This window comes from Luteococcus sediminum (genome assembly GCF_054783495.1).
This window is the reverse complement of sequence record NZ_BAAGQL010000018.1, coordinates 1-55458: the sequence shown is the minus strand read 5'-3', so window position 1 is coordinate 55458 and position 55458 is coordinate 1. Positions and strand designations below refer to the sequence as shown.

Genomic DNA, 55458 nt, shown 5'->3' with positions numbered 1-55458 from the left:
CTCCTCGTCGGCCAAGGAGGTCCCCCAGGCATAGGCGATCCCTGCGGCGGCGAAGGCATTGCCGATGTCGAACAGGCTCGCATGGACCACGGCAGCGGGCCCCATGAAGCCCGACAGGTAGGGAATGGCGAAGGCGCCCATGTTGAAGCTGGGGACATTGATGACGGCGAAGGCCTGCTCCTGTCGGCCGCGACGCGATTCCAGCAGCACCCCGGCGACCTGCATCACGAGGTTGACCAGAAGGCCCGCGCTCGCCAGCACCAGCAATGGGGCGGCATCGATGCGCTGGCTGTTGAAGCTGGTGACCAGGGCGCACGGCAGCGTGACCTTGAGCACGATGGTGGCGAAGATCGGGAAGTCGTCCACGGTGACCCAGCCGATCCTCTTGATGCCGTAGCCGGTGGCGATGATCGCCACGAGCGACAGCGCCTTCACCAGGATCTCCATCGGACTCACTCCCTTCCCGGACACCCTAGGACCCCTCCCCCGGGCAGGGCTGTGTTGCCGAGGGTTGCCGCCGCCGGATGCCCGGGGGCGGGGTTCGTCTGACAGGACGGTGCCATGCGTACTCGGGCAGGTGCGTCCACCTGTCCGTCGCCGTGCTCGCACTCGGCCTTGTTGCGGGCTGCTCGTCGGGCACGCCAGCCGACGACCAGATGCCGACCGGCACCGCCTCCGCGTCCTCCAGCCCAGCCCCCGGCCGGCGCCGGCGTAGTGGCCACTCCAACCCATGGGGCAGTGGCCTCGTGCGAGTGCAGGTGAACAACTGCGTCGGACTCAACCAGGGAAGCGGCTTCTTCGTCGCAGACGACCTGATGATGACCGCTGCCCCGTCGTTCACCGATGCCGCCTCGATCGCGGTCCGCTCCAGCACGGGCATAGTGCGTGGAGACCTGGTCGGGCTGGACAAGGCCAAGGGCGTCGCCCTGGTGCGGCTGCCCGCCACCCGCGACGGCTCCCGGCCGATCGGTGACGATGCCGCTCAAGAAGTGCCCCAATGATGGCCCGCCGTCGACGACCTCGAGGGGTGCGACCACTGCACCGACACGCTCGTCTGGACCGTGCAGTTCAACGGCCCCGGGAAGGCGTGCGAGGTGTGCAAGCAAAGGAGTGTGATGAATTGCGAGCCGGGCCACTGGGGCATCGAGCAGGTCACTGACATGGGCTCTCCCAACCCCTGTTGAGCCGTCACGGCCCTGCCCCGACGCCCACAGCGAAAACGCCCCACCCCTAAGGGTAGCTTCTGGCGTGGTTGGTGTCGGGTCGGGGTCGGAGTCGGCGAGCCTAGAGTCATGACAAAGACCAACAAGCCCAACCAGAAGGCCGACCAGGCCCAGCGCGAGGCCGAGCAGGTCGCCACCGAGGCGAAGGTCAAGGCCGCCGACCTCAAGGACGCCACCGTCGAGGGTGGTCAGCAGGTGGCCGAGACCGCCAAGCTCGAGGCCACCCAGGTGGCCGGTGAGGCCCGCGACCAGGTTCGCACCCTGATCGACAGCACCGTGGGCGAGTTCCGCACACGTGCCAACGATGGCCAGAACGCCATCGCCACCACCGTGCGCGGTCTCAGCGGCGAGCTGACCCAGCTCGGCCAGGGCAAGCCCGCCAGCGGCCCCGTCGCCGAGTTCGTCTCCGACCTCGCCAGCCGCGGTGACAACCTGGCCCAGTGGCTCGAGCAGAGCAGCCCCGACGACATCGTGCTCGAGGTGCGTCGCTTCGCCGCCCGCAAGCCCGGCACCTTCCTGGCCATCGCCGCCGGCGCCGGTCTCCTTGCCGGTCGCCTCGCCCGCGGTACCCGCGACCTGGCCAGCGACGCCGAGCTGGACACCAACCCCTACCAGCGCCGTGCGCAGTTCGGCGAGAGCCGCTTCCGCAGCGAGGGCTACGAGGTGCCGGAGCGCCAGTACACCCAGCCCCAGTACACCGAGCCCCAGTACACCGAGCCCCAGTACACCGAGCGTCGCCACGCCCAGGACCAGGCGAACGTCGAGTACGGCTACGCCCACGTCGAGCGTCCCCTGGACCGCGAGGCCGGCCACCTGCAGGACCAGCCCTACGGCAATGACCCCCTGCGTGGCCAGGACCGTCCGGGAAGCACCCGATGAGCGGCGCCCACGTCCCGGGTGACCGCCCCACCGCCCACGGCGTTGCGGCCCAGGGCAAGGTCGAGGACCCCCGCTCGCTCGGCGAGATCGTCTCGGACCTGACCGAGAACTTCAGCACCCTGGTCCACCAGGAGATGGAGCTCGCCAAGGCCGAGATCAAGCAGGACGCCGCTCGCGCAGGCAAGGGTGCTGGCATGGTCGGTGGAGCCGGCATCGCTGCCCACCTGGCCCTGACCTTCCTCAGCCTCGCCGCCTGGTGGACCCTGGCCGTGCTGATCGGCAACCACGACCACCCGGCCCTCGGCTGGGCTGGCCTGATCATGGCAGTGCTGTGGGGCATCGTCGCCGCAGTCCTGGCCCAGCGGGGCAAGAAGGAGTTCGACGAGGTCGACGGCCTTCCCCGCACCACCGAGACCGCCAAGAAGATTCCCAACGCCCTGAAGGGCAATGAGGAGAAGAACCGATGAGCAACCCCGAGCAGATCCGCCAGGACATCGAGCGCACCCGCGCCAACCTGAGCCAGGACGTCAACGCGCTGGCCGACGAGGCCAACCCGAAGAACATCGCCCAGAACCAGGTCGAGAAGGCCAAGGAGGGCGTTGCCGAGAAGGTGGGCGACGTCAAGGAGCGCATCTTCGGCCGCGAGGATGACTACTACGACAATGGCGTGGTCGGCCAGGCCGAGTACAAGGCCCAGGAGCTGCGCGACCGCGCCGCGATGGGTGCCGACGAGGCTCGTGACCGCGCGGCCGATGCTGCCGAGGGCGTTCGCCAGAACGTCGCCGACGCTCCCCGCCAGGTTCGTCGCACCACCCGCGGCAACCCGCTGGCTGCAGGTCTCGTGGCCTTCGGCCTCGGCGCCCTCGCCGGTGGCCTCGTGCCCTCCACCAAGGTGGAGAAGCGTTACGTCGAGCAGGCCAAGGAGCAGGCCCAGCCCTACCTCGACCAGGCCCAGGACCTCGCCAAGGACGCCGCTGCCAGCCTGAAGGAGCCCGCGATGCAGGCTGCCGAGCAGGTCAAGCAGAGCGCCGCCGAGTCGGCCCAGGTCGTCAAGGACGAGGCCGCCTTCGTCAAGCAGGACGTGACCGAGCAGGCCCAGTCCTCCAAGGACGAGGTTGCCGAGTCGGCCAAGCAGTCGGCCGAGCAGGTCAAGAAGGCCTGACCAGGCCTTGAAGGCCCTGCCTCACCGAGGGCCAGCAGGAAAGAACAGCGGCGGGGCCGCACCCACTGGGTGCGGCCCCGCCGCTGTTCCTGGTTCAGCTCCATCGTCCAGGACAGCAGGCTCAGACCAGTGCGTCCAGCCGGCGACGCAGGATCTTTCCCGCCGCCGAGCGGGGCAGCTGCGCCACCACGGTGGAGCTGGCGATCCGCTTGTAGGCAGCCATCTGCTCATTGGCCCAGTGCAGGATGTGGTCAGGTGCGGTCAGCGGGTCGACGCCCTCGGCGAGCACCAGCAGCGCGTGCGGCACCTCGTCGCCGTCACCGCGGTCGCGCCCGAGCACGGCGGCATCCGCGACCTGCGGATGGGTCACCAGCAGGGCCTCCAGCTCGGCGGGCGGGATCTGGTAGCCGCGACGCTTGATGAGCTCCTTGATCCTGTCCACCACCTTGGTGGTGCCGTGCTCGTCGACGACGACCAGGTCGCCGGTGCGTACCCAGCCGTCCTCCACCAGCACCTCGGCCGTGGCCTCCGGATGGCCCAGGTAGCCGAGCATCGTGTTGGGTCCTTGGCACCACAGCTCCCCCGGCTCACTCCACCCACCCGGCGCAGCCGGCGCCACGTCGGCACCCGTGACCGGGTCCACCACGCGGAAGCGGAGATTGGGGATGGCCTGGCCGATGGTGTCGAGCGGGATGTCGCACCGGTCGACGGGGATGACGTGCGTCACCGGCGAGAGCTCGGTCATTCCGTAGCCCTGCACCAGGCGGGTCCCCATCATCTCCTGCACCGCCTGGCCCACTGCCCCGTCCAGCGGCGCCGCACCGGAGACCACCAGGCGGACCGAGCTCCAGTCCAGTTCGCGCATGGCGTGGCTGCGCACCAGCAGGCCGGCCACCGGCGGCACCACGAAGAGCAGGGTGGGGCGTCGGGTGGTCACCAGCTTGGCGAACAGGCCGGGCTGGAAGGTGCTCATCGTGTACTGGCAGAAGCGCCTGAGCAGGCTGTAGTTCATGTTCGTGGTGAGCGCGTAGATGTGGCTGAAGGGCAAGAAGGACAACATCGAGTTGTCCTCGCCCATCGAGTCCAGCGCGACGTCGAACTGCATCATGTTGGCCACCAGGTTGCGGTGGCTCAGCATCACGGCCTTGGGAAGACCGGACGTGCCGGACGAGACCGGCAGGCAGGCGATGTGCGTGGCGGGGTCGAGGTGCACCTCGGGCAGGTCCACCTCGGTTGTGATGAGCTCGCCCCAGTCGATCGTGTCGTCGTCCGGGGACCCCACCACAACCAGAGAGTCCACCTGCTCGTCCAGCAGGTCCAGGGCTGCGCGGACGGTGGCGAGCTCTTCGCTGCTGGTGACCACCACGCGGGCGGCGGTGGTGCGCAGCTGACGGGCCACCTCGTGGGCGGAGGCGGCCGGGTTGACCGGGCTGGTCGCCGCGCCGGTGCGCATGGTGCCATGGAAGGCCACCGCGTATTCGGGCCGGTTGTGCAGCACGATGGCCACGACATCTCCGGCCCCGATGGAGCGCTCGGCCAGCCAGGTGGCCACGGAGTCGATCTGCTGCTTCAGCTCGACGAAGGTGAGCACCTGGCCGGTCTCGGCATGGTCGAAGGCCACCTTGGCGCCGTCGGCCTCGCTGAGGTGCTCGAACAAGAGGTCGTAAAGGCTCACGTCGGGGACGTCGATGTCATCCCAGGGCCCTCGGTATTCCATGACTTCCTCTCGTTCGTGGTGTGGCACAGAGGCTATTGCATGACCGACCCACCGCCGCCAGTGCCAAGAGCCCGACTAGGCTGACGGGCACCGGGACAGGCCCGGTGGCCCCCCGGGGTTGCAGCCCAACGGCATTGGAGGCGTTCGGTGGCAGATGCACCGGCCCGGTTCCCCCGTCGCGTCTACGAACAGGGCGACGAGCCCGATCCGCGCTTCTCACTGGCCAATGAGCGCACCTTCCTGGCCTGGATCCGCACCTCCTTGGCCCTGATGGCCGGCGGCACCGCCCTGGCCGTGCTCGACACCACCGACCATCCAGCCCTGCGCGCTGCCGCGATCCTGCTGCTCGTCGCCGGCCTGGTCGGGCCATTGCAGGCCTGGTTCAGCTGGTCACGCACCGAGCTGGCGATGCGCCTGGGCCGGCCGCTTCCCACCTCGCCGCTGGCCGTGCCCCTGTGCGTCCTGGTCTGCCTGGCTGGGCTTCTGATACTCGCGGGGACCCTGTGACGAATCGGCCCCAACCAGGCTTGTTCGACCCCGGCCTGCAACCCGAGCGGACCGCCCTGGCATGGCAGCGGACCTGCCTGGCCCTGATGGTGGGGGCCCTCACCGCAGCCCGGTTCGGGCTGCCCGTGGTGGGCGGCTGGGCGCTGCTGCTGGGAGCAGCGGGCAGTGTCGTCTCGGTCTGCCTGCTGGTGCTCTCGCGGCGCCGCTACCGCCGGGCCACATCTGGGCTCTGTGATCCGGAGCAGCAGCTGCGCACCGGCGGGTGGCTCCCACTGACCGCCACCGTGGTGACCTTCGGCGGTGGCCTCTTCCTGCTGTGGCTGGTGGCCCTCGGCCTGCCCGGGATGGCGCAGGTCCTGCCTCGCTGATCCTGTGCCCGACGACGGCGAGGGCCCGCACCCCACCGGGTACGGGCCCTCGCGGCTCGATCTCAGGCTTCGTCGAGTTCGTCGGTGTAGGCGCTGGGACTCCTGCGCAGGTTGATGATCGCGGCGACGAGTCCTCCCCAGACCATCGTCAGCGAGAAGATGAGCATGAGCAGTGCCGAGGTGGTCATCGGGTCTCCTGAGGGGCGGTGGCGGTCAGGCTGTCGGGGTCCTGGTGGTGCTCATAGGGGTGGGGGTCCATGCCCGCCAGCTCGGCCGGGCGGAAGTGGTCGACGCTGCTGCGCCACGGGATGAGGCTGAAGATGATCGAGCCCAGGATGAGGGTGCCGAGGCTTCCCCAGCCAAAGGCATTGTTGAACCAGGACGGGTAGTCGCCGTAGCCCTTCTGCAGCAGCTCCAGGATGGTGAGCGCCAGCATCACGGCCAGCACGATCGGGGTGATGACGGCGGCGAACAGCGGCCACCACTTGCCGACCCCCTGAGCGGAGTGGTCGTTGATGTGGTGGTGCAGCTCGGGCAGGCGACGCGCCACCAGGACCACGAGGATGACGGTGATGATGGCCGAGGCCACCACGCCGATGTTGTTGACGTAGTTGTCGACCACGTCGAGCATGTTCAGCCCGTTCGAGGTCGAGTACAGCCAGGTGGAGGCCAGCGCGGCCACCAGGCCGACGGCCACCGAGCTGGCGGTGCGACCGGTGTCGAACTTCTCCTGCACGGCGGCGGTGACCACCTGGATCAGTGAGACCAGCGAGGTGATGCCCGCCAGTGACAGCGAACCGAAGAAGAGCACGCCGAACAACTGCCCGCCGGGCATCACCGAGATGACTTGCGGGAAGGTGACGAAGGACAGGATCGGCCCCGTGATGCCCTCCAGCTCGGAGACGGCGATGCCCTGCCGGGCCGCCATGAAGCCAAGGGTGGAGAAGACCCCGATGCCGGCCAGCAGCTCGAAGGAGGAGTTGGAGAAGGCCACCACGAAGCTCGTCGGGGCCAGGTTGGCCCGCCGGGGCAGGTAGGAGGCGTAGGTGACCATGATGCCGAACATCACCGACAGTGAGAAGAAGATCTGGGCATAGGCCTGCACCCACACCTGCGGATCGGTCAGGGCCGACCAGTCGGGGGTGAAGAAGGAGTTGAGGCCCTGCACGGCACCGGGCAGGGTGACAGCCCGGACCACCATGCCAACGAACATGACCAGCAGCGTCGGCAGGAAGATCTTGTTCATCTTCTCCAGGCCACCGGCCACGCCCAGCGCCATGATCACGGTGACGAAGGCCCACACCGCGACCAGGGACCAGAAGACGCCCGGCACGGGGCTGCCGGTGATGTGTGCGTCGGCGGACGGGATCAGGCGCAGGAAGTCGCCGGTGAAGAAGCCCGCCGGGTCGTCGCCCCAGGCGCGGCTCATCGAGAAACCGATGTAGCGCACCGACCAGGCGACGATCACGGCGTAGTAGGTGATGATGGCGAAGCAGATGCCCACCTGGAACCAGCCGAGGGGTTCGAAGCGTGGGTGGATGCGGCGAAAGATTGCCGGGGCGGAGCCGCGGTAGCGGTGGCCCAGGGCCCAGTCGAAGAGCAGGTAGACCACGCCGGCGGTCAACAGGGCCACCAGGTACGGGATGAGGAAGGCGCCGCCGCCGTTGGTGTAGGCGACGCCCGGGAAGCGCCAGATGTTGCCCAGGCCGATCGCGGAACCGACGGCAGCCAGGATGAATCCCATCTGTGACTGCCACTGCTCGCGCGGGGCCGAGGCCGACGAGGAAGTCGACACGTGTCCTCCAGGTGTGGGGCACCAACCCGGGGCGGGATGGTGTCGGTGGTCAGGGACCGTCCGCGCAGCAGAGCCCGGACGAGCTGGATCAACCCAACCAGTCGCTCCGGCGTCGAGACGCTCGTCTCACTGGGTGGAGTGCCGGTGGCATCCTGGTGGCCAGGTGCAGCCCTGGCGGCGCCCGGGCACGAGCATCCCGGTGACCAGGCCGACGATTCCTGGCAGGATCCAGCCGAAGCCGAGCTCGAAGCCGGGCAGCACTCCCCCGGCGCGGGCGGCCCAGTCAGCGCCCGAGGGCCACAGGCCCGTGGCAGCGGCGAGCAGTGCCAGCACCGAGACCAGACCCACGACGGCCATCGGCAGGCGATGGGCCCAGGGCCTGCCCTGGACCAGGGGTGAGAGCAGGCCCAGCAGGATCATCGTGATGGCCAGCGGATACAGCAGGGCGAGCACCGGGACTGCGGCGGTGATGATCGTCTCGAGGCCGACGTTGGCGAAGCCGAAGCTGGCCAGGGTGAACAGCACCGCCCAGCCGCGGTAGCCGAGGCTGCGGGGGAACATCGTGGCGAACATCTCGGCGCACGAGGTGACCAGGCCGATGGCCGTCTTGAGGCAGGCCACCAGCATGATCGCGGCGGCCAGCACCAGGCCGGCGGTGCCGAAGTGGTGCTGGGAGACGCTCGCCAGCGCCACCGCGCCATTGGCCTCCCGCTCCACCAGGGTGGTGGAGGCCGCGCCGAGCACGGCCAGGGCGGTGTAGATGACGCCCATGGCGAAGGCTGCGACGATGCCGGCCCGTCCCACTTCGGCGGCGATCCGGGTGGGTGAGCTGACGCCGAGGCGTCGGACGGACTCGATGATGACGATGGCGAAAGCCAGCGAGGCCAGCGCGTCCATCGTGTTGTAGCCGTCGATCACCCCTTGGCTGGCGGCATGGCTGGCATAGAGCTCGCTCGGGGCCGGGGCTGGCCCGCCCGGGCCGCCGCCGAGGGCCACCACCAGCAGAATCCCCAGCAGCACCAGGAAGAGCGGGGTCAGGTAGCGGCCCACATAGTCGAGCAGCCGCCCTGGGCGCAGTGAGGCGAGCAGCACGAGCCCGAAGAAGATCGCGGAGAAGACCAGCAGTGCCAGCCGGGCCCCGCCCCCGTCGAGGCGCGCACCGAAGGCCATCTCGTAGGAGACCGTCGCCGTGCGCGGGATCGCGAAGAAGGGACCGATCGTCAGGTACAGCGCGCAGGTGAAGACGACCGCGAAGACCGGGTGCACCCGCGAGGCCAGCTCGTGCAGGCTCGCGGTGTGGCTCATGGCGCTGGCCACCACGCCCAGGATCGGCAGGCCGACGGCCGCCACCAGGAAGCCGGCCGCGGCAGGCCACACCGCACTGCCGGAGAGCAGGCCCAGGGAGACGGGGAAGATCAGGTTCCCCGCGCCGAAGAAGAGCCCGAACATGAGAGAGCCGAGCAGCAGCGACTGGCGCATCGGCAGTCGTCCCCCGACCGTCTCGGCGGGGCTGGCGGGCATGGCACTGGCGGCTGACTGGTTGGGCACCCGCCCAGTCTGCCGCAGTGCCGTGCCAGACCTCTTCTCAGGAGCAGTCCTTGCCCAGTGCCTGCCATTCCTGGAGCGCCACGTCGCGCAGCGGCCCCTTCAGCGGCTCGGGCATGCCATTGCGGATCACGGCGGGTTCGAAGCCCATCTCGGGACGTCCCTTGGGCGGGACGGTCACGGTCAGCACACCGGTTGTCGTGGTCTGCTTGCTCTGCGCCGGGAAGACGAAATTACCCATGCCATAGGCAATGGCCGTGTCCCCCTCGGACCCTGTGGTCTGCAGGATGTGCGCGTGGCTTCCCACCACGATGGTGGCCCCTGCCCTGCCGAGCTCGCGGTTGGTGTACTTCTGGCGGTCGGTCGGGCAGCGTTCCAGTTCGACGCCCGAGTGGAGGTAGACCACGACCACGTCGTCGGGGCCCGCCTCGCGCGCGGCACGAACCCCGTCGACGAGCCGGGCGAAGCCGTCGTCATCCATCACCTTGGCGAGGCCCGGCTTGTCTGGGCCGGCCTTCCAGTCCAGCCCCTCCTCCAGCACGTCGGTGGCGCTGAAGACGACCACCTTGCGGCCCTTCACCTCGGTGGTCCACGGGGCCCACGCTTCCTGCTCGTCCTTGCCCAGGCCCACCATGGGCAGCGGGGAGGAATCCTTGACCGCCAGCATCCGGGCCATGCCCTCATCGCCGTAGTCCATGGTGTGGTTGTTGGCTGCGGCCACCGCGTCGACTCCCGCTTTCTTGAGCGAGCCGAGGATCGTGTGGCTGGTGACGAAGGTGTACTGCTTCGGCTGCGGTTCGAGGCCCCTCGCGTCCTCGACGACGACCGTCTCGAGGTTCACCAGTGCCAGATCTGCCGCGGAGAGCTGCTGGGAGATGGCGCCCAGGCCCTCGGTGTTGATGCGTTCCGAGGCGGCGTGGGCCTGCACGTCACCGGCGAAGGCGATCGTGATCTGGGCCGCGGTGCCGGTGGGTCCGCCGTCCTGCCCGAGATTCCTGCTGCAGGAGCGCACGCCCAGGGCGGCCAGGAGCAGCAGCGCCAAGGCGATGGCTGCCACCGCCCGTCGACGACGACGGTAGACCGGATGGTTGTCCCACTGCATGAATGCTCCCGTGCCACGGCTCCGCCCCAGTGCGGAACCACTCGGCAAGAGCCTAGGGGAAGCGCATCGGTCGCAGGCCGGCTACACACCTGCTGAACCTGCCTTGAAAGTTCGCAGCCCACCGATAGCGTGGGCGGATGCCACAGTCCTCCTTGCGCCAGTTCCGCGCCTCGGTCGCCGGCGTCACCCAGTTGAGCCCCACCTTCCACCGCATCACGCTCACGGGAGACGAGCTCTCGGGGATCGCCGATGCCGGGTTCGACCAGCGGGCCAGGCTGGTGCTGCCCCTGCCCACGCCGGAGCCCTACGCCGGTTTCCCGGCTGGCGACGACTGGTTCCAGGACTGGCAAGGGCTGCCCCAGCACGAACGCAATCCGATCCGCACCGTCACCCTGCGGGCCGTGCGACGGCCTGCGCGCGAAGTAGATGTCGACATCGCCGTGCACAGCCGGGTGGGGCCGCTGTCGCGGTGGGCCCTGGACTGCCGGCCGGGAGACCCGGTGCTGGTGATCGGGCCTGACGCCACCCATCCCGAGGCCGCCAGCTGCGGGGTCGAGTGGCGCCCCGGGCCGGCTCGTGAGGTACTGCTGGCCGGCGACGAGACCGCGGCGCCGGCCATCTGCTCCATCCTGGAGTCACTACCCCGCTCGACCACCGGCCGAGCCTGGATCGAGGTGCCGTCGGTGGGCGACCGGCTCGAGGTCGACTCGCCCGACGGCGTGGAGGTCACCTGGCTGGCACGTCACGAGTCCCCCGCCGGCGACGAGCTGCTGGAGGCCCTCACCGGCACGGTGCGGCGGGTGCACGACCTGGACGACGCACAGCTGTGGGAGATCGGGGGCAATCCCGGCGAGGCCTTCGCCTGGGTCGCCGGCGAGGCCTCGATGGTGCGTGGTCTTCGACGCCATCTGGTGGCCACGGGCTGGGACATGGAATCGGTGGCGCTCATGGGCTATTGGCGACGCGGCCGTTCGGAGGCCTGAGCCGGCCGCACGCGCGTACAGTGGCGCCGTGCATGAGCTGACCACCGACCAGATCCGTGCCGCCCTGGTGAACTGCACCAAGGGCGAGGCCAAGCGGATGAACCTGCCCACCGGTCTGGCGGGCGTCGCCTGGCAGGACCTGGACTTCCTCGGCTGGCGTGACCCGGCTTCTCCCCTGCTCGGCGGTATTGCCACCTGGCGCGGCGACGAACCGGTCGCCGTGGCACTCAAGGCGACGCTGCGTCCCGCCGGCGCCAAGCAGAGCATGTGCTCGCTGTGCCTGACCGTGCACTCCAGCGGCGACATCGCCTTCATGGGCGCCAAGCGCGCGGGTGGCCGCGGGCGTGAGGGCAACACGGTGGCGGCCTCGATGTGCGCTGACCTGGCCTGCTCGCTCCATGCGCGCAAGCTGAAGCAGCCGCGCCGTGTGCAGCCACAGGAGACGCTGGGCATCGAGGAGCGCGTCTGGCGCCTGCAGGGCCACCTGGAGAAGTTCCTGCAGCGGGTCGTGGACGGGCGCTGAGTCCCCTTTCGATTCCCCTGACAAGGCGACGGTGGCCGGAACCCCGTGGGGTCCGGCCACCGTCGTGTCGTGCTCGTGCGCTACCCCTCGGGGTACGCAGGCGCAGTCAGCTGGCGCCGCCGAGCTCGTCCTCGGTGCCCTGGAGGCCCGAGCGCTCCTTGCCGTCGTCGGCGTAGTCGGCGGGCATCCCCTGCGACACCTGCTGCGCGTCCTCGGCCGGCGGGATGCCGTCATCGGTGCCGGGGATGGAGTCGGCACCCTGGCCGGGCGTCATCTTCGAGGTCTCGGAAATCTGGCCTTCAGACATGGCTTCCTCCTGTGGTGCGGTGGGTGGGTCAGGTCCCATTCAACCCCTGTGTGGTCAGGATGCAAGGCCTTCGCGGTGAATGACGCCGAGGGCGCAATCCGGCCATTGGCTGGGCGGGGCTCCGGCTCAGCGCAACCGGGAGAAGCGGTCCACGTCCTGTTTGGAACCGGAGACGATCAGCTGGTCGCCCTCTCGGATGGTGGTCTCAGGAATGGCATAGCTGAACGGTTCCCCCTGCCGCTTCACGCCGACGACGGTCACCTGATAGCGCTGGCGGACGGCGGACTCGCCCAGCGTGCGGTCCCAGGTGCAGCTGGGGGCCAGCACCCTGGCCACTGCGAAGCCGTCCTCGAACTCGAAGTAGTCGAACAGGTGGTGGGCCACCGAGTGTGCCACTCGCATCCCGGCGGCCGCCTCGGGGTAGACGACGTGGTTGGCGCCCACGCGTTCCAGGATCTCGCCATGGGTGCGGCTGGCGGCCTTGGCCCAGACCTCGGGGATCCCGGCCTCCTTGAGCTTGAGCACGCTCACCACCGAGGCCTCCACATTGGCGATCGCCACGATCGCGACGGTGACGTGGTCCAGCCCGAGTTGCTCGAGCGCGTCGGAGTCCGTGGCATCGACCACGGCCAGGTTGTCGAGGTCGTGCGAGACCCGCTGCACCAGCACCGGATCGGAGTCGATGCCCATCACTTCCACGCCCAGGGCTGCCAGGCGCCGGGCTGTGGCCAGGCCGAAACGTCCGAGCCCCACCACGAGGGCACTCTCCTCCGAGCTCGACACCGTCTCACGGTGCTTGCCCCAAGGCAGGTGCAAAGCACTCAGGTTCCTATCCGACAAGGGGATCCTCCTGTGGCAACTGGTATCGACGGGGATGGCGGTGCATCGCGAGCGCTGCGGCCACCGAGACGGGACCCACCCTGCCGAGGAACATCAGGGCCTCGACGACACCCAGGGACGCGGGCTGAAGGGTGGGTGTGAGGTTCATCGACAGTCCGACGGTGGCGAAGGCGCTGATCGCCTCGAAGGTGACCACGTGCAGGGGTGCGGGTTCGATGCTCGCCAGTGCGAGGATGGCGACGAAGACGGCGGCGGTGCCGAGCACGGTGACCGCCAGCGCCTGACGAGTGAGCGCCGAGGAGATCTTGCGTCCCCGGAAGACGGTCTTCTGTTCACCCGCGACCTCGGTGGCGACGGCCAGCAGCAGGACGGCGACGGTGGCGATCTTCAGACCGCCGGCGGTGCCGGCCGAACCGCCTCCGATCATCATCAGCCCATAGTTCACCGCGATGGTGGCATCGTTGATGGCGCCGTAGTCGATGGAGTTGAAGCCGGCGGTGCGAGGGAAGACGGCGCCTCCCAGACAGCCCAGCAGCTTGCCCGTCAGCGACTGCGGGCCGAGCGTGCCCGGATTGTTCCACTCGAACAGGGCGAAGGTGCAAAAGCCCGCCAGCAGCAGCACGGCGGTGCCGATCAGCGTCAGTTGCAGGTGCACCGAGGGCCGGCGCCGGGCCCCCGCACGCAGTCCTCGCCAGCGCCGCAGCAGTTCCAGGTGGACGGGGAAGCCCAGCCCTCCCAGGACGATGGCGGCACAGATCGGCAGCATCACCCAGGGATCGGCATTGAAGCCGATCATGTTGTCTGGCCACAGGGAGAAGCCGGCGTTGTTGAAGGCACTGATGGCGTGGAAGACACCGCGGTAGAGCGCTTGGTCCCACTGCATTCCGAGCAAGAGGAATCGTCCGGTGAGCAGAACGGCGACGGTGCCCTCGATCAACAGGGTCAGGCGTAGGATTCGCCATGGCATCCGGCCGATGCCGGTGAGCTGCGCCCGTGTCTCGGCCTGGGCCACTCGGGCCGTGGTGTGGCTGACGCGCCCGGCGATGCGGAACAGGATGAGGCTGGTCATGGTCATGATCCCGAAGCCGCCCATCTGGATCAGGGACAGGATCACCACCTGGCCGGCGTGCGACCAGTGCGTTCCGGGGTCGACCACGTTGAGACCCGTGATGCACAGGGCCGACATGGCGGTGAAGGAGGCCTGCCACCAGCCCGTGTGGTTGCCGGGCGCGGTACACACCGGGAGCAACAGCAGGATGGTCCCCAACAGCCAGCCCACCATGTAGGCCGCAGACACGACCCGGCCGGGGTGCGAGACCAAGCGTTCCAAGGACACCCGCACATGCTAACGCCGTTCTGGCGCCGAACGATCCATACGGTTCGCGTCCCGGATGCACGCAGCGGAAAGGCCCATCGACGCACGAAAACCCGTCCGACCTGGGCTTGGTCAAACGGGTTTCAGGTGGCTCCCCGGACTGGACTCGAACCAGTAACCCTCTGATTAACAGTCAGATGCTCTGCCAATTGAGCTACCAGGGATCAGCGTTGAGGTTTCCCTCAGCGCGAGATGAAACTGTACACGGCTTTGCTCAGAAGTCATAATCGGCGCGGAGACCGGCCAGGGCCTCGTCCGCCAGGTGGCGCGTCTCGGGGTCCTTGAGACTGGCCCCGTGCGAGGCCTGCACCTGCCAGTCGAGCACCGGCTGGTCCTGCCCCAGGTCGCGACGCGCGCTCAGCACGACGGTGCCGCCACTGGGGACGGGCACCCTCTGCTCCACCACGACGCTGGCCTGGACCCGGTCGCGGAAGGTCTCGGGGAAGTGGCCCTCGTCGGTGAGCACGAGGCTGTCGCTACGGCCGTCCAGCAGCCGCCAGTACATCTCGTCGGTCTCCAGCTTCCACCCACCGGTGCGCACCTGGTGCCAGCCAATGGTCTGCCACTGTCCGTCGAAGCTGACCGCGAAGCTGTCGGGCATGGCCAGCAGGGCCACCCGTGGACCACTCGCCTCGGCAAGCACCTGGACGCAGCGACCGACCTGGCGCTCGTAGTCGGCAACCGCCGGTGAGGTGGTGCGACCGAACAGACGTGACCTGAGACCCATGCCCCCATTGTGCCGTGCCATGGCAAGCGCGTTGCCAGCTCAGGCGGCCACCGTGTCGTCCAGCAGGTGCCGTGCCCCGGCCAGGCCCCGGCGCTCGATGCGGCGCACAGTGCTCTGGGAGACTCCCATGATGCGCGCCACCTCCACGACCTCGCGCTGGACCCCATCATCCAGGCCGTGGCGCAGGGCCAGCACCCGGGCCTCCTGTGAGCCGAGCAGCCGCAGCCAGTCGGGACGTCCGGCAAGGCTCTGCTCCACCATCTCGTCGACGGTGCCGGGCGCGACGAGCTCCACCTGCAGCTCGTCGAGGGAGACGCGACGATCATCGCTGCCCACCAGCAGGACCCAGCTGGGGTCACGGCCGCACAGGTCTGCCACTTCCTGGCTGGTGGGGATGCGGCCGTGGGTCTGTGCGAAGTCCATCCGCAGTCGATGGATCCGGCGCGCCTCCTGCTGACGCCAGATCGGGGCATGGCCGTAGCCGGCGCGGGAGACCTCCTGGTGCATCACCGCATTGCGGATCCACGGCGCGGCATAGGTGGAGAACTTCATTCCTCGGCGGTGGTCGAAGCGCATCAGCGCCTCGGCCAGGGCCAGCATTCCCTCTTGGAAGAACTCGTGGAAGTCCAGGCCGCTGCGTCGCGACGAGGTGCTGGCGGCCTGCGCCACCAGTCGCACATTGGCCAGCAGGAAGTGCTGCCATGCCTCCTGGCCGTCGCGCACGATCGCCTCGAGTTCGTCGACGCTGGCGTCGGAAGGCCAGTGGAGGCTTGCGTCGAGGGCGCCGCGGGCCACCACGCCCGCCTCGATGCGACGGGCCAGTGCCGCCTCTTCGGCGCGGGTGAGCAGTGCTGGGAGTGTGGGGTTCTGGTCGATGAGAGTTGCCATGGGTCCATGCTTGGCCCGCGAGGCCTCCCGGCGACAGGCCTTCGGCCAGGCCGACAACAACCGGACAACACCTGCCTGCCCCGCTCGTGCAGGCCTGGGTTCAGACGACGAGCCCGACCGAGGCCTGCTGGAGCTGTTTTCGCCGCACCTCGAGCTCCAGGAGCTGTGAGAACATCCGCTTGTGGGCCTGCTCCTCGTCGACCGGGTTGGTGCGTTGCAGGCGGCTCTTGAGGTCGCGGATCTCGCGGTCGACCGAGAGCAGCTGCAGGCGGGAGGTGTAGGCGCTGGCATAGGCCTCGTCGGGGGTGCGCAGCACCGGCTCGACCAGCAGCGCGATCATCAGCTGCTGCACCACCTCGTCGCCGGTGGCCCGGAGCACCTGGTCGGTCCACGCCTCCGGCGTCCACGGCACCTGTGCGATGGCCTCGAAGACGCCCCGGTAGGCGGGGTGCGAGAAGTCCTCGATGCGCACCTGGTTCCACGCCGTGTCGAACAGGATCGGCTGCTGCAGCATCAGCTTCAGCGTGCCGCGCTCCACCCCCAGCATCCGGTCGGCCGGATCCGGCCACGGGGTGCCCTGCTGCGCCTGGGGCGCCTCCGGCTCGGCGGGCACGGGCGTGGCCGACTGCTTGGGTGCCGGGCCCCGTCGACGGGCGCGGGTCACCTCGGCACGGACCTCGTCGACGTCCATGCCCAGCATCGCCGCCAGCTCGCGCAGGTAGCCGTTGACCAGCGAGGTGTCGCGGATCGAGCTGACCAGCGGGGCGGCGGCACGCAGCGCCTGCAGGCGGCCGTCGACGCGGTCCAGGTCGTAGTTCTTGAGGGTGTTCTCCATGACGAAGCGGTAGAGCGGCACCCGACGCCCGACGAGTTCGCGCACCGCGGCCTCACCCTGCTGCAGGCGCAGGTCGCACGGGTCCAGGCCGGACGGCTCGACGGCCACATAGGTCTGGGCGATGAAGTTCTGGTCACCCTCGAAGACCCGGATCGCCGCCTTCTGGCCCGCCGCGTCGCCGTCGAAGGTGAAGATCACCTCGCCGGTGAAGGCGCCCTGGTTGCCCATCAGGCGCTGCAGCATGCGGGCGTGGTCGTCGCCGAAGGAGGTGCCACAGCTGGCCACCGCGGTGTCGACGCCCGACAGGTGGGCGGCCATCACGTCGGTATAGCCCTCCACCACGACGGCCTGCGACTTCTTGCCGATGTTGCGACGGGCCAGGTCGAGCCCGTAGAGCACGTGGGACTTCTTGTAGACCGGGGTTTCGGGGGTGTTGAGGTATTTGGCGGGCATCCGGTCGTCGTCGAACAGCCGCCGGGCGCCGAAGCCGAGCACCGCCGACCCGGAGTCGCGGATCGGCCACAGCACACGGCCCTGGAAGAAGTCGTGGCCGTGCTCGCGGATCAGGCCGGCCTTGACCAGCTCGGCATCCTGGAAGCCCAGCCGGTTGAGGTGGTTCTTGAGCTCGCGACCACCCCGGGGCGCGTAACCGACGCCGAACTGTTCCGCCGCCGCACGGTCGAAGCCGCGGCCGTCGAGCATCTGCCGGGCGGCGATGGCGCCGGGGGTCATCAGCTGCTGCTGGAAGAAGTCGCTGGCGGCCTGGTTGGCCTCCATGATCCGCACCCGCAGGCCCGGCTCCTGCCGGGGGCCGCCGTCGTCGCTGATCCGCAGCTGCACGCCGGTGCGGTCGGCCAGCTGCTGCACGGCCTCGGTGAAGCTGAGGTTGGACATCTTCTGCAGGAAGGTGATCGCGTCGCCACCCTCACCACAGCCGAAGCAATAGTAGAAGCCGCGCGAGGGCGTCACCTGGAAGCTGGGGGTCTTCTCGTCGTGGAAGGGGCACAGGCCCTTCAGCGATCCGCCGCCGGCAGGCTTGAGGGTAACGAAGGTGCTGACCACGTCGTCGATCCGGGTGCGTTCACGGACCAGCGCAATGTCCTCGTCGTTGATCCTTCCTGCCATGGCTCGGAGTGTAGCGCCCAGTCAATGATTGGCCGCACCGCCGGCCGCGGCGGCGCGGAGACCTAGACTCTCAGCCGTGATCGTGGAACTGGACTGGAAGCTGGGCCTCGCCCTGGCGCTGTTGGTGCTCGTCGCCGTCGCCTCCTCCTGGTGGGGCCGCCTGGGCCTGGGCTGGCAGAGCATCATCGCCGCGGCGCGAGCAGCAGTGCAGCTGGCGGCCGTCTCCCTGATCATCGTCGCGTGCATGCAGCACCTGGCGCTGGCCGCCCTGTTCAGCCTGGCCATGTTTGCCGTCGCCGTGCGCACCACCGCCGGGCGCACCAAGGTGGGCGGGGCCTGGCCGTGGACGGCCCTGGCGATGCTGTGTGGCATCACCCCGGTACTGCTGGCGATCTTCGGCAGCGGCGCCTCCCCGCTCAACGGTGCCGCGCTGATCCCGTTGGCCGGCATCATCGTTGGCAACATGATGACCGCCCACACCCTGTTCGGCCGTCGCCAGTTCCCGGCCCTGCGCGAGGGCATGGGACAATACGAGGCCGCGCTGTCGCTGGGCTTCCAGCGCGACCGCGCCATCGACCTGGTGACCAGGGCCACCCGCACCGATGCCCTGGTGCCCACCATCGACACCACCCGCACCGTGGGGCTGGTGACGCTGCCGGGCGCCTTCGTGGGCGTGCTGCTGGGCGGCGGCTCGGCGCTGCAGGCCGGCGCCTCCCAGTTGCTCGTACTGGTGGGCATCATGGCCGGTCAGAGCGTCACCGTGGTGGTGGCCAACAAGCTGATGTGCGCCGGCAAGCTGCTGCCCGACGACCTGCGGGGGCGGCTTCGCCCCTGACCGGGCTCAGCCCAGGTGGTCCAGCCCGATGTCCAGCACGGGTGCCGAGTGCGTCAGCCAGCCGACCGAGATCATGTCCACGCCGGACTCGGCGATCACCGGTGCACTGTCCGGGGTGATTCCGCCCGAGGCCTCGGTGAGCATGCGGCCGTCGACCAACCGCACCGCCTCACGCAGCACGTCGGGCGCCATGTTGTCCAACAGCACGGCATCGACCCCCAACTCCAGCAGCTCCTGCAGCTGGTCCAGGGTGTCGACCTCGACCTCCACCTTCACCATGTGCCCCACCTCGCGGCGCACCGCCTGCACGGCGGGCCGGATGCCCCCGGCGACGGCCAGGTGATTGTCCTTGAGCAGCACGGCATCGTCGAGCCCGAAGCGGTGGTTGCGGCCGCCACCACAGCGCACCGCGTACTTCTCCAGCGCGCGCAATCCCGGAGTGGTCTTGCGGGTGTCCACGACGACTGCGCGGGTATGGGCGATGGAATCGGCAATGCTGGCGGTCTGCGTCGCCACCCCCGACAGGTGGCCCATCAGGTTCAGCCCGACGCGCTCGCCGGTGAGCAGGGCCCGGGCACTGCCCTGGGCGACGGCGATCGTGGTGCCGGGCTCGACTCGCGAGCCGTCGGGGCGCTCGACCTCGACGGTGACGTGGGGATCCAGCAGCTGCCAGGCCAGCCGGGCACAGTCCAGGCCGGCGACCACACCCGGCTGGCGGGCGACGAGCGCGACCCGGGCGGTGGCGTCGGCGGGGGTGCAGGCATCGGTGGTGACGTCACCGGAGCGCCCGAGGTCCTCGAGCAGCGCTGCTCGGACGACGGGTTCGACGACGATCTGCGGCAGGGTCCTCATTGGGCGTCCTCCATCTGGTGGGCTGAATTGGTGCTGACACGGGTGTGTTCGGCCACGTTGGCCGTGGCGGGATGGTCCGTGCGCTGGTGGGCGCCACGCGACTCGCGGCGTTGCAGCGCGGCGGTCGCGACGAGGTGGGCAACCAGTGCGTCGTCGTGGTCGAGGAATCCTTCGAGTTCGCGGCACAGCCGGTGCAGACCGTCGGCCGAGCGCAGGATGCCGGCGTAGGACTCACACAGCTGCCGCACCGGTGTTGGCGCGGGGCCGTCGACCATCGGGGCCACCGTCGCCAGTCGCGCGGCCAGCGTGCCGTCGCCCAGTGGGGCATCGACTGCCGCCTGGCCCACGGCACCTGCGACGCGCCGTCCCATGACGACGGCCTCCAGCAGCGAATTGCTGGCCAGCCGGTTGGCGCCGTGCAGACCGGTGGAGGCACACTCCCCCACGGCGTACAGGCCCGGCACCGAGGTGGATCCGTCGAGTCCGGTCTCGATGCCACCCATGTGGTAGTGCGCTGCGGGACGCACAGGGATCAGGTCCCGTGCCGGATCGATCCCTGCCTGGCGGCACAGCCCGTGGACCTGCGCGAAGTGGCCGGCGAAGTTGGGCACCCGACGGGCATCCAGCAGCACCCGGCGCCCCTGCTGCAACTGCTGCCACATGGCACGGGAGACCACGTCGCGCGGGGCGAGGCTGTCGACGAACTCGCATCCGGCCTCGTCGACCAGCACTGCGCCCTCGCCACGGACGGCTTCGCTGACCAGCGGCATCGGGTCGATCCCCACGTCGAGCGCGGTGGGGTGGAACTGCGCCATCTCCACATCGCGCAGCTGGGCGAGGGGAAGAGCTGCACCGCGGCACTCAGCCCGGCAAGACCCGTGCCCACGATCGCCGGGGCACCGAGGGTCTCGACGTGCATCACTTCACCGCCAGCATCCGCTCGATGGCCAGGCGGGCGTCGGCGGCCACGGCGGCGTCCACCTCCACCTCGTGGCGTCCCTGTTCCAGGGCCTCGCGGATCGTGGGGAGGCTGTTGCGCTTCATGTGGGGGCACAGGTTGCACGGACGCACCATGTCCAGCTCCGGGTACTGCGCCTGCAGGTTGTCGCTCAGCGAGCACTCGGTGATCAGCGCCAGCTGTTCGGGGCGGTGCTGTTCGACGAAGCTCGCCATCTGGGCGGTGGATCCGGCGAAGTCGGACTCGGCCACCACCTCCGGCGGGCACTCGGGGTGGGCGATGACCGTCACGCCGGGGTGTCCGGCGCGGATGTCGCGGATGTCGTCGGCCGTGAAGCGCTCGTGCACCTCGCAGGCACCGGGGTGGGTGATGACCTCGACATTGGTCTGGGCGGCGATGTTGCGGGCCAGGTACTGGTCGGGAACCATGATCACCCGGTCCGTGCCCAGGCCGGTGACCACCTCCAGTGCATTGCCCGAGGTGCAGCAGATGTCGCTCGCGGCCTTCACCGCGGCCGAGGTGTTCACATAGGTCACCACCGGGACGCCCGGGTTGGCAGCGCGCAGGGCCTCGATGTCCTGGGGCGTGATCGACTCGGCCAGCGAGCAGCCCGAGCGCAGGTCCGGCAGCAGAACCGTCTTGCCCGGGTTGAGGATCTTGGCGGTCTCGGCCATGAAGTGGACGCCGGCCAGCACGATCACGTCGGCCTCGACGTGCTGCGCCTTGCGGGCCAGGGCGAGCGAGTCGCCGGTGATGTCGGCGACGCAGAGGTGGACGGCCGGCGTCATGTAGGCGTGGGCCATGATGACGGCATTCTTCTCGGCCTTGAGGCGCCATATCGCGGCGATGTCGTCGACCATGGTGGCCCATTCGACGGCCGGGATGACGTGGCTCACTCGGGAGTAGAGGGCGTCGAGGTCGACTTCGGCAGTGGGTGCGGTGATTGTCATGGAGTAGTGCTGAACCTGAGCATTAGACAGTTGCTGGCTTTGAGCAAAAGTATTTGCTGAAGGATCTCGTGCCGGCTACTTCGTGCGGACCACCGGCAGCTTGGTCCCGATCACCTGCCGCTCCACCACGACCTGGCGCCGGAAGCGGAAGAGCTTGGCCGGACGGCCACCGGTGGTGGTGCTGCGCCCGCCGGTCTCCTCCACCAGTTGCTGGGTCTCGACGACCCGGCGGAAGTTCTGCTTGTGCACCTGCTGGCCTGCGATCGCCTCGACGCAGCGCTGCAGCTCACCCAGTGTGAACTCAACGCCCAACAGCTCGAAGACGACGGGTCGGTACTCGATCTTGGCCCGCAGCCGGGCCAACCCGGTCGCCAGGATCCGGCGGTGGTCCTGGTGCATCTCCACTCCCCCGGCCTGCGCCAGGAGGCCGGCCTCGTAGAGCAGCTCATAGCGCTGCAGCACCATGTCGGGCTGCCAGGCCAGCTCACCGAGACCGAAGGTCACGGCAACCCGCGCCCGGCGCGTGCTGCACTCCTGCTCATCGGGGCCCTCGTCGGCCCAGCCCATCAAGGACTCGGCCAGCGCGCGGGCCCGCCCGCCGTCCTCGCGCAGGTCCTCCCAGGGGAAGATCTCGTACCAGCTGCGCCACCCCGAAGGATCCTTCGGCGCCGCCGAGAGGCCCAGGTAGGAGACCGAGACGGTGCGCTCCCCGCCGGGGCGCCCGGCATCGGCGAAGGTGTAGAGCTGCTCCAGGTAGCCCGGCAGGTGACCGGTCTGGCGGTGCACCCAGTTGCGCGTGCTGCGCTGCAGGGAGGCGTCCTCGTCCAGCAAGGGCCCGGACGGGAGCGTCGGCGGCATGCCGGGCGCCAGGGCCATGGGGGTCGCATCCTTGACCGCGACCAGCACTCCCACCAGCTCAGCACGCATCCGCCACGCTCCTTTCGTCACGCCAGACCCTAGCTGGCCCGGACGATGACGCACCCGTGTCGCAGGGAGTGGTCCCTGCGCGTCGGCGCGATCAGCGGCCGGTCTCGGGCAGCCGTGCCGGACGGGACCGTTCCCCGGTGGCACCCAGGCTCTGCCGGATCGTCTCGGTGCGCTCGGTGGGCTGGCCATTGGCCAGGCAGGTGACGGTCACGTCATAGTCCCCGGCGGGAAGGTTCTTGCCGAGCATGGCGGCCTGGCGCTCCCGGTCGGCCACCAGCGGGAGGTCGCGCCGGGCCACGACGGAGCCAGCGGCATCCTGCACGCGGTAGCGCACCTGGTCGAGCGCGTCAGGGGTGTCGGTGCACAGGCTGGTGCTGATCTTCACGGTGCCGTCGAAGGAGCGGGCATTGTCGACGCTGAGCACCGAGGAGCTGGCCGCGCCGATTTCGGAAGGGTCGATGTGGCGCACCATGCCGCGGGCGCCTTGGATGATGCCGGTGATGACGCAGATGAGCAGCACCACGACGATGCTCCAGTCGGAGCCGTGGTTCTTGCCTGCCGCCATGGCACCTCACCTCCCCGGGCGCTCGCGCCGCACGCCGCGCGGCGTGCGCCCATGATTCTGACAGCATTCGGCGCACCGGCACCAGCACGGCCTTGAGGTTTGGTGGAGACTCTGATGATCGTCAGACATCTCCCCGTCCGGGGGCATTCTCGTCATGACATCGACTGGACTGGCAAAGTGACGCCGGCGTCCTCGACACACCCGGGACGCCGCCCAGACATGAAAGGGGCCCCATGGCTGACCCGCACCTGCTGGTCGACAATCTCCTGCCCATCTGGTGGATCGCCCTCGCGGCCGCTCTCGCGCCGGTGCTCGCGATCACCTCTCGCCGGGTGATCCCCGACGTGGTCTGGCTGCTGGGGCTCGGGGTGCTCATCGGACCCCACGCCCTCGCGCTGGCCGAGCGGACCGCAGCTGTGGACTTCCTGCGCGAGCTCGGCATGGGCTTCCTCTTCCTGCTGGCCGGTTTCGAGATCAACACATCTGACCTTCGAGGTGTGCAGGGGAGGCGCGCCGCGGTCACGTGGATGCTGTGCGCCGGGCTCGGGGCCGCTGCCGGAATGATGGTCTTCCGGAGCGACTGGCACGTGGCAGTCGTCTTCGAAATTGCCTCGACCTCCACGGCCCTCGGCACCCTGCTTCCCATCCTCAAGGACTCGGGGGCCATGGGCACCCCACTGGGACGCGCCGTGATGGTGCACGGCGCCGTCGGGGAGCTGCTGCCGATCGTCGCCATGTCCCTGCTCCTGTCCACCCGCGGCACCTGGCAGTCGAGTGCCGTCCTGCTGCTGTTCGCTGTGATCGCGGTGGGCACGGTGGGTGTACCGGCGCGCATCTTCCGACGCATCCCCTTGCTGTCGCGGGCGATCGGTGCCGCCTCCAACTCCACCATGCAGACCACACTGCGGCTCACCATCTGGGTCCTGGTCAGCCTGATGCTGCTGTCGACGGTACTTGAGCTGGACGTCGCGCTGGGAGCGCTGTGCGCAGGAATGCTGCTCAAGGCGGCGCTCACCTCGGCCTCTCCGGACCACGCCGCCGAAGTGATGCACAAGGTGGAGATCGTCGGCTTCAGCCTGCTCATCCCGGTCTTCTTCGTCACCAGTGGCATGGGCATCGACTTCGCCGCCGTCCTCGAGCAGTGGCCGCTGCTGTTGGGCTTCGTCGCCGTCGTGGTCCTCGTGCGAGGGCTGCCGGTGGTCCTGCGGGAGCGCTGGTGCACCACTGCCTCTGGTCTTGAGACCCGTGGCGAGCAGGTGGGCCTGGGGCTGTACGCCGCCACCGGCCTGCCGATCATCGTTGCCGTCACCCAGATCGCCGCCGCGTCGGAGCTGATCAGCGCCACGCTGGCGTCGACGCTGGTGACCGGCGGGGCCGTGACGGTCCTGGTATTCCCCTACCTCGCCCAGCGAGCTGCCGCCCCCGGCCGGCGCTGAGACGGCGGCACGAGCACCTCAGGCGCCCCGTCCGATACCGCGGGGAAGGCGGTCCTTGGTCCAGCCCAGCAGGTCCTCGGCCTGGGTGAAGGCGAAGCGGTCGGTCATGCCGCCCACATAGGTGACGGCACCGCGGGTGAGGTCATCCCAGCGATAGTCGGCGGGCATCAGCTCGGGGCGTGCCACATAGCGTTCGACCAGACCACGCAGCACCTCCACCACGGCATGGCTCTGCGCCACCGAGTCCGGTCGGGTGTAGATGCGGTCGTAGTTGAAGCGTCGCAGCGAAGCCAGGGCCGAGGCCGTCTCGGCGTCCATGCCGACCCGCCCGGTGGCATTGGTGGTGTCCACCACGGCCCGGATGAAGGTGCCCAGCTGGGCGCGCCGGCCGATGCCCGCGATGGCGGCAACGTCATCGGGCAGCTCTGACAGCTCGACGATCCCGGCGTGGATCGCATCCTCCAGGTCGTGGGCGCAGTAGGCGATGCGGTCGCTCCAGCTGACGATTTCGCCCTCGATGGTGCCGGGGGCGGGCCGGCTCCAGGAGTGGTTGCGGATGCCGTCGAGGGTCTCGGTGCACAGGTTCAGGCTGGTCAGCACCACATTGGCCCCCCAGGGGCCGTGGTCATAGCCCTCGGGGATGAAGGCATCGAAGGCGTCCTCCGAGGCATGGCCGCCGGGCCCGTGGCCGCAGTCGTGGCCCAGCGCGATGGCGTCGGCCAGGGCGACATTGGTGCCGACGCCGCGGGCGATCGAGGTGGCCACCTGGGCCACCTCCAGCGCGTGGGTCAGGCGGGTGCGCTGGTGGTCGGTCGGGTAGACCACCACCTGCGTCTTGCCGGCCAGCCGGCGAAAGGCCGGCGAGTGGACGATCCGGTCCCGGTCGCGCTCGAAGCAGGTGCGCTCGCTGTCCGGTTCCTCCTCGATGGCGCGATTGCCCGCGCCATGCGAGAGGGTTGCGCCGGGACGCAGCAGCAGGGCCTCGCGCTCCTCGCGTGCCTCACGACCGATCACCGCCCCGGTCTGCATCTTGGCGTGGGAGTCGGCATGGGCCAGCACGACGTCGTCGTTCTCGTGGCCGTGCATGGTCTGGGCCCAGGCGACGGCCCGGGGCATCACCTCGGGCTGTGTCGCTTCTGCCTGCACCGACTCGGGCCCGTCGGCCGGGGCCGCGGGTTCGGGGATGCCCGCGTCGCACTGGTTGCACATGCCTAGCCTCCTGAGGTGTCGGACTCGTCCTCGCTGATCTCGACGTCGAGGCCCGAGGTGTCGTCATACCAGCCGTAGGGAACGATCACCTTCGCGCGCGGCGTGCCCTGGCGGCCACGGGGCTTGCCCAGTTCCATCTCGGGGAAGGGCGCGTCGTGGTTCAGCTGGGTCAGCAGGGCGTCGAAGGTCTCGAAGTCGCTGATCATGGCGAGCTGGTGGCGCAGTTCCCCGCCCACCGGGAAGCCCTTGAAGTACCAGGCCATGTGCTTGCGCAGGTCGGTGAGTCCGTGGCGCTCCCCCATGATCTCGGCGAGCAGTTCGCCGTGGCGGCGCACCATGGTGGCGACCTCGCCCAGCAGGGGCCGCACCTGCGTCTCCCGGCCGGCGAAGGCATCGGCCAGGTCGCGGAAGAGCCAGGGCCGTCCGAGGCAGCCGCGGCCGACCTCGACGCCGGCGGCTCCGGTCTGCTCCATCATGCGCAGCGCGTCGGCCGCCTCCCAGATGTCGCCATTGCCCAGCACGGGGATGTCGACGTGCTCGACCAGGCGTGAGATGTGGTCCCACTTGGCCTCGCCGGAGTAGGCGTCGGCGACGGTGCGGGCGTGCAGGCAGATCGCGGCGATGCCTTCCTCCTGGGCGATCCGGCCCGCGTCGAGGAAGGTGTGGTGGTCGTCGTCGATGCCGATGCGGGTCTTCATCGTGACCGGCACGCCGTACTTGTCGGCGGCCTGCACGGCGGCGCGCAGGATCAGGCGCATCCGGTCCCGCTTCCACGGGAGTGCGCCGCCGCCACCCTTGCGGGTGACCTTGGGCACGGGGCAGCCGAAATTCAGGTCGACGTGGTCCACCTGGTACTGGTCGCACAGCACCTCGGTGGCGCGCGCCACCATCGCCGGATCCGCGCCATAGGTCTGGACGCTGCGCACCGTCTCGTTGGGGGCGAAGCCCAGCATCTGCTTGGTCTTGCGGTCCTGGATGACGATGCCGCGACTGGTGAGCATCTCGCACACGTAGAGTCCCGCGCCCTGCTCGGCACACAGCTGCCGGAAGGCGCGGTTGGTGATGCCGGCCATCGGGGCCAGCACCACGGGCGTGTCGACGACCACGGCATCGGTCCTGCTCGGTGCCGACAGACGAAGGGGCGGGTAGGCGCTCACGTGCTCACTCTCGAGGTCTTGGTGCACCAGCGGTCTACCGCTGGCCGCACCAACTGTAGTTCGCGGTGGTGACAAATCCGCTTCCCGCGTCTGCAACCCCGCCGGCCAGCGGATGGGACGCCCTGGGACAGGCCAGGGCACCCCAACCCGGCTCCTGCTCACCCGATGCCGCGGAAGCTGAAGCGGAAGTCCAGCCGCTGGCCCGTCGGCAGGCAGAACTCCTTGTGGGTGCGGGCACCCCACGAGTCGTCGCCACCAACACCCCGGCGCATCATTGCCGGCCGCAGCACGGTCTTGTGGACCGGCGGCAGCTCGTGCTCGTGGAAGGCGTTCTCCACCTCCGCGGGCGTCCAGTGCTGGGCCGAGAAATCCATCGTGGCCTCACAGTCCAGCAGCAGGCCCAGCCCGTGCTCGTCGGTGACCTTCGCCCACCGCACGCCGGTGTGGCTGCCCGACTCCTGCGGACGCAGGTAGGGGGTGAGCTGGTCGGCGACCTCGGCCTCCCAGATGCCGACGGTGGTGCTGGCCTGCCGGTCCACATAGCTCTCGTGCGGGCCCTGGCCGTACCAGACCAGCTGGTCCAGCTCGGCCGGGACGATGAACGCCAGCCCGAACTCAGGCGCGTCCGACAGGCCCTCGGCCGGATCCAGCACCGCGTGGACCTCGACGCGTCCGTCGCCGCCGACCCGGTAGGTGACGGTGCAGTGGCTCACCGGGGCGGTGGGCAGCTCATAGCGGTAGGTGACGCTGGCGTCGTGCTCCCCGCGCTCCAGCGACGGATTCGGCGCGTCGTCGCTCACCATCCGGGCGTAGCGGCTGGCCAGCAGCCACTGCCCGTCGTGGAAGCCCATCTGCCAGCCCTGCTCATTGGAGGTGGGCGCGTGCCAGAAGTTCGGCATGGGCGGGCGCACCATCAGCTCGCGACCGCCGTGGACATAGGAGACCAGACCGCCCTGGGTGCGGCTGAACAGCGCCTCGAAGTGCTCACCCCGCACGCCGATGTTGTGGATGCCCTCCACCACCTCGGGCGCCGGCACCGGCACCGGTTCGGTTGCCGGGGCATCGACGACGAAGACCCCCTGGGCGTGGGCCACCTCGTGCCCGGCCGGGGCCCACCCGGTGGCCTCGGCCAGGGTGACACTGACGTCGGTGCAGTACTCCCCCGCCTCGTACTGGGCGTTCGCAAGCTCGGGCAGGCTGACCGGGAGCGGCAGTTCGACGCTGCGTCCCGGGGCAACCGAGACCTCCAGCCCGTGCCGCTCCAGCACAAGACCCTCGCGGGAGACGACCACGGTGAAGGTGTGGGCCTCGCTGCCGGTGAAGAAGAGCCGGTTGCGCACGCTGATCCGGTCACGCTGCACGTCGATGGCATAGGGCTGGTAGAGCGCCTTCATCTCCAGCAGCTTCGGCGTGGGTGTGTGGTCGGCGTACAGCAGGCCGTTGCCGCAGAACTCGGCGTCGTGGGGCCGCTCGCCGCAGTCGCCGCCGTAGCCCAGGTAGGGCTCGCCGAAGCGGTCGCGCAGCGCAACTGCCTGGTCGGCGAAGTCCCACACGAAGTAGCCCTGGAAGAGCTCCTCGCGCTCGGCCAGCTCGACGTACTTGCCGACCGCGCCGAAGGAGTTGCCCATCGCGTGCGCGTACTCGCACAGCACGAAGGGCTTGTCACGGTGCTCGGCCAGGTGCGCCTCGACGTCCGCGGCAGAGGTGTACATCTGGCTGGTGACGTCGGTGGTCTGCGGCAGCCGCGGGTCCCAGTGGACGCCCTCGTAGTGCACCGGCCGGTCGTCGAGCTCGCGGAAGCGCTCAGCGATGGCCAGCAGGTTGGAGCCGCCGAAGGACTCGTTGCCGCACGACCACATCACCACGCTCGGGTGGTTGCGATCCCTGTTCACCATGGAGTCGGCGCGGTCGATGAGCACGTCGAGCCAGTCGGGACGGTCGCCGGGCAGGGCGTCGTCGATGGTGGCCTGTCCGCGGATGATCTTGTCCCACATGCCGTGGGTCTCCAGGTTCATCTCGTCGATCACCATCAGGCCGTAGCGGTCGCACAACTCGTAGAACCAGGTGTTGTTCGGGTAGTGGCTGGTGCGCACCGCGTTGGCATTGTGCTGCTTGAGGCAGACGATGTCGGCCTCGGTCTGCTCACGGGTCATGACGCGACCGTCCAGTCCGAAGTCGTGCCGGTTGACGCCCTCCATCACGATGCGGCGGCCATTCAGCTTGAGCAGGCCGTCCTCGATGGCGAATCGACGGATCCCGACCGGCTGCTCGACGATCTCGGTGCAGGTGTCGTGGTCGTCGAAGACCTCCAGGCGCAGCGTGTAGAGGTGGGGGTCCTCGGGGCTCCACAGCCGGGGATTGTCGACGTCGATCGTGAGCTTGTCGTCGGCAGCCGTGAGCGTGCCGACCCCCACCAGTTCGGCCTCCACGCGACCCTCGCCGACAAATGTGGTCTCGACGCTGACGGTGCCGCGGGCGAGGTCGTCGGCCAGGTCGGTGCACACGTCCAGGTGCTCGACGTGGGCGCGGGGGCGGCGCAGCAGGACGACGTCGCGGAAGAGGCCGCTGAAGCGGTAGAAGTCCTGGTCCTCCAGCCACGATCCCGAAGTCCACTTGGGCACCTGGCAGGAGATGAGGTTCTCGCCCTCGACCAGCGCGTCGGTGATGTCGAACTCCGACGGAGTGAAGGAGTCGGCGGCATAGCCGATCCACTGCCCGTTGACCCACAACGCGACGGCCGACTCGGCCCCCTTGAAGACCAGGCTGAGGCGCTCGCCCTCGGCCAGCGGATGGCCCAGGGTGAAGCGGCGCCGGTAGCTGGCGATCGGGTTGAAACGCATCGGCACCTGGCCGGGCTCGATCGCCTCATGTCCATCCCAGGGGTACTGGGTGTTCACGTACTGGGGACGGTCGTGGCCCTCCAGCTGGATGTGGGCCGGCACCCGGATCTCGGACCAGCCGGAGTCGTCCAGTGCCGGGGCCTCGAAGCCGGGCACGGTCGCTGCCGGATTGGCGGCGTAGTGGAACTTCCAGCGCCCGTTGAGCACCTGCTCGAAGCTGCTGGTGCCCGTCTGGAGCTCCTGCTCGTCGGCGAACCAGCGATGGTCTGAATGGGCAGGCATCCGGTTCTCGGCGAAGTAGCCGGGCTCGGCGATGCGGTCGATGTAGCTCACTTGACTGCTCCTGTGATTCCTTCGGTGAACGTGCGCTGCAGGATGAGGAAGATCACCATCGTCGGGATCGAGGCGATCAGCACCGCCAGCATGAGGGTGCCGTAGTCGGTGACGTAGCCGGCGGTGAGGTTGGCCACCAGCATCGGGATGGTCTGGAACTGGTTCTCGATCAGGATGATCTTGGGCCACATGAAGTTGTTCCAGGCCGCCATGAAGGTGACCACCGCGGCCGCGGCATAGGTGGCGCGCATGGTGGGCACGAAGATCGTCGCGAAGATCCGCAGCTCCCCCAGGCCGTCGAGCCGGGCCGCCTCGATGATCTCGTGGGGAAAGCTCCTGGCCGACTGCCGAAAGAGCAGGATGAGCAGCGGCGTCGCCACCGTCGGCAGGATGACGGCGATCATCGAGTTCACCAGGCCGGCCCGGGCGAACATCCTGAACAGCGGGATCATGGTGGCCGCGAAGGGGATCATCATCGCCAGCAGCAGCACCGCCATCAGGCGGTCCTTGCCGCGGGAGTGGTAGACCTCGAAGCCGTAGCCGGCGATCGAGCACACCAGCAGCGCCAGCACGGTGGTGCCCACCGCGATCACGGCCGAGTGCCACAGCGCCGCCCACAGGTCCTGCGAGGCCGTCAGCGCGCGGTAGTTCTCCATCAGGTGCGATCCCGGCAGCAGCTTGGAGTTCAGCACCTCCTGGCTGGTGTTGGTGGCCGAGACCACCATGAAGAAGAGCGGGAAGACCGAGGCCAGCGCAGCCAGGGCCAGGAAGAGGTAGCCGGGGATCCGGCGCATGCGAGGACTATTCACGATTGTCACCAACCTTCATCTGGACCGCGGCAAAGAGGGCGACCAGCAAGAGGATCACGTAGGACAGGGCGGAGGCGTAGCCGAAGTTGGGGTTGTTCTGGAAGGACACCTCGTAGAGGTAGTGGCTCATCGACATCGAGCCATAGGCCGGGCCACCGCCGGTCAGGTTCCAGGACTCGTCGAAGAGCTGGATGGTGCCATTGGTCGACATGATCGCGCACAGCAGGATCATCGGCTTGAGCTGCGGGACGGTCACGTGCCAGAAGGTGCGCAGGCTGTTCGCGCCGTCGACCCGGGCCGCCTCGATCGTCGAGCGGTCCACCGTCTGCAGGCCGGCCAGGAAGAAGATCATGTTGTAGCCGGTCCATCGCCACAGCAGGCCGAGGATGATGACGATCCGGGCTGTGGACTCGGTGCCCAGCCAGTTGACCGGGCTGTTGACCAGGTGCAGGCCCATCAGCGCGTCATTGACCAGGCCGTCGGTGGCGAACATGGTGCGGAAGATCAACGAGTAGGAGACCAGGCTCACCGCACAGGGCAGGAAGATCGCGGTGCGCCACAGCCCCTTCCAGCGCAGGTTCGGATTGTTCAGCAGGTTGGCCAGGATGAGGGCCAGGACGAGCATCACCGGCACCTGCACCACCAGGTAGAGCAGCGTGTTGGTGAGCGTTTTGCGGAAGATCTCGTCCTCGAACAGGCGCCCATAGTTTCGCCACCACGGGTCGGCCCAGTCCAGGCGAGTGCCGCGTCCGGACTTGAGGGAGAGGATGAAGGCTTCGGCCATCGGGTAGAAGTTCATCACGCAGATCATGAGCGCGGCGGGCATCAGGAAGTACCAACCTATGCGGTTGTAGCGCTCCTCTGCCCGACGCACGCCTCCGCGGCGGCGGGGAGCCGCTACGCCCGGGTCTCCCGGGCCGTGCGGTGTCGAGATTGCTGTTGTCACGACGATGTGACCTTTCTTGTCAGGAGGATCGGTGTCCGGTCTGGTGGTGGGTCCGAGTGCTCACTTCATGGCGAACTCGACGTTCTTCTGCGCCTCCCCCAAGGCCTTGGCCAGCGGTACCCCGCGCAGCACCTTGGCGATCGCTGCTCCCACCGCATCACGCGCCTCGTAGTAGAAGACGCCGGTGGTGTTGCTCGGGACCTTGGTGGAGTACTCGACGATGCGCGAGTAGATCGGCTGGTTGTTGAAGAAGGGCTGCGGCTCGCGGTAGACGGCGCTCGTGCCGGCGGGGATCCAGTTGGCCAGCGCCCCCGAACTGGGGAGCACGGTGTCGTAGAGCTTCGTGGAGCCGGCGAAGGTCTCCTTGAGCAGGTCGACGGCCAGCGAGGCCTGCCCGTGGGCGCTGACCGCCCAGGAGCTGCCGCCGTTGGCGGAGTAGTTCGTCGCCTCCTTGAAGCCGGTCAGGCGGGGCATCGTGGTGATGTCCCACAAGCCCCTCTGGTCCTTGGCCGTCTGCACCGAGCCGAGGATCCAGGCGCCGTTGAGCGCGGAGGCGACGCTGCCGTTGACGAAGCTGCCGATGTACTGGTCCCAGGAGTTCACCTCGACCATGACGCCGCTGGCCACCAGCTCCTGGTAGGTCTTGACCACCGACGCGAGCACGTCGTTGTTGCTGATCTGCGCATTGCCCTGGTCGTCGAAGAGGCTTGCGCCGGCGCTCTGCAGCATCATCATCACCAGGTCGGTCTCGCCGGCCATTCCCGACAGCAGCGGCTTGCCGACCTTGGCCTTCACCTGCTTGCCCTTCTCGAGGTACTCGAGCCAGGTGATGTCGGTGAAGTCGTCCAGGCTCAGGCCTGCCTTGTCGAGCAGGTCGATGCGCATCGGGTTCACCACGGTGCCGCTGTCGAAGGAGACGCCGTAGCGACGGCCCTCGACGGTGGAGTAGTTGACCACCGAGTCGGGGTACTCGTCGAAGGCGAGGTCGGTCTCGGTGAGGTCGGCGAAGAGCTCCGGGTAGTTGGTGACGTTCTTCTGGAAGGCATTGTTCTGCACCAGGAAGACATCAGGCAGCCGGTCGGCCTCCTTGGACAGGGCCAGCGTGGTGAGCTTGGTCTGGATGTCGTCCCAGGGGGTCTCGGTGACGGCGACGCCGACCTTGGGATGCTGGGCGGTGTAGAGCTTGCCAGCCTCCTTCATCGCGTAGATGTTGAAGGCGGGGTCCCAACACCACGCGCGCAGCGTCCCGGTGTCTGGCACCGCGTCGCCGGCACGGGGCGGTTCGGACTTCTGCTGTGTCCGGCTACAACCGGCGCTGGCGAGCAGCCCGATCGGCAGGGCTGCCTGCATCAACGTGCGCCTGGACAGTGAGGCCATGACGGACTCCTTCTGTGGTTGACATGCCCGTTCGCGCGCCGCCCACATCGGTGTGGGCGGGGATCCGTGGCCATGTCGACTGGACCAATACTGTTTACGTGAACATTACTCCTTGCGGAGATTCTTGGGGGACGGAGAGTCCAGATAGTTTCCGGGCGCGCCCGGGTCTGTTCCCCCATCACCTCCTGACTAGGCTCGACCCATGGCTGCCAGACCCAAACCCTCCATCCGGGACGTCGCCCGCGCTGCCGGGGTCTCGGCCCAGACCGTCTCCCGGGTCGCCAACGGGCACCCGTCGGTGCGACCCGCCACCCGGGAGCGCGTCGAGCAGGCCATGGCCGAGACCGGCTACGTGCCCAACCGGGCAGCGCGCGTGCTGCGCACCGGATCGTCGCGCACCATCGGGGTGATGAGCCACCGCTTCGAGCGCACCGGCGAGAGCCTGACCCTGGGCGCGGTGGTGGAGGCCGCCGAACGGCACTCCTTCAGCGTCACCCTCACCACCCTTCCCGACGCCAGCCACACCGACTGGGCACGGACCCGGCAGCGGCTGGAGCTACAGGGACTCGATGGCCTGGTGGTGCTGCGGCACGAGGCCGCCACCGAGGACTCGCTGCTGCTTCCCGACGGACTGCCAGTCGCCGTCTCGGACTCCCGCCTGGTCGGGGCGCACCCGGCGGTGGTCACCGACCAGACCGGGGGGACGCGCGCGATGGTGCACCACCTGCTCGAGCTGGGGCACCGGACCGTCCACCACGTCGGTGGTCCCGAGGATTCCGAGCCGGCGCAGCAGCGCGCCGAGGCCTGGCGTCGCACTCTGGAGGAGGCCGGCGCGCCCGTGCCCGAGGTCGCACAGGGCGACTGGACTGCCGCTGCCGGGCTGGAAGCTGGACGACGACTGGCCGCCGAGCCGTCAGCGACGGCCGTTTTCTGCGCCAATGACGAGATGGCTTTCGGAGTGATGCGGGCCTTCACCGAGGCGGGGCTGCGCATTCCGCAGGACCGCTCGGTGGCGGGTTTCGATGATGTCGGCCTGGCCGCCTATGCCCCCACACCGCTGAGCACCATCCGGCAGGACTTCCGACGGATCGGGCGGGAGCTGGTGGCGCTGGTGATGCGCCAGCTCGACGGCGTTCCTCCCGAGGAGCTGGACCGTGTGGTGGTGCCCACCGAGCTGGTGCTGAGGGCCAGCACCGGGAGTCCGAGGTCGGTCAGGCGCTGATCTCCAACAGGTCCAGCGGGTCGTCCTCGCCGGCGTGGACGCCCGGGACCGTGCTCCACGGCGGCGCGAAGTGCGGGTCGCTGACGTGGCCGTCGAAGCGGACGAGCTCGTCGAAACTGGCCAGTGCGGTCGCCATGCAGGAGGCGACGGCCTTGCGCGCGTGGGGGTGTTCGGGGTCCAGGGCCTCGGTGAGGATCTCCGGTGGCCGGTCAGCGGGGAAGACGAAGGCGATGGCGACGAGTGGCCCGTCGATGGTGCAGCCGACGCTCCTGTGGGGGTCGATCTCGGCCACCAGGTCTGCGAACAGTTCGACGAGGACATCGTGCGGGGCGGTGGGCGACCAGTTGCGGTGGATGACCTCGTACCAGTCGGTCCACAGCCCAGACAGGTCCTGGCCGTCCAGACTGGCGACGGGCAGCAGGCGATGGCCGTCACACCACTGCTTCACCGCTGCTGCGGAGGCGTCGACCTGCAGCAGCGGGCACTGCTGGTAGACGGTGGCCCCGGCTGCCATCAGACGAACGTGCTTGCTGGTGCCGGGAACGCCCTTCTGCGCCAGCGGCAGCGGGTTCCGGCGTGCGGCGGTGGCCACCTCCTCGGCGGTCCAGGGATCGCGCAGCACGGCGATGTCGCGCGTCGGGTGGTAGGGGTTGGGCCGAACCTCAACCGGCATGGGAGCCCTCCTGGTGCGTGAAGGGAGAGGACAGGCCACACCGTATCCTCCGAGCCTTTCCTGCCCGGCCACCAGCACGGCGAGGAGCGCCCATGCTTCGCTGTGGCCTGCATCCTCGCCGCTGCGCCGCTCGTCAGCCCAGCGTGAAATGCCGACGTCGGAGCTTGGAGAGGGGGCGCCCCTGCCCGCACACCGAGGATCGGCGCGCGTGATGACGCGGGCTTCGCCCAGAAGCCAGTCCCGAGCCGACCCTCAACAATCAGGAGTTCAGCATGACCGAACGCAACCGCGCCGTGGTCTTCCACGGCACCGGCACCATGAAGGTCGACACCCTCGATTTCCCGAAGCTTCAGATGCCTGACGGCCGCAAGGCCCCTCACGGTGTCATCCTCAAGATCGTCGCGACGAACATTTGCGGCAGCGACCTGCACATCTACCGCGGATCCTTCCCCGTCCCGGAGGGGACGGTGATGGGCCACGAGATGACCGGCCAGGTCGTCGAGGTGGGCAGCGACGTCGAATTCCTCAAGGAGGGCGACATCGTCTCGGTGCCGTTCAACGTTGCCTGCGGACGCTGCCGCAACTGTCGCGCCGGTCACACCGAGGTGTGCGAGACGGCCAACCCGGAGAAGGCATGCGCCGCCTATGGCTTCAACCTGGGCGGCTTCCAGGGCGGGCAGGCCGACTACCTGTTCGTGCCCTATGCCGACTTCCAGCTGCTGCGCTTTCCCGATCCTGACCAGGCGATGGACCGGATCCTCGAGCTGGCGGTGCTGTCCGACATCCTGCCGACGGCCTTCCATGGCCTCGTCGAGGCTGGCGTCGGTCCGGGCTCGACGGTCTACCTCGCCGGCGCCGGCCCGGTCGGACGCTGTGGGGCCGCAGCTGCCCGGCTGATGGGTGCCTCGTGCATCATCGTGGGTGACCACGACAAGAAGCGACTGGAGCTGGTCCGCAAGGCCGGCTGCGAGACGATCGATCTGACCAAGGATGTGCCGCTGACCGACCAGATCGAGCAGATCCTGGGCGAGCCGATGGTGGATGCCGCGGTGGACTATGTCGGCTCCGAGGCCCATGGACTGGGCAAGGACTCGAAGAAGATGGACCCGGCCGCCGCAATCAACCAGGTCATGGACGTGACGCGTGCGGGCGGCGCGACCGGCATCATCGGCATCTACGGGCCCGACCCGCTGGCCAAGACGAAGGAGGGCAAGGAGGGCACCTTCCCGCTCGACTTCGGCCAGGCGTGGATCAACTCGCCGCGCATCACGGGTGGCCAGGCGCCGATCATGCGCTACAACCGTCAGCTGATGATGTCGATCCTGTGGGACCGCATGCCCTACCTGCTCGACATGCTGAACCCCAAGGTGATCAGCCTGGACGAGGCCCCGAAGGCCTACGCCGACTTCGACAAGGGCTCCGACCTGAAGTACATCATCGACCCGCACGGCATGATCAAGAAGTGATGCGGTAGTCGCGGGTTCGAAGGCATGTCGACGAACGAGAGTTCGTCGGGAACCCCAGGCCTGGGCCGAGACCCTTGGTATGCGGCAGTTTCCACACTGCCCCACCAAGGGTCTCGGCCCTTGTCGTCACGGCTGAACTCAGTCACAGTTCGCCATGGCCCGGCACTCGGCCACGCACTCCTGGACCCAACGACGTGGGTCCGTCGTCCAGAAGTCGTGGACGAGCCCGGCAAGGCTGCGGAATCGACCACGCGGGACGAGGACCGCCAGCTGCTCCACGGGCCAGCTGGGGCGGATGTCATCACCGGCAGCCACGAAGCTCATCGGCACATCGCAATCCGCCAGCCGGCGCCAGAGTGCCGGCGTCCGGATCCAGTCCTCCTTGAAGGAGGACCACAGACTGGCGTGCACCTCGGGGACGAAGTCGATCGGAATCTGTTCCTGGGTTCCCACGCCCGCTCGGTAGGCGGCGGCCCATCCCCGGTCGTCGTGCAGGCCGTGGCCGCACATGCCCACGACGCCCCGCACGCTGCGGGGATGGTCCAGGGCGTAGCGGACGGCGAGGTCACTGCCCCAGGAATGGCCCAGCACGATCCAACGCTCGACGCCCAGGGCTCGGCGGATGTCCTCCAGGTCGGCAATGGCCCGACCCATGTCATGGGGGCAACCGCCGGACCGGCCCACGCCACGCGGGTCCGGGTACCAGCAGCGCAAGCCCTCCAGTGCGAGTTGCTCGCCGGCAAGGTAGTGGATGCAGCCGGGGCCGCCCGACAGCACGACCACATCGGGGCCACTCCCCCGGACACCAACATGCAGCCGCACGCCATCGTCCGTCGTGACCGTCCTGGAATCCATGACCCAATCCTCCCAGCGCCCCGCCCGGGAACGTCGGCCTCGCTCGAAAATGCGTCGCGCCTCCCGCAGTGACTGTGTGAGCATCTGGCCATGGACCCCGTCACAAACCACCAGCAGACCGAGAGCGCGGCCCGCACCCACCTGTCCCAGATCCCCGAGTTCACGTGGACATCCTTCGACCGTGACGACCTCCCCGAAATTGCGGACTTCTACGCGACCGTCGAGTCCTTCGACCGCAATCCCGAGCGCGCCTCGCTGGCCGAGCTCCAGGACTTCTGGGACTCTCCCCGTTCCGTGCCGGAGGAGGACACCCTGGTCGCGCGCGACGAGTCGGGCCGCGTGATGGCGACGGCCTAGTCGGGGTGCAACCGGTCGGTCACCGACGTGCGAGAGGTCTTCCTCGGTGGGGCCGTCCACCCCGGCCTGCGTGGCCGGGCATCGGACGGCTGGTGCTCGAGTGGGAGCTGGCACACGGAAGCGCCTGGCACGAGACCAGCCGCCAGGACGGCTTCGGACCGCTGCAGATGCGCCTGCTGGCGCCGGTGGACCAGGACGACATCCGGGACCTCGCCACACGAGCCGGTCTTGCCGTCGCCCGCTACTACTTCGAGATGGAGCGCCCCCTCACCGACAGCCCCAACCGCGACCGTCCCGAAGGCATCCTCATCACGCCGTGGGATCCGGACCTCGCGGACGAGGCGCGCGAGGTGAGGAACCAGGCCTTCCGCGACCACTGGGGCCACACGGATGCCAGCCCGCAGATGTGGGCCGATCGCCTGGCCGCCACCGCCTTCCGCCCGGAATGGTCACTGCTGGCACGGGACGCCGACACCCTGGCGGTGGTGGGGGTCGCGATGAACTGCGCCTACGAGCAGGACTGGAGCGACGACCACCGGCAGGGTTACACCGACGAACTCGGCGTCCTGCGGGACTACCGGGGACGAGGTGTCACCAGGGCGCTGCTGGTCGAGTCGATGCACCTGCTCACCTCAGCAGGCATGGATGCGGCCGCGCTGGGCGTCGACACCGAGAACCCGAGCGGCGCCGTCAACCTCTACGAGGGCCTCGGCTACCGACGCAGGGCCAGCACCTGCATCCACGAGCTGCAGGAGTGAGCCGACGCGTCCCGGTTCACGAGGTGGTGCCCGAGCCCGGCGCGAGCAGCTCACGTGCCCGGCAGCCCCGCCACTCCAGCCCGCTGATGATCTTGCTCATCCCACCCGACCAAGGCCCCGCACTGCGGGATGCGCCACTGCAATCAAGGCAGTGACGGCGATCGCCGCAAGGAAGGGAGTGATCGCCAGTTCCCAGGGAAGGCCCACCGCGATGCCGGCGAGTCCCGTCGCGACCGGCGCTAGCCCCAGCGTGAGGAATCCCATCGCACCCACGACCCGCCCCTGCAGTTGGTTGGGGGTGATGGTGAGTTGGAAGGCCTGGATCCCGGCCATGCCGGGGGGCAGCACCAGGCAGGCCAGACACAGCAGGGCGATGATCTGAACCGGTTGGTTCCACACCGCCATCGCTGCGGCGCAGGCGCAGTTGACGAGCACCCCGCCAATGAACAGCACCGAGACCCTGGAGCGCCGCAGGAGCCACGGCCCGGCCAGCGCCCCCAGCAACCCGGAGATTCAGTAGGCGGTCTGCATGCCGCCAATGACCGCGTCGGGAACCCGGTGGGCCTTGAAGCTCAGGGTGATCAGGGCGAGCAGGCCACCGAAACCGAAGGATGCGATGGCATTCATCAGGACGACGGCTCGCAGGGCCGAGTGCCGCGCGATGAAATGCCCACCGGTCACCAAGTCCGTCACGATCCGCGACGCGGCTTGTGTTCCGGCGGCGTCTAGCGGGGGATGGATCCGACTGACCAGGAATGCCGCGACGAGGTTCAGCAGGGCGTCCGCGAGCAACGGCAGCGACCCGTCCACGGCATAGAGTGCACCGGCCAGCGAAGGCCCCAGCAGGTTCGCAACCGCGGAGCGGGCCTGGTTCACCGAGGCGGCTGGTGCGAGCTCCTGCGGTGCGACGACGACTTGCAGGCTTGCCTGCTCCGCGGGCGCAAAGAAAGTCCGCAGGGCACCGACCAGCACCGAGACTGCCACCAGGTGCCAGGGGTGCGCGACGCCAACGGCTGCGGCGATAGGCACGGAGACCAGCAGCAGGGCAAGGCCCAGGGAGGTGCCGACCATGGTGGTGCGTCGATTCCACCGGTCCACCAGCACCCCGGCCGGAAGACTGAAGACAAGCGTGCCCACTGTGGAGCCAGCCATGACCGCACCGGCCCATCGACTGTTGCCCGTCGTGTCGAAGGTGTGGAGCATCAGGGCGAGCGCGGTCATTGCGCCGCCGGTCATCTGGCAGGTGCGTCCCCACAACAAGAACTGGAAGTCGCGATTGCGCGACAACGCGGTGGGCCCCATGAACCATTCCGATCATTCTTACAGTGTATGAATGCCCTATTCGTACACCATAAGTTTCGGAGCAGATGAGGAGGCACCGATGGGGCGCAGTCGAGGAGTGCCCGCAGGCTTGAACCGCACGGTGCTGCGCCGAGCGGTCCTCGCGCTCGCCGACCAGCAGGGAATCGAAGCCCTCACCGTTCGCGGGGTCGCCCGGTACCTGGGGGTCGAGGCGATGTCCATCTACCACTACTTCCTCACCAAGGACGCCCTGCTGGAAGCGGCCTGGGACGAGATCGTCTGCCAGCTCGACACCGAGGCACTGGAGGAGACAAAGACCCCCGAGGCCTATGGCAAGCACTTCGCGCAGCAGTTGCGCAGCCTCCTGTTGCAGCACCCGAACGCATTGCCGATCATGCTGGGACGTCACGTCCACAGCACCGAGGCCATGACGATCCTGGACCAGATCGTCGGGGGGCTTCACGAGCGGGGACTCCCCCTGCCCACCGCGGTGCAGCTGGTGAACACGGTGAGCATGTTCACCATGGCGCACGCACTCAACCAGGTGCACCTGCCGAAGGCGCCAGCACCCGAGCCCGACCCCCAGCTCCACCCATCACTGTGCGCCGCACTGGAGGCTGGGATTCCCACTGGACCCGCGGTGGAGGACCAGAGCTTCCGCGACGGGATCACGGCGCTCATCCGGGCGACCGTCGGCTGACGAGCCGATGCCCCGGCACCGGAATCCCTCAGCCCAGCAGCGCCGACCTGATCGCGACGGCCGCGGCACCACGGGCCCACTCGTCGAAACCGACCGCCTCGATGCTCAGCTGCGCGGCATCCAGGGACGCGAAGACACGTGCTCCCGCCAGCACCTCGTCCAACCGGTCCTCCACCAGGTCAGCACCCTCGCCCGAGACCAGCACCCGCTCGGGAGCGACGACCGCGCCCAGCTGGCCGACCAGCTCCCCCACCACGCGCGCCACGTCCTCGGCCACCTGCCCGGGCTCGTCAACAGCCAACCTGGCCTCAACCGCGGAGGTCTGCAGCACGTCCGCCATCCGTCGACCGTCGGTGCCCACCAGCCAGCCCACCATGCCAGCGGCACCTCGATGCCCGACCACCGGCTCATCCCGGGCGATGATCCCCGCACCCACGCCGGCGCCGATCGTCACCACCAGGAAGTCACGAGAACCCCGCCCCACCCCGAACCAGTGCTCGGCCACGGTGAAGGCGTTGACGTCGTTCTCGACCGCACAGGACAGGCCGGTCGCCTCGGTCACCAGCGCTCCCAGCGCCACGTCGGGCCAGCCGAGCAGGTCGGCGCTGCGCACCACGCGGTCCTCCCCCACGGCCGCGGCGAGGCTGACCCCGATCGCATCGGCGCGGCGTCCCCGATGACGCACCCCCTCGACGGCATCCACCAGCGCGGCCACCGCCGCCTCGGGGGTCTCCAGCTCGCAGTCACGACGTTCGGAAACCAGCACCTGCCCCTTCAGGTCGGTGAGCACCAGGTGCATCGCACCGGGCACCAGCTTGGCGCCCAGCACGAGGGCACGGTCGGCCTGCACGTCCAGCGGCACCGAGGGACGGCCCGTCTCGTTGAGCGCCACCGGATCACCCTCCACCAACAGGCCATCGGCTACCAGCGGCTTGCACAGGCGGGTGAGGCTGGGCGAGGACAGCCCGGTCTCGCGCGCCAGTTCGACGCGCGGGACCGGGCCGTGCCGCAGCACCGCCAGGACGACTCGGCGGGTGGTCGGGTCGAGTCGTTCGGCGATGTCCATGGGGTGAGGTTACTTCGCGGTGATCTCGTAGAGCTTGTTCACCTGGTTGTTGAGCTCTGTGAGGTCCTCCGGCTTCTTCGTGCCGATGTAGACCGACTCGAAGTAGGGCGCGGTCAGGGCGTTCAGGTCCGCCGCGTTCTGCACCACGGGAAGCAGCACCGTGGTGCGGTCCTTCACGTGGTCGGTGAAGGGCGCCACGTCCAGGCCAGCCTTGCGGCGGGCCTCGATCGACTTCTGGGTGCCCGACGGACGGGCCGGGAAGACGACTCCCGCCTCACCGATGACGTCCTGGCAGGAGTCGGAGGCCAGGTAGGCCACCCACTTGGCGGCCGCCTCAGGATTGTCGCTGAAACGGGTGATGGAGTCGGCCAGCCCGTTGAAGGGCGACGACCGCTTGCCGTCGACGCCGGTGGGCGTGGGGGCCAGCTTCAGGTCGACCTTCTCCAGCGACGAGAAGCTGGAGATCATCCACGAGCCGTTCATGGCCAGGGCAGCCTGCCCGGCAGCGAACTGGGCATAGGAGCCGCTGCCGCGTCCGAAGGTGGAGAACTTCGGCATGTAGCCCTTCTCGGCCAGCCCGTAGTACCAGCCCAGCGCCTTCTGGAACTGCGGGTCGTCCATCCGGAAGTGGGTTCCCCACGGGTTCTTGTCGGTCGGTTCCCAGCCGAGGGTTCCGGTGTAGGCACCCCACTGGGTCTGGCCGAAGTTCTCGCCACCGGCACCCTCACTGGCCAGGCCGAAGACGGCGACATTGTCCTTGTCGAAGCCGGGCTCGTCGCCGCGCACACCCTTCTTGTCCACGCTCAGGTGCGCGATGACCTTCTCGAAGCTGCCACCGTCGTCGGGATTCCAGGTCATGTTCTGCAGCTGCTCGGTGCTGATCCCGGCCTTGTCCGTCATGTTCTTGTCGTAGAAGTAGGCGACGGTGTCCCAGTCCTTCGGCGCCCCGTAGCGCTTGCCGTCCTGGCCGATCCACAGGTCTCCGAGCCCCTCCTGGAAGTCCTCGGACTTGATGTCCCTGGTGGCCTCGAAGTCGTCCAGGGGCAGCAGCACGCCGAGGTCGACGAACTGGGCGTACTTGGACAGGTGGTTGGTGAACACGTCGGGGGCCTGGTCGGCGATGAAGCCGGCGGTGAGCTTGCTCCAGTAGTCGTCCCAGCCCATCTGGGTGATGTTCACCTTCAGCCCGGGATTGGCCTTCTGGAAGTCATTGGCGCACTGCTGGTAGCCGGGCTGCTGCGCGGAGTCCCACAGCCAGTAGTCGATGACATTGCTGCTGGTGCTGGTGCCCTCCTGCTCGGCGGGCCCGCTGCATCCGGCCAGCCCCAGGCTGAGGGTGGTGGCGGCGGCCACCAGGGCCGCGGCGATCTTGTTGGTGGGTCGCATGGGGTGCCTCACTTGATTCCGCTGAAGCCGATGGAGTTGACGATGCGCTTGGCGAAGGCTGCGAAGAGCAGCAGCATCGGCAGCGCGGCGACCAGGGTGGCGGCCATCAGGCCGGCCCAGTCGGGGCCCGTCTGCGGGGTCTGGGACCGGAAGATGCCCAGGCCGACGGTGAGCACCCGTGACTTGTCGGTGTAGCTCACCATCAGCGGCCAGAAGTAGTCATTCCAGGCCGCGATGTAGGTGAGGATCGACAGGGTCGCGATGGGCGCACCACTCATCGGCAGGATCAGGGTGAAGAAGTTGCGGATCTTGCTGGATCCGTCCAGCAGCGCCGCCTCCTCCAACTCGACGGGGATGTTGGCGAAGAACTGCCGCAGGAAGAAGACAGCGAAGGGCGTCATGATCATCGTCGGCAGCGAGATGCCCAGCACGGTGTCGAGCAGGCCCAGTTCCTTGATGAGCACGAAGTTGGGCAGGAAGGTGAAGATGGACGGCACCATCAGCCCGGCCAGGAAGAGGCCGAAGAAGAAGTCGCGGCCCTTCCAGTGCAGTCGGCTGAAGGCGTAGGCGGCCATCGCGGAGAAGAAGACCTGGCCGACGGTCACCAGCGTGGCCACGACGATGGAGTTCTTGAGGTAGAGCCAGAAGTTGATCTTCTGTCCGGAGCCTCCGGCGGCGATTGCGGCCTCGCCGGTCTGCAGGCCGAAGACGCGGCGGAATCCGTCCAGGCTGGCATCGGGCGGGGTGAAGTGCGTGGGGTTGGCGATCAGCGACGGGTTGGTGGAAAGTGCCGTGCGCAGGATCCAGTAGAAGGGGAACAGCGTCACCAGGATGATCAGGCCCATGACGAGCCAGGCCAGGGCCTTGCCCCAGCTGAAGTGGCGCCTGGGTTTGGCGGCGGCGGCGAGTTCGTCGTCGGTGACCGGCGCGTGGGTGCGGGTCTCGGGAGCGGTGTGCGACATGGTGGCCTCAGCTCAGATCGGTCTCGCCGGCCCTGGTGAGCCGGTACTGGATGACGGTGATGACCATGAGGATGACGAGCAGCGCCACCGACAGGGCCGAGGCATAGCCGAACTGGAATCGTCCGAAGGCCATGTTGTAGATGTACAGCTGCAGCACCCGCGAGGCATTCACCGGACCGCCATTGGTGGTGACGGCGACGGTGTCGAAGACCTGGAAGGAGCCGATCACGGTCATGATCAGCACCAGCGCCAGGATCGGTCGCAGCAGCGGCATGGTGATGCGGAAGAACATCTGCACCTCGCTGGCGCCGTCCATCTTGGCCGCCTCGTAGGCGGTGGGCGGGATGGTCTGGAGGCCGGCGAAGATCAGTAGTGCGGTGTAGCCCATGTGCCGCCACACGTTGATCAGCGCGATGGTGGGGATGACCCACTTCTCGTCGGTGAGGAAGGGGATGCGGTCGACGCCCATCCACACCAGGAACTGGTTGCCGATGCCGAGCTGGGCGTCGAGGATCCACAGGAAGACCATCGCGGCCACCACATTGGAGACCAGGTAGGGGGTCAGGACGATCCCGCGCACGAAGGTGGACTTGGTGAGCCGGTCCATCATGACGGCGATGACCAGCGCGGCGATGGTCTGCACGCCGATGTTGATGATGACGTACTGAATGGTGACCGCGGCCGAGTTCCAGAAGATCGGGTCGTTGACCATGCGCTCGTAGTTGGCCAGCCCGACGAAGCTGGGCGGGGTGAGCAGGTTGAAGTCGGTGAAGCTCAGGTAGATGCCGCGCACCGTCGGCCAGGCCAGGAAGACCAGGAAGCCGATCAGGGCGGGCAGGATGAAGGCGAAGGCCAGCGCCTCGTCACCACCGCGCTTCACGCGGCGGCGACCCGGCGGGCTCGCCGGGCTGGGTGCTGCGGGGACTGACGATGACATCGTCGACTCCTTTGTCGAGAGGATGGGGCCGCCCCTGGGTGGGGCGGCCCGTGGGATTCGGTTGTGCTGTGGGGTTCTGTGCTGCCGCGGCCTCCCGGCCTCAGGCGATCCGCTCGGCGACCACGAGCCGGGTGCGCTCGGGGTTGACGTGCGGAGCGCGGATTCCGTGCGTGGCCAGCTGGCGGCCGGTCATCTCGACCGGGGCGGGCAGCTCGCGGCCGTGCGCGGTGAGCTCCAGGTGGGTCACCCGGTAGCGGGCGTCCGGGTCGAGACCGGGCAGCGGTACCATGCCGCGCGACCAGACCGGTGCCAGGTCCAGCTCGGTGTAGGCGTAGATGGCCTTGTCGGGGGTGACGGTGCCGTGCAGGTAGACACCCTCGGGCAGGTCGACGCGTACGGTGCGACCGGCCAGCAGGGTCTCGCGGTTCTCCTTGTACCAGGCGATCCAGGCACCGAGCTGGGCGATCTCGTCGTCGGTGGCCTTCGCCAGGTCCCACTCGACGCCCAAGTGTCCGAAGACGGCGGTGGCGGCGCGGTAGGCGATGTCGTGGAAGCGGCCGGTGGTGTGCGAGGCGCCGGAGGCGATGTGGCTTCCGAGCATCTCGGGCGGCAACAGCTGCGCGGTCCAGCGCATCATCTGCTGGCGGTCGGTGGGGTCGATGTTGTCGCTCACCCACACCCGGTCGCAGTGCTGCATCACCTCGAGGTCGACGCGGGCGCCGCCGGAGCTGCACGACTCGATCTCGAGCCCGGGGTGGGCGGCCTTCAGCTCGTCGACGAGCCGGTAGAAGGCCAGGGTCTGCTCGTGGACGCCGGGACGGCCGTCGGGGCTGGTGCCGCCGTCGACGATGTCGCGGTTGTGGTCCCACTTGATGTAGCCGATGCGGTACTCGTCGAGCAGCGCCATCATCTGGCTCTTGACGTGCTCGTAGGCGCCGGGAATGCCGATGTTGAGCACCCACTGGTGGCGGGACTCCAGCGGCATCCGGCCGGGCACCTGCATCACCCAGTCGGGGTGGGCGCGGGCCAGGTCGGAGTCGGGGTTGACCATCTCGGGCTCGAACCACAGGCCGAACTCCATGCCCAGCTCGTTGACCCGGTCGACGAGCGGGTGCAGCCCCCCCGGCCACACCTGGTCGCTGACGACCCAGTCACCCAGGCCGGCGTGGTCGTCGCGGCGGGCGCCGAACCAGCCGTCGTCGAGCACACAGCGCTCGATGCCGACCTTCGCGGCGCGTTCTGCCAGGTCGAGCAGACGGTCGGTGTCGTGGTCGAAGTAGACGGCCTCCCACACGTTGAGGGTGACGGGCCGCTTCGCGTCGACGGGCTGATGGCCGGCGACGTCGCTGCGCTCGCGCAGGTAGCGGTGGTGGACGGCGGCGATCTCGTCCAGTCCGGTTCCGTGGGTAGCGACGACCCAAGGGCTGGTGTAGCTCTGGCCGTGGTCGAGGACCATCTCGCCGGGCAGCAGCAGCTCTCCCCCGCCGATCACCTGGTCGCCGGTGAGGATCTTCTCGGCGTAGTGGACGTGGTTGCCGCTCCAGGCGGTGTGCACGGCCCACACCTCCCCCTCCTGGAAGCCGAAACCGGGGGTTCCCAGGTGCAGCACCAGGGCGGAGTCGGCACCGGTGCGCCCGTGCCGTCCTTCGCGCCAGTGGGTTCCGATGCCCAGGGTGCCGCGCTGCGGGCTGCGCTCCTTGCCCCAGCGTCCGGCGAAGTCGAGCACCTCGCTGGCCCGGCTGGGCACCGGCAGGCACAGCAGCATCTGGTCGAGCTGGTAGCCGTCCTCGCCGGTGTTGGTCAGTGTGGCGCGCATCCGGATGGCGTCGCTGGAGGTGAGTTCCACGACCAGGTCGAGGGCGAGCTGCGCGTCGGGGTCGGTGGCCTTCCAGGTGATGGTGCCGCGCTCGGCCCGGACGAATCCGTCGACGGGCTGGCCGTCGAGCAGCACCTGGTCGACGGTGAAGCGCGGGGCCCATCCGTGGCCGCGACGAGAGCCACTGATGCCGGGGTGCCCAGTCCAGGAGGCCCACTGTTCGGGCAGGATCGCGAGCCGGTGGCCTTCCTCCTCGGGGATGCCGTTGTTGGCGCGTGGGGGCTTGGCTGCCGTGACGAGCGTGTCGATGCCGGCGGCGTCGGTGATGCCGATGGGGGATCCCCAGTGCACCACTTCGGGCAGGTGTCCGTCGCTGGTCAGTACGAGCGAGACGGCGTCGTTTTCAAGCACCACGCGGGATTCCACGGCATCCTCCATTGGACGGTGTTTCTGTTGCGATGAAACTAACATGTCGACTGCCGCAGGTCCAGAGTCGGCGGCGGCACGATGATCTGCACCGGGATCACCGGGCTGAAGGATGCCGACGGCAAGCCCTTCGAGCTCGGTGGCGTCGCCCTGCTCGACATCCGCACCGGCAGCCTGGTCAACGAGGTGCCGATCCAGCTGTTCAGCGATGACAAGCACGTCGTGACCCGCAATCCGGTCACCTTCGAGGCCAAGGGCCAGACGCTCACCATGTTCAGCGCTCCCGATGACGGCGAAGAGGGCTCGGAACTGTTCGTCCACACCACCCCGGTGTGACCGGCGTGTGAGAGCGTGGAGCCATGGCGATCCTCGACTACGACGTGCTGGTCATCGACCAGGTGACCAGCTTCATGCGCGATGACTTCGCGATCCGGGATGCGCACGGCCAGCAGGTTGGGCACATCCTGACGCAGGGCTCCGCGCTCTCCCGCATGTTCATGGGCTCGCGCCAGCTCACCGTCGCCAATCCCGACGGTGGCACCGTGCTCATGGTCGACGACGTGCCGAACTTGGGCCGCGACACCTTCGACCTGCTCAGTCCTGATGGTGAGCGCTTCGGCGAGGTGGTCAAGGAGTTCACCCTGTTCAAGAAACGGCTCAGCGTCCACATCGGCCAGGAGTCGATGGAGCTGCAGGGCAGCTTCTTCGAACGCGAGTTCAGCATCGTGGGCCGCGGCGGGGAGGCGGCCAGGGTCTCGCGCAGCTATCCCGGCATCGGCGCAGCCCTGCTGGGCCACGAGCGCTACGTCCTGAGCTTCTCCCCCGACCTGCCCTTCGGCCTGCGCGCCGGGTCGCTGGGCGCGGTCATCGCCTTGGACCTCATCCGCCAGAAGGAGCGCAACGCGTCCTCGTCAGCGGCCAGCAGCAGCTGACCAGGCGCAACTGTGCCCGGAATCGTCCGACATCGGACGATTCCGGGCACGGTTCGTGTTGCGGGCCGATCAGCAGCCGACCAGGCGCTGGGCGAGGTAGCCCTCCACCTGGCTGAGCGCGACGCGCTCCTGGCTCATCGTGTCGCGTTCGCGGATGGTCACGGCATCGTCCTCGAGGGTCTCGAAGTCGACCGTGATGCAGTACGGCGTGCCGATCTCGTCCTGGCGGCGGTAACGCTTGCCGATCGCCTGGGCGTCGTCGAAGTCGACATTCCAGTTGCGACGAAGCTGTGCGGCCAGGTCGCGCGCCTTGGGGCTGAGCTTCTCGTTGCGGCTCAGCGGCAGCACGGCGGCCTTGACCGGCGAGAGGCGATGGTCGAGCTTGAGCACGGTGCGCTTGTCGACGCCACCCTTGGTGTTGGGGGCCTCGTCCTCGGTGTAGGCCTCCGCCATGAAGGCCATCAGCGAGCGGGTCAGGCCGGCTGCCGGCTCGATGACATAGGGCACGTACTTCTCGTTGGCGGCCTGGTCGAAGTACTCCAGCGAGACACCCGAGTGCTCGGTGTGGGTCTTGAGGTCGAAGTCGGTGCGGTTGGCGATACCCTCCAGCTCGCCCCAGTCGCTGCCGGCGAAGCCGAACTTGTACTCGATGTCGACGGTGCGCTTGGAGTAGTGCGAGAGCTTCTCCTGCGGGTGCTCGTAGTGGCGCAGGTTCTCGGGCTTGATGCCCAGGTCGGTGTACCACTGGGTGCGCTGGTCGATCCAGTACTGGTGCCAGTCCTCGTCGGTCCCGGGCTTGACGAAGAACTCCATCTCCATCTGCTCGAACTCGCGGGTGCGGAAGATGAAGTTGCCGGGCGTGATCTCGTTGCGGAAGCTCTTGCCGATCTGGCCGATGCCGAAGGGCGGCTTGGCGCGGCTGGACTGCACCACGTTCTTGAAGTTCACGAAGATGCCCTGGGCGGTCTCGGGACGCAGGTAGTGCAGGCCGGACTCGTCCTCGAGGACGCCCAGGTAGGTCTTGAGCATCATGTTGAAGTCGCGGGGCTCGGTCCACTGGCCCTTGTTGCCACAGTTGGGGCAGTTGACCTCGGCCTGGCTCTCGGGCAGGCGTCCGTGCTTGGCCTCGAAGTCCTCCTCGAGGTGGTCGGCGCGGAAGCGCTTGTGGCAGCTGAGGCACTCGGTCAGCGGGTCGGTGAAGACGCCGACGTGACCGGACGCCACCCACACCTGCTTGGGCAGGATGATCGAGCTGTCGAGGCCCAGGACGTCGTCGCGTCCGGTGACCATGAAGCGCCACCACTGCTTCTTGATGTTCTCCTTGAGCTCCACGCCCAGGGGGCCGTAGTCCCAGGCGGCGCGGGTGCCGCCGTAGATCTCGCCGCAGGGGAAGACGAATCCCCGTCGCTTGCACAGGCTGATCACGTTGTCGAGTGTGCTGGGTGCCACTACATCTCCATGTCCTCAATGGGCCCGGCGACTGGATGACGCCGGGGTGCGAAGCACCGCACGTGGCGGGGTCTTCACGCTGCGGCCAGCCTATCGGCTCTGCGCCGTGGAGCCGTCAGGCGCGAGTCCGTGGACGGGTCTCACACGTTGCGCGGCAGATTGAAGCCCACTTCTTCGCTGTCGTCATAGGCGCTGGGCTCGTCGATCGACAGGCTGAGCAGGGGAACGATGGTCATCTTGGACTCGAAGCCACCCAGGGCGCGGCGATAGCTGCCGACGTTCTCCCAGCGGGTCACCAGGGCCCACAGTTGCTCGTCGTCGAGGTTCTGCACCAGGTCGACCGACTGCAGGCCCGGCTTGGTGCGCAGCAGGTCGACGGCGGCCTGCGCCTGGTGCTCGAAGCCCGCGCGTTCGGCGGGGTGGACGCGGAAACGGTTGATGACGATCACGGCATGAGCCTACGGGCCGGTGCGTGCGGAGCCGGACCGCGCCGCGGCGACCTCCCCCCGTGGCGAGCCGACCCGATTTGCGCATCATTCTCAACAAGGCCGATAATCATTCTCATGAATAACGCACTTCGTCGCCTCTCAGTGATCGCCGCCTGCTCCCTCGCCCTCACCGCCACAGCGTGTGGCAACAGCACTGACACGGCCGGCGGCAGCGACGACAAGCTGAAGGTGGTCACCGCCTTCTACCCCTTCCAGTACGTCGCCTCCTCCGTCGCCGGAGACAAGGCCGAGGTCACCAGCCTCACCGCCCCCGGAGCCGAGCCGCACGACCTGGAGCTGACGCCCAAGCAGATCGCCTCGCTGGCCGAGGCCGACCTGGTCGTCTACCAGAAGGGCTTCCAGGAGCAGGTGGACAAGGCGCTGGAGGAGCAGCAGCCCAAGAATGTCGTCGACGTCGCCGAGGTGGTCGACATGCAGCCCATGGAGGCCGCCGACGAGCACGAGGGCGAGAGTGCCGAGGAGCACGAGGGCCACGACCACGGCAGCACCGACCCGCACACCTGGCTGGCCCCCACCAACATGGTCAAGATCACCGCGGCGGTGCAGGACAAGCTCAAGCAGGCCGATGCCGCCGACTCCGAGACCTTCGACGCCAATGCCAAGCAGCTCAGCACCCAGCTGACCGCGCTCGACAAGGAATTCAGCACCGGCCTGTCGCAGTGCACCCGCAAGGAGTTCATCACCTCGCACGCCGCCTTCGGCTACCTCGCCAAGTCCTACGGCCTCACCCAGATCGGCATCAGCGGGCTGTCCCCCGACGAGCAGCCCTCGCCCGCCCGCATCACCGAGGTGCAGAAGCTCGCCAAGGAGCACGGCGTCACCACGATCTTCTACGAGACCCTCGTCTCCCCCGCCCAGGCAAAGGCCATCGCCGGCGACCTCGGGTTGAAGACCGACGTGCTCGACCCGCTCGAGGGCATCACCAAGGACTCCCGCGGGTCCGACTACATTGCAGTGCAGCGGGCAAACCTTGCCGCGCTCAAGACCGCGAACGGATGCAAGTGACACCACCACCCCACACATCCCACGAGGTCGCGCCCCTGGCAGAGGGGCGCGACCTCGTGGTCACCCTGCAGGGTCACGAGATCCTGCACGGCGTCAATGCCAGGATCATGCCCGGCGAGACCGTCGCCCTGCTCGGCGGCAACGGCTCAGGCAAGACCACCCTGGTGCGCACCCTGCTCGGGCTGAACGAGGCCACCGGCAGCCGCACCCTGATGGGCACGCCGCTGTCGGGCTTCCACGAGTGGCACCGCATCGGCTACGTGCCGCAGCGCGGCCAGCTCCAGGTGAGTGCCGCGACGGTGGGCGAGATCGTCGCCTCCGGCCGCCTGGCCCACCGCAAGGCCTTCCGTCCCCTGTCGCGCGCCGACCGCGCCGCGATCGACCTCGCCCTCGACAAGGTGCGCCTGACCGAGCGCCGCAAGGCCTCCTTCAGCCACCTGTCGGGCGGCCAGCAGCAGCGCACCCTGATCGCACGGGCGCTGTGCGGGGAACCCGACCTGCTGGTGCTCGACGAACCCCTTGCCGGGCTCGACATGCGCACCCAGGACGGCCTGGCCAAGGTGCTCGGCGGGCTCAAGGACGAGGGGCTGGGCATCCTGGTGGTGCTGCACGAACTGGGCCCGCTGGCCGGACTGATCGACCGCTCCATCGTGCTGCAGAACGGCCGCGTCATCCACGACGGCGACCTGCTGCCCGGCCCCGGCATCGGCGACCACCACCACATCAGCCACCAGCCCAGCAGGGTCATCATCACCGAACCACGCTTCGGCGCCACGGACAGGAACTGACCGATGGACTTCCTCGAACCCGCCTTCATGCAGCGCGCCCTGGTGGCGGCGCTGCTGTCCGGCCTGCTCTCCCCCGCCATCGGCACCTACATCGTCCAGCGCCGGCTCTCGCTGCTCGGCGACGGACTGGGCCATGTCGCCGTCGCCGGCGTGGGGCTGTCCTTCCTCACCGGCACCGCACCGCTTCCGCTGGCCATCGCCGTGTGCATCGCCGGAGCGGTCATCGTCGAACTGCTGCGCCAGCAGGGGCGCGCCACCGGCGACGTTGGCCTGGCCGTGCTCTTCTACGGCGGCCTGTCCGCCGGCGTCATGATGGCCGGCATCGCGGGCCAGGGCACCGGGGCACTGAGCCAGTTCCTGTTCGGCTCCCTCACCACGGTGAGCTCGGCCGACGTGTGGACGGTCGCGGCACTGACCGTCGTCGTCCTGGTGCTGTGCCTCGGGCTGGCACCGCAGCTCTTCGCGGTCTGCGCCGACGAGGACTTCGCCCAGGTGCTGGGGCTACGCGTCAAGCTGCTGAACCTCATCGTGGTCGTGGTGGCCGCGATCACCGTGACCCTGAGCATGCGCACCGTCGGGCTGCTGCTGGTCAGCGCCATGATGGTGATCCCGGTGGCCACCGCGCAGAACCTGTTCACCAGCTTCCGCGCCTGCCTGCTCGGCGCCATGGGCGTCGGCATGCTGGTCGCACTGGGTGGCACCGTGGGTTCCTTCTACTGGAACACCGCCTCCGGCGCCACGATCGTCGTGGTCGCCATCGCCGCCTTCCTGGCGAGCTGGCCCGTCACGGCACTGCTGCGCCGGCACCACCGCCACACCGACGACGACCTGCACGACGACGAGGACCACGTGGTGGCCTGCGACCCCGACCACGAGCACGAACCCGACCTCCACCTGGCCGTCCAGCACGGCGACCATGTCGACTACCTTCATGACGGACACCGTCACGCACCCCACGGAGACCACTTCGATGAGCACTGACCGCACGAGCAGCCACCCCGGTACCGCCGCACGCCCCGTCCAGCGGGTCACCCGGCAGCGGCTGGCGATCCGTGCCCTGCTGGAGGAGGTGCAGGGCTTCCGCAGCGCGCAGCAGCTCCATGAGCAGCTGCGCAAGGACGGCGACTCGGTCGGGCTGGCAACGGTCTACCGCACCCTGCAGTCGATGGCCGATACCGGTGAGGTGGATGCCATCCGCGCCGACGACGGCGAGATGGTCTACCGCCAGTGCGCGGCCACCGGGCACCACCACCACCTGGTCTGTCGCAACTGCGGCCGCACGGTGGAGATCAGCGCCAAGGCGGTCGAGGCGTGGGCGGACGAGGTGGCAGCCGAGCACGGCTTCCGAGACGCAGGCCACGACATCGAGCTCTTCGGCCTCTGCTCCAACTGCTGAGTTGGCTGGAGTCGCTCAGCCGCCGATGTAGTGCATGGAACGCAGGCCGCGCTCCAGGTGCCACTGCACGAAGGCCTGCACCAGGCCCGTGGCCTCGCGCTGGTTGGCCACGGGCAGGTCGCGGGTGGCCTCCCAGTTCCCGGTGAGCAGGCTCTGCAGGTAGCCGATGGTGCCCGGCCGTGGCCGTGCCGATCCCGGGGGGCGGCAGTCGACGCAGACCATCCCGCCGGCCGAGGGGTTGAAGAAGTCGTGCGGGCCCTCGGTGCCGCAGCGCGCGCAGTCCTCCAGTGCGGGCGCGTAGCCGGCGATGGCCAGTGCTCGCAGCAGGTAGGAGTCGAGCACCATCGTGACCGGGCGGGGCCCGTCGGTGGTGCCCTGTCCGAGCACCCGCAGGGCCCCCACCAGCAGCCGGTACTGCTGCAGGGCTGGCTCGCGCTCCTCGGCCACCAGGCGGTCGGCGGTCTCGAGCATCACCTGTCCGACGCAGAAGGCGTCGTAGTCGCCCAGCAGCGGCTCACCGTAGGCGTTGATCGTCTCGGTCTGGGTGACGACGTCGAGGGCGCGGCCTTGGGCCAGTTGCAGGTCGACGTGGTTGAAGGGTTCCAGCCGCCCGCCGAACTTCGAGCTGGTGCGCCGCACGCCCCTGGCGACGGCCCGCAGCTTGCCGTTCTCGCGGGTGAGCATTGTGACGATCCGGTCGGCCTCGCCCAGCTTGTGGGTGCGCAGCACGACGGCCTGGTCACGGTAGGTGGGCATGGACTCCAGTCTAGGTCTGGCGCCCAATGGCTTGCCCTGCTGGAATGTCGGCATGGGACTCGGGTTCTTCGAAAGCGGCCTGGTTGCCGTGCTGGCGATCGCCAGCTGGGTCGTCGTGCCCCTGCTCGCCTATGTCGTGATCCGCGTCGGCGTGCGCCACGGCGTGCGCGATGCCTTCGACGAGCGCGATGCCAGGGGCCAGCGCGACCGTCATCTGCCCAACTGACAGCCCGACCTCGAGGAGCCCCCATGGCACGACACAAGATCTTCGACATGCCGTTCGCCGAGATCTGGCCGCACTATGTGGCCAAGGTGGAGCGCAAGGGCCACACCGTCGAGGAGTTGCACACCGTCATCGAGTGGCTGACCGGTTATGACCGGGCCGGGGTGCAGGGGGCCGTCGAGGACCGTCGCAGCCTGGACGAGTTCTTCACCCGTGCGCCGGCGATGAATCCCAACAGCGGCAAGATCACCGGCCTGATCTGCGGCGTGCGCGTCGAGGACATCGAGGACCCGCTGATGCAGCAGATCCGCTGGATGGACAAGCTCGTCGACGAAGTGGCCCGTGGCAAGAAGATGACCTCCATCCTGCGCGCCTGATCCGACCCGCCACGCCCACCGCGAACACCGTGGACGCGGGCCTGATGCACCGGAAAGCCTGGGGGCCATGGACGCCAAGAAGACCTCTGCCGCGCTGGCGGCCGCCGCCACCGCCGGGCTCGCCGCCCAAAACCTCCTGCAGACCAAGCACGCCCTGAGGCACAACTTCCCCGTCATCGCCCGCGCCCGTTACGCGCTGGAGGCGATCGGCCCGGAGCTTCGCCAGTACATCGTCACCGGCAATGACGAGGAGCGACCCTTCAGCCGCGACCAGCGCCGCTGGGTCTACAGCTCCGCGAAGGGCGAGAACAACTACTTCGGCTTCGGCACCGACAATGACGTCGAGAACAGCACCTATCCGATCGTGCGCCACCGCACCTTCAGCCAGGTGGCACCGTCGGCCTCCCTGCACGCCGACCCCACCAGCCCGCTGCCCGTCGCCAAGGTGATGGGCGGGCCGCGCGGGCGCCGCAAGGCCTTCCGCCCCGACTCGGTGGTCAACGTCTCGGCGATGAGCTTCGGCTCGCTCAGCCCGCAGGCGATCATGGCGCTCAACAAGGGTGCGCTGCTGGGCGACTTCCTGCACAACACCGGTGAGGGCGGCCTGTCCGACCACCACCGCCAGGGCGGCAGCCTGACGCTGCAGATCGGCACCGGCTACTTCGGCTGCCGCGACGAGCACGGCAACTTCGACATCGACGAGTTGGTGGCCGTCGTCGAGTCGGCACCGGTCAAGGCCATCGAGATCAAGCTGAGCCAAGGCGCCAAGCCCGGCCTGGGCGGGCACCTGCCCGGCGCAAAGGGACTACTCGTAGTTGAGCGTGGTGGGTCGTTGATGCAAGGGCTCGTGGCCTTGCGCTGGGATGGGTGTTGCGAAGCATCCTCCCGGACAAGGACCACGAGCTGTGACCGAGCCTACGTGCTTGCTGCGTGACGCTGCGAGCGTGATCTTCAACCTGCCCGACTACCACGTGATCGACGCGGTTGACTTGCCCTCGGGCG

At 68.6% G+C, this 55458-nt stretch carries 58 protein-coding genes, 1 tRNA gene and 1 pseudogene (1 of these 60 only partly in view); 24 read left to right on the top strand and 36 right to left on the bottom strand.

From position 1 onward, the window contains the following. On the bottom strand, positions 1-447 hold the beginning of the coding sequence (locus ACYVKA_RS09935; protein WP_394276993.1) for an AEC family transporter. 462 nt of this gene lie to the left of the window's left edge; the window shows 447 of its 909 coding nt (coding positions 1-447); its start codon is at positions 445-447; its stop codon lies off the left edge, out of view. 152 nt (positions 448-599) lie between these two features. On the opposite strand from ACYVKA_RS09935, the gene ACYVKA_RS09930 reads away from it, so the two are divergent. The 4 genes from ACYVKA_RS09930 (at position 600) to ACYVKA_RS09915 (ending at position 3264) form a co-directional block, all read left to right on the top strand. After that, positions 600-1001 (top strand): hypothetical protein, encoded by a 402-nt coding sequence (locus tag ACYVKA_RS09930; RefSeq protein WP_460705066.1) that lies wholly within the window; start codon positions 600-602, stop codon positions 999-1001. A gap of 291 nt (positions 1002-1292) precedes the next feature. After that, positions 1293-2102, top strand: coding sequence for an ATP synthase subunit B family protein (locus tag ACYVKA_RS09925; protein WP_460705064.1), 810 nt, complete (start codon positions 1293-1295; stop codon positions 2100-2102). Next, the gene (locus tag ACYVKA_RS09920; protein ID WP_394276990.1) at positions 2099-2569 is read left to right on the top strand and encodes a phage holin family protein; all 471 of its coding nucleotides are present in this window, start codon (positions 2099-2101) and stop codon (positions 2567-2569) included. The genes ACYVKA_RS09925 and ACYVKA_RS09920 overlap by 4 nt, the downstream gene beginning before the upstream one ends. Further along, on the top strand, positions 2566-3264 hold the full coding sequence (locus ACYVKA_RS09915; RefSeq protein WP_394276989.1) for a DUF3618 domain-containing protein: 699 nt from the start codon (positions 2566-2568) through the stop codon (positions 3262-3264). Before ACYVKA_RS09920 ends, ACYVKA_RS09915 begins: the two co-directional genes overlap by 4 nt. Positions 3265-3385: 121 nt before the next feature. Here the strand turns inward: ACYVKA_RS09915 and ACYVKA_RS09910 are convergent, their stop codons facing one another. After that, entirely contained in the window at positions 3386-4981 is a 1596-nt protein-coding gene (locus ACYVKA_RS09910) for an AMP-binding protein (RefSeq protein WP_460705062.1), read from the bottom strand. Between the two features lie 147 nt (positions 4982-5128). On the opposite strand from ACYVKA_RS09910, the gene ACYVKA_RS09905 reads away from it, so the two are divergent. Next, positions 5129-5488 (top strand): YidH family protein, encoded by a 360-nt coding sequence (locus ACYVKA_RS09905; protein ID WP_394275312.1) that lies wholly within the window; start codon positions 5129-5131, stop codon positions 5486-5488. Positions 5489-5508: 20 nt separating this feature from the next. Then, positions 5509-5856 carry a YidH family protein gene (locus tag ACYVKA_RS09900; protein ID WP_460705060.1) on the top strand — a complete coding sequence of 116 codons (348 nt, stop codon included), beginning with the start codon at positions 5509-5511 and terminating at the stop codon, positions 5854-5856. A gap of 62 nt (positions 5857-5918) precedes the next feature. Here ACYVKA_RS09900 and ACYVKA_RS09895 read toward each other — a convergent pair whose 3' ends face one another. From ACYVKA_RS09895 to ACYVKA_RS09880, 4 genes are all read right to left on the bottom strand, one after another. Continuing rightward, on the bottom strand, positions 5919-6044 hold the full coding sequence (locus ACYVKA_RS09895; protein WP_460705058.1) for a methionine/alanine import family NSS transporter small subunit: 126 nt from the start codon (positions 6042-6044) through the stop codon (positions 5919-5921). Next, the gene (locus ACYVKA_RS09890; RefSeq protein WP_460705056.1) at positions 6041-7651 is read right to left on the bottom strand and encodes a sodium-dependent transporter; all 1611 of its coding nucleotides are present in this window, start codon (positions 7649-7651) and stop codon (positions 6041-6043) included. The genes ACYVKA_RS09895 and ACYVKA_RS09890 overlap by 4 nt, the downstream gene beginning before the upstream one ends. 126 nt (positions 7652-7777) lie before the next feature. After that, a complete protein-coding gene (gene brnQ, locus ACYVKA_RS09885; protein WP_460705054.1) occupies positions 7778-9199 on the bottom strand; it encodes a branched-chain amino acid transport system II carrier protein in 1422 nt (473 codons plus the stop codon). Between the two features lie 37 nt (positions 9200-9236). Beyond that, positions 9237-10298 (bottom strand): CapA family protein, encoded by a 1062-nt coding sequence (locus ACYVKA_RS09880; protein WP_460705052.1) that lies wholly within the window; start codon positions 10296-10298, stop codon positions 9237-9239. A gap of 137 nt (positions 10299-10435) precedes the next feature. Here ACYVKA_RS09880 and ACYVKA_RS09875 point away from each other — a divergent pair, with 137 nt between their 5' ends. Both ACYVKA_RS09875 and ACYVKA_RS09870 read left to right on the top strand, forming a co-directional pair. Next, on the top strand, positions 10436-11281 hold the full coding sequence (locus ACYVKA_RS09875; RefSeq protein WP_460705050.1) for a siderophore-interacting protein: 846 nt from the start codon (positions 10436-10438) through the stop codon (positions 11279-11281). Between the two features lie 28 nt (positions 11282-11309). Then, a complete protein-coding gene (locus tag ACYVKA_RS09870; protein WP_460705048.1) occupies positions 11310-11804 on the top strand; it encodes an FBP domain-containing protein in 495 nt (164 codons plus the stop codon). 106 nt (positions 11805-11910) lie between these two features. Here ACYVKA_RS09870 and ACYVKA_RS09865 read toward each other — a convergent pair whose 3' ends face one another. From ACYVKA_RS09865 to dnaG, 7 genes are all read right to left on the bottom strand, one after another. Beyond that, positions 11911-12111 carry a hypothetical protein gene (locus tag ACYVKA_RS09865; RefSeq protein ID WP_460705046.1) on the bottom strand — a complete coding sequence of 67 codons (201 nt, stop codon included), beginning with the start codon at positions 12109-12111 and terminating at the stop codon, positions 11911-11913. 126 nt (positions 12112-12237) lie between these two features. Beyond that, entirely contained in the window at positions 12238-12894 is a 657-nt protein-coding gene (locus tag ACYVKA_RS09860) for a potassium channel family protein (protein WP_460705044.1), read from the bottom strand. Between the two features lie 46 nt (positions 12895-12940). Continuing rightward, positions 12941-14287: a TrkH family potassium uptake protein gene (locus ACYVKA_RS09855; protein ID WP_460705042.1), complete on the bottom strand. Its 1347-nt coding sequence runs from the start codon at positions 14285-14287 to the stop codon at positions 12941-12943. A gap of 127 nt (positions 14288-14414) precedes the next feature. Next, positions 14415-14490 (bottom strand) — tRNA-Asn (locus tag ACYVKA_RS09850). 50 nt (positions 14491-14540) lie between these two features. Next, complete coding sequence (locus ACYVKA_RS09845) at positions 14541-15053, bottom strand: hypothetical protein (RefSeq protein WP_394275301.1); 513 nt, start codon at positions 15051-15053, stop codon at positions 14541-14543. Positions 15054-15092: 39 nt separating this feature from the next. Continuing rightward, on the bottom strand, positions 15093-15941 hold the full coding sequence (locus ACYVKA_RS09840) for a sigma-70 family RNA polymerase sigma factor (protein ID WP_394275300.1): 849 nt from the start codon (positions 15939-15941) through the stop codon (positions 15093-15095). Between the two features lie 100 nt (positions 15942-16041). Next, positions 16042-17901: a DNA primase gene (gene dnaG / locus ACYVKA_RS09835; protein WP_394275299.1), complete on the bottom strand. Its 1860-nt coding sequence runs from the start codon at positions 17899-17901 to the stop codon at positions 16042-16044. A gap of 112 nt (positions 17902-18013) precedes the next feature. On the opposite strand from dnaG, the gene ACYVKA_RS09830 reads away from it, so the two are divergent. After that, entirely contained in the window at positions 18014-18736 is a 723-nt protein-coding gene (locus ACYVKA_RS09830; protein WP_460705226.1) for an ABC transporter permease, read from the top strand. 6 nt (positions 18737-18742) lie between these two features. On the opposite strand, the gene nadC is transcribed toward ACYVKA_RS09830, so the two are convergent. The 5 genes from nadC to ACYVKA_RS09805 form a co-directional block, all read right to left on the bottom strand. Then, a complete protein-coding gene (gene nadC / locus ACYVKA_RS09825; RefSeq protein ID WP_460705040.1) occupies positions 18743-19588 on the bottom strand; it encodes a carboxylating nicotinate-nucleotide diphosphorylase in 846 nt (281 codons plus the stop codon). Further along, a complete protein-coding gene (locus ACYVKA_RS09820) occupies positions 19585-20418 on the bottom strand; it encodes an FAD-binding protein (RefSeq protein WP_460705224.1) in 834 nt (277 codons plus the stop codon). Before ACYVKA_RS09820 ends, nadC begins: the two co-directional genes overlap by 4 nt. Before the next feature lie 88 nt (positions 20419-20506). Continuing rightward, entirely contained in the window at positions 20507-21496 is a 990-nt protein-coding gene (gene nadA / locus ACYVKA_RS09815; RefSeq protein WP_460705038.1) for a quinolinate synthase NadA, read from the bottom strand. 75 nt (positions 21497-21571) lie between these two features. Further along, positions 21572-22423, bottom strand: coding sequence for an NUDIX hydrolase (locus ACYVKA_RS09810; protein ID WP_460705036.1), 852 nt, complete (start codon positions 22421-22423; stop codon positions 21572-21574). Between the two features lie 91 nt (positions 22424-22514). Further along, on the bottom strand, positions 22515-22988 hold the full coding sequence (locus ACYVKA_RS09805) for a hypothetical protein (RefSeq protein ID WP_460705034.1): 474 nt from the start codon (positions 22986-22988) through the stop codon (positions 22515-22517). Between the two features lie 233 nt (positions 22989-23221). On the opposite strand from ACYVKA_RS09805, the gene ACYVKA_RS09800 reads away from it, so the two are divergent. Further along, positions 23222-24424, top strand: a complete 1203-nt coding sequence (locus ACYVKA_RS09800) for a cation:proton antiporter (protein WP_460705032.1) — start codon at positions 23222-23224, stop codon at positions 24422-24424. Positions 24425-24442: 18 nt separating this feature from the next. On the opposite strand, the gene ACYVKA_RS09795 is transcribed toward ACYVKA_RS09800, so the two are convergent. From ACYVKA_RS09795 to ACYVKA_RS09770, 6 genes are all read right to left on the bottom strand, one after another. Next, positions 24443-25510, bottom strand: a complete 1068-nt coding sequence (locus ACYVKA_RS09795) for an HD domain-containing protein (protein ID WP_460705222.1) — start codon at positions 25508-25510, stop codon at positions 24443-24445. 125 nt (positions 25511-25635) lie between these two features. Then, the gene (gene dusB, locus ACYVKA_RS09790; protein ID WP_460705030.1) at positions 25636-26790 is read right to left on the bottom strand and encodes a tRNA dihydrouridine synthase DusB; all 1155 of its coding nucleotides are present in this window, start codon (positions 26788-26790) and stop codon (positions 25636-25638) included. A gap of 158 nt (positions 26791-26948) precedes the next feature. Beyond that, entirely contained in the window at positions 26949-29963 is a 3015-nt protein-coding gene (gene lacZ, locus ACYVKA_RS09785; RefSeq protein ID WP_460705028.1) for a beta-galactosidase, LacZ type, read from the bottom strand. Next, a complete protein-coding gene (locus ACYVKA_RS09780; RefSeq protein WP_460705027.1) occupies positions 29960-30757 on the bottom strand; it encodes a carbohydrate ABC transporter permease in 798 nt (265 codons plus the stop codon). The genes lacZ and ACYVKA_RS09780 overlap by 4 nt, the downstream gene beginning before the upstream one ends. Positions 30758-30764: 7 nt before the next feature. Next, the gene (locus ACYVKA_RS09775) at positions 30765-31646 is read right to left on the bottom strand and encodes a carbohydrate ABC transporter permease (protein WP_460705025.1); all 882 of its coding nucleotides are present in this window, start codon (positions 31644-31646) and stop codon (positions 30765-30767) included. Between the two features lie 132 nt (positions 31647-31778). After that, the gene (locus tag ACYVKA_RS09770; RefSeq protein ID WP_460705023.1) at positions 31779-33095 is read right to left on the bottom strand and encodes an extracellular solute-binding protein; all 1317 of its coding nucleotides are present in this window, start codon (positions 33093-33095) and stop codon (positions 31779-31781) included. Between the two features lie 202 nt (positions 33096-33297). Here ACYVKA_RS09770 and ACYVKA_RS09765 point away from each other — a divergent pair, with 202 nt between their 5' ends. Beyond that, complete coding sequence (locus ACYVKA_RS09765; RefSeq protein WP_460705021.1) at positions 33298-34317, top strand: LacI family DNA-binding transcriptional regulator; 1020 nt, start codon at positions 33298-33300, stop codon at positions 34315-34317. Here ACYVKA_RS09765 and ACYVKA_RS09760 read toward each other — a convergent pair. After that, complete coding sequence (locus tag ACYVKA_RS09760; protein ID WP_460705019.1) at positions 34307-34990, bottom strand: hypothetical protein; 684 nt, start codon at positions 34988-34990, stop codon at positions 34307-34309. The two genes, ACYVKA_RS09765 and ACYVKA_RS09760, sit on opposite strands and share 11 nt — an antisense overlap. 272 nt (positions 34991-35262) lie before the next feature. Here ACYVKA_RS09760 and ACYVKA_RS09755 point away from each other — a divergent pair, with 272 nt between their 5' ends. Next, positions 35263-36456 (top strand): alcohol dehydrogenase catalytic domain-containing protein, encoded by a 1194-nt coding sequence (locus ACYVKA_RS09755; RefSeq protein ID WP_460705017.1) that lies wholly within the window; start codon positions 35263-35265, stop codon positions 36454-36456. 138 nt (positions 36457-36594) lie between these two features. Here ACYVKA_RS09755 and ACYVKA_RS09750 read toward each other — a convergent pair whose 3' ends face one another. Further along, positions 36595-37311: an alpha/beta fold hydrolase gene (locus ACYVKA_RS09750; RefSeq protein WP_460705015.1), complete on the bottom strand. Its 717-nt coding sequence runs from the start codon at positions 37309-37311 to the stop codon at positions 36595-36597. Between the two features lie 90 nt (positions 37312-37401). Between ACYVKA_RS09750 and ACYVKA_RS09745 the strand changes: the two genes are divergently transcribed. After that, the gene (locus tag ACYVKA_RS09745) at positions 37402-37668 is read left to right on the top strand and encodes a hypothetical protein (RefSeq protein WP_460705013.1); all 267 of its coding nucleotides are present in this window, start codon (positions 37402-37404) and stop codon (positions 37666-37668) included. A 92-nt stretch (positions 37669-37760) separates the two neighbouring features. After that, the gene (locus tag ACYVKA_RS09740) at positions 37761-38426 is read left to right on the top strand and encodes a GNAT family N-acetyltransferase (protein WP_460705011.1); all 666 of its coding nucleotides are present in this window, start codon (positions 37761-37763) and stop codon (positions 38424-38426) included. A 96-nt stretch (positions 38427-38522) separates the two neighbouring features. Here the strand turns inward: ACYVKA_RS09740 and ACYVKA_RS09735 are convergent, their stop codons facing one another. Both ACYVKA_RS09735 and ACYVKA_RS09730 read right to left on the bottom strand, forming a co-directional pair. Next, a complete protein-coding gene (locus ACYVKA_RS09735; RefSeq protein WP_460705009.1) occupies positions 38523-38930 on the bottom strand; it encodes a hypothetical protein in 408 nt (135 codons plus the stop codon). 9 nt (positions 38931-38939) lie between these two features. Then, positions 38940-39728 (bottom strand): MFS transporter, encoded by a 789-nt coding sequence (locus ACYVKA_RS09730; protein WP_460705008.1) that lies wholly within the window; start codon positions 39726-39728, stop codon positions 38940-38942. Positions 39729-39837: 109 nt separating this feature from the next. On the opposite strand from ACYVKA_RS09730, the gene ACYVKA_RS09725 reads away from it, so the two are divergent. Further along, the gene (locus tag ACYVKA_RS09725) at positions 39838-40428 is read left to right on the top strand and encodes a TetR/AcrR family transcriptional regulator (RefSeq protein WP_460705006.1); all 591 of its coding nucleotides are present in this window, start codon (positions 39838-39840) and stop codon (positions 40426-40428) included. Between the two features lie 28 nt (positions 40429-40456). On the opposite strand, the gene ACYVKA_RS09720 is transcribed toward ACYVKA_RS09725, so the two are convergent. From ACYVKA_RS09720 to ACYVKA_RS09700, 5 genes are all read right to left on the bottom strand, one after another. Then, positions 40457-41494, bottom strand: coding sequence for an ROK family protein (locus tag ACYVKA_RS09720; protein WP_460705004.1), 1038 nt, complete (start codon positions 41492-41494; stop codon positions 40457-40459). A gap of 9 nt (positions 41495-41503) precedes the next feature. Next, positions 41504-42880, bottom strand: coding sequence for an ABC transporter substrate-binding protein (locus ACYVKA_RS09715; protein ID WP_460705002.1), 1377 nt, complete (start codon positions 42878-42880; stop codon positions 41504-41506). A gap of 8 nt (positions 42881-42888) precedes the next feature. After that, complete coding sequence (locus ACYVKA_RS09710; RefSeq protein WP_460705000.1) at positions 42889-43842, bottom strand: carbohydrate ABC transporter permease; 954 nt, start codon at positions 43840-43842, stop codon at positions 42889-42891. A 7-nt stretch (positions 43843-43849) separates the two neighbouring features. Then, a complete protein-coding gene (locus ACYVKA_RS09705; protein WP_460704998.1) occupies positions 43850-44779 on the bottom strand; it encodes a carbohydrate ABC transporter permease in 930 nt (309 codons plus the stop codon). A gap of 100 nt (positions 44780-44879) precedes the next feature. Next, positions 44880-47009, bottom strand: a complete 2130-nt coding sequence (locus ACYVKA_RS09700) for an alpha-galactosidase (RefSeq protein ID WP_460704996.1) — start codon at positions 47007-47009, stop codon at positions 44880-44882. 84 nt (positions 47010-47093) lie between these two features. Here ACYVKA_RS09700 and ACYVKA_RS09695 point away from each other — a divergent pair. After that, a pseudogene (locus ACYVKA_RS09695) lies at positions 47094-47357 on the top strand (DUF6454 family protein); the annotation flags it as partial. Positions 47358-47380: 23 nt separating this feature from the next. Next, the gene (locus ACYVKA_RS09690) at positions 47381-47953 is read left to right on the top strand and encodes an LURP-one-related/scramblase family protein (RefSeq protein ID WP_460704994.1); all 573 of its coding nucleotides are present in this window, start codon (positions 47381-47383) and stop codon (positions 47951-47953) included. A gap of 69 nt (positions 47954-48022) precedes the next feature. Here ACYVKA_RS09690 and ACYVKA_RS09685 read toward each other — a convergent pair whose 3' ends face one another. Both ACYVKA_RS09685 and ACYVKA_RS09680 read right to left on the bottom strand, forming a co-directional pair. Then, positions 48023-49402, bottom strand: coding sequence for a glycine--tRNA ligase (locus tag ACYVKA_RS09685; protein WP_460704992.1), 1380 nt, complete (start codon positions 49400-49402; stop codon positions 48023-48025). 140 nt (positions 49403-49542) lie between these two features. Then, the gene (locus ACYVKA_RS09680) at positions 49543-49851 is read right to left on the bottom strand and encodes an antibiotic biosynthesis monooxygenase family protein (RefSeq protein WP_460704990.1); all 309 of its coding nucleotides are present in this window, start codon (positions 49849-49851) and stop codon (positions 49543-49545) included. Between the two features lie 114 nt (positions 49852-49965). Here ACYVKA_RS09680 and ACYVKA_RS09675 point away from each other — a divergent pair, with 114 nt between their 5' ends. From ACYVKA_RS09675 to ACYVKA_RS09660, 4 genes are read left to right on the top strand one after another with little or no spacing between them, the layout of a single operon-like run. Beyond that, on the top strand, positions 49966-50916 hold the full coding sequence (locus ACYVKA_RS09675; RefSeq protein WP_460704988.1) for a metal ABC transporter substrate-binding protein: 951 nt from the start codon (positions 49966-49968) through the stop codon (positions 50914-50916). Then, positions 50913-51704, top strand: a complete 792-nt coding sequence (locus ACYVKA_RS09670) for a metal ABC transporter ATP-binding protein (RefSeq protein WP_460704986.1) — start codon at positions 50913-50915, stop codon at positions 51702-51704. The genes ACYVKA_RS09675 and ACYVKA_RS09670 overlap by 4 nt, the downstream gene beginning before the upstream one ends. A gap of 3 nt (positions 51705-51707) precedes the next feature. After that, positions 51708-52685, top strand: a complete 978-nt coding sequence (locus ACYVKA_RS09665) for a metal ABC transporter permease (protein ID WP_460704984.1) — start codon at positions 51708-51710, stop codon at positions 52683-52685. Further along, positions 52675-53100, top strand: a complete 426-nt coding sequence (locus ACYVKA_RS09660; protein ID WP_460704982.1) for a Fur family transcriptional regulator — start codon at positions 52675-52677, stop codon at positions 53098-53100. The genes ACYVKA_RS09665 and ACYVKA_RS09660 overlap by 11 nt, the downstream gene beginning before the upstream one ends. A gap of 15 nt (positions 53101-53115) precedes the next feature. Here ACYVKA_RS09660 and recO read toward each other — a convergent pair whose 3' ends face one another. Next, positions 53116-53856, bottom strand: coding sequence for a DNA repair protein RecO (gene recO, locus ACYVKA_RS09655; protein ID WP_460704980.1), 741 nt, complete (start codon positions 53854-53856; stop codon positions 53116-53118). Between the two features lie 52 nt (positions 53857-53908). Between recO and ACYVKA_RS09650 the strand changes: the two genes are divergently transcribed. From ACYVKA_RS09650 to ACYVKA_RS09640, 3 genes are all read left to right on the top strand, one after another. Beyond that, positions 53909-54082, top strand: coding sequence for a hypothetical protein (locus ACYVKA_RS09650; protein WP_460704978.1), 174 nt, complete (start codon positions 53909-53911; stop codon positions 54080-54082). 23 nt (positions 54083-54105) lie between these two features. Next, positions 54106-54456: a DUF2200 domain-containing protein gene (locus ACYVKA_RS09645; RefSeq protein ID WP_460704976.1), complete on the top strand. Its 351-nt coding sequence runs from the start codon at positions 54106-54108 to the stop codon at positions 54454-54456. Positions 54457-54523: 67 nt separating this feature from the next. Further along, on the top strand, positions 54524-55390 hold the full coding sequence (locus tag ACYVKA_RS09640) for a glutamate synthase-related protein (RefSeq protein ID WP_460704974.1): 867 nt from the start codon (positions 54524-54526) through the stop codon (positions 55388-55390). The last annotated feature ends 68 nt before the right edge of the window (positions 55391-55458 follow it).

Bases quoted from the DNA above. Each gene is read 5' to 3' on its own strand.
- ACYVKA_RS09925 (WP_460705064.1), top strand. From the start codon at position 1,293: ATGACAAAGACCAACAAGCCCAACCAGAAGGCCGACCAGGCCCAGCGC.
- ACYVKA_RS09920 (WP_394276990.1), top strand. From the start codon at position 2,099: ATGAGCGGCGCCCACGTCCCGGGTGACCGCCCCACCGCCCACGGCGTT.
- ACYVKA_RS09915 (WP_394276989.1), top strand. From the start codon at position 2,566: ATGAGCAACCCCGAGCAGATCCGCCAGGACATCGAGCGCACCCGCGCC.
- ACYVKA_RS09910 (WP_460705062.1), bottom strand. From the start codon at position 4,981: ATGGAATACCGAGGGCCCTGGGATGACATCGACGTCCCCGACGTGAGC.
- ACYVKA_RS09895 (WP_460705058.1), bottom strand. From the start codon at position 6,044: ATGACCACCTCGGCACTGCTCATGCTCATCTTCTCGCTGACGATGGTC.
- ACYVKA_RS09880 (WP_460705052.1), bottom strand. From the start codon at position 10,298: ATGCAGTGGGACAACCATCCGGTCTACCGTCGTCGTCGACGGGCGGTG.
- ACYVKA_RS09875 (WP_460705050.1), top strand. From the start codon at position 10,436: ATGCCACAGTCCTCCTTGCGCCAGTTCCGCGCCTCGGTCGCCGGCGTC.
- ACYVKA_RS09865 (WP_460705046.1), bottom strand. From the start codon at position 12,111: ATGTCTGAAGGCCAGATTTCCGAGACCTCGAAGATGACGCCCGGCCAG.
- ACYVKA_RS09845 (WP_394275301.1), bottom strand. From the start codon at position 15,053: ATGGGTCTCAGGTCACGTCTGTTCGGTCGCACCACCTCACCGGCGGTT.
- ACYVKA_RS09840 (WP_394275300.1), bottom strand. From the start codon at position 15,941: ATGGCAACTCTCATCGACCAGAACCCCACACTCCCAGCACTGCTCACC.
- dnaG (WP_394275299.1), bottom strand. From the start codon at position 17,901: ATGGCAGGAAGGATCAACGACGAGGACATTGCGCTGGTCCGTGAACGC.
- nadC (WP_460705040.1), bottom strand. From the start codon at position 19,588: ATGAGGACCCTGCCGCAGATCGTCGTCGAACCCGTCGTCCGAGCAGCG.
- nadA (WP_460705038.1), bottom strand. From the start codon at position 21,496: ATGACAATCACCGCACCCACTGCCGAAGTCGACCTCGACGCCCTCTAC.
- ACYVKA_RS09810 (WP_460705036.1), bottom strand. From the start codon at position 22,423: ATGCGTGCTGAGCTGGTGGGAGTGCTGGTCGCGGTCAAGGATGCGACC.
- ACYVKA_RS09805 (WP_460705034.1), bottom strand. From the start codon at position 22,988: ATGGCGGCAGGCAAGAACCACGGCTCCGACTGGAGCATCGTCGTGGTG.
- ACYVKA_RS09800 (WP_460705032.1), top strand. From the start codon at position 23,222: ATGGCTGACCCGCACCTGCTGGTCGACAATCTCCTGCCCATCTGGTGG.
- ACYVKA_RS09795 (WP_460705222.1), bottom strand. From the start codon at position 25,510: ATGCACGGCCACGAGAACGACGACGTCGTGCTGGCCCATGCCGACTCC.
- ACYVKA_RS09780 (WP_460705027.1), bottom strand. From the start codon at position 30,757: ATGCGCCGGATCCCCGGCTACCTCTTCCTGGCCCTGGCTGCGCTGGCC.
- ACYVKA_RS09770 (WP_460705023.1), bottom strand. From the start codon at position 33,095: ATGGCCTCACTGTCCAGGCGCACGTTGATGCAGGCAGCCCTGCCGATC.
- ACYVKA_RS09765 (WP_460705021.1), top strand. From the start codon at position 33,298: ATGGCTGCCAGACCCAAACCCTCCATCCGGGACGTCGCCCGCGCTGCC.
- ACYVKA_RS09760 (WP_460705019.1), bottom strand. From the start codon at position 34,990: ATGCCGGTTGAGGTTCGGCCCAACCCCTACCACCCGACGCGCGACATC.
- ACYVKA_RS09755 (WP_460705017.1), top strand. From the start codon at position 35,263: ATGACCGAACGCAACCGCGCCGTGGTCTTCCACGGCACCGGCACCATG.
- ACYVKA_RS09750 (WP_460705015.1), bottom strand. From the start codon at position 37,311: ATGGATTCCAGGACGGTCACGACGGACGATGGCGTGCGGCTGCATGTT.
- ACYVKA_RS09745 (WP_460705013.1), top strand. From the start codon at position 37,402: ATGGACCCCGTCACAAACCACCAGCAGACCGAGAGCGCGGCCCGCACC.
- ACYVKA_RS09730 (WP_460705008.1), bottom strand. From the start codon at position 39,728: ATGGGGCCCACCGCGTTGTCGCGCAATCGCGACTTCCAGTTCTTGTTG.
- ACYVKA_RS09720 (WP_460705004.1), bottom strand. From the start codon at position 41,494: ATGGACATCGCCGAACGACTCGACCCGACCACCCGCCGAGTCGTCCTG.
- ACYVKA_RS09715 (WP_460705002.1), bottom strand. From the start codon at position 42,880: ATGCGACCCACCAACAAGATCGCCGCGGCCCTGGTGGCCGCCGCCACC.
- ACYVKA_RS09710 (WP_460705000.1), bottom strand. From the start codon at position 43,842: ATGTCGCACACCGCTCCCGAGACCCGCACCCACGCGCCGGTCACCGAC.
- ACYVKA_RS09705 (WP_460704998.1), bottom strand. From the start codon at position 44,779: ATGTCATCGTCAGTCCCCGCAGCACCCAGCCCGGCGAGCCCGCCGGGT.
- ACYVKA_RS09690 (WP_460704994.1), top strand. From the start codon at position 47,381: ATGGCGATCCTCGACTACGACGTGCTGGTCATCGACCAGGTGACCAGC.
- ACYVKA_RS09675 (WP_460704988.1), top strand. From the start codon at position 49,966: ATGAATAACGCACTTCGTCGCCTCTCAGTGATCGCCGCCTGCTCCCTC.
- ACYVKA_RS09665 (WP_460704984.1), top strand. From the start codon at position 51,708: ATGGACTTCCTCGAACCCGCCTTCATGCAGCGCGCCCTGGTGGCGGCG.
- ACYVKA_RS09660 (WP_460704982.1), top strand. From the start codon at position 52,675: ATGAGCACTGACCGCACGAGCAGCCACCCCGGTACCGCCGCACGCCCC.
- recO (WP_460704980.1), bottom strand. From the start codon at position 53,856: ATGCCCACCTACCGTGACCAGGCCGTCGTGCTGCGCACCCACAAGCTG.
- ACYVKA_RS09650 (WP_460704978.1), top strand. From the start codon at position 53,909: ATGGGACTCGGGTTCTTCGAAAGCGGCCTGGTTGCCGTGCTGGCGATC.
- ACYVKA_RS09645 (WP_460704976.1), top strand. From the start codon at position 54,106: ATGGCACGACACAAGATCTTCGACATGCCGTTCGCCGAGATCTGGCCG.
- ACYVKA_RS09640 (WP_460704974.1), top strand. From the start codon at position 54,524: ATGGACGCCAAGAAGACCTCTGCCGCGCTGGCGGCCGCCGCCACCGCC.